This window comes from Ruegeria sp. HKCCD7255 (genome assembly GCF_013031565.1).
Taxonomy (GTDB): domain Bacteria; phylum Pseudomonadota; class Alphaproteobacteria; order Rhodobacterales; family Rhodobacteraceae; genus Ruegeria.
In genome coordinates this window covers 1-57,671 of record NZ_WQAG01000013.1, presented here as the reverse complement: position 1 = coordinate 57,671, position 57,671 = coordinate 1, and the positions used below count along the sequence as shown (strand labels likewise).

Sequence of the window (57,671 nt, the reverse complement as noted above, 5' to 3'; positions counted from 1 at the left end):
CATGATGAGTCTGTATCCAGGAAGGTTCTGACGACACTTGGTGACAATCGGCCGAATGACCCCTTCAACGCGGGCGGTGGTTCTTTCAAAAGCTCGCTGATTTCGAAGAAGAAAATTCTCGGGATAACTTCATAAGCTGTGTTTTCGGCACCACCAAACGTTCCGCCAGTGCGACGTCATCGTTCAACAAGGCGCGACAAATTTCGTCCTCCAATTGATTTGCCAAACTCAGTAAGGCGCTTGCGGTTTCCGTTGAGCTGTTGACCTCACTAACGGGTGCAACGTGGTTCAGGTTGTTCGATGATATCTGCGGCATGGTCCGTCTTCCCCACTGTTTTCATACGCAAGCTTATCCGCATCAATTCGTCTAAACCGTTGACTCATCGTTGCTGCATCGTTGAATTTTACAGCTAGCGTTGGAGGCATGCATGCGGCAGTGGGTGTTAGATCGGAGAGACGGTAAATTGTCTTCCGGTCAAGAGCATTCGACTTTGTCGCCAAAAGCCACCGAAGTATTGGAGTGCCTGATCGCTGCGAACGGGGAGGTCCTGTCGCGGGAAGACATACTTCAGTCGGCATGGCAGGGCTTGCACGTCAATCCAGATCTGGTTCGAGAATACATTTTCGAAATTCGCAAGGCGTTGGGCGATGACGCGAAAGATCCAAACTACATAGAAACTGTTGGTCGGCGTGGGTTTCGCTTGATTGGGGCGATTTCAATTAACCCTGCGGCAAAAGACCTCTCAATTTCTAGTTCCGTGTGCAGTCAACCCAATCCTCTGCCGCCTGTAAAGTTTTGCCACTCCAAGGACGGGACTTCCATTGCTCATACTGTCTCTGGCGCGGGTTACCCTTTGCTGATTTCCGGCAGTTGGATGACCCATCTGGAACAAGACTGGCAGAACCCATCCTATGGCGATTACATCCGGCACCTGTCGGAAAAGTTCTCTGTCATTCGATACGATCAACGCGGAAATGGGTTGTCCCAATGGTCTGACGTCGATATCAGCTTTGAGGGCATGGTCGATGACATGGAAGTCGTGATCAATGCCTATGGTCATGACAAAGTGGCGATACTTGGTTTGTCACAAGGTGCGTCTGTGTCTGTGGCCTACGCTCTGCGACGGCCCGAACGAATATCCCATTTATTGCTCAGCGGTGGATATTCACGTGGGCGCAAGCAACGCGGCAATGTCGCAGAGTTCGAGGAGAGCGAAGCTCTGGTCAAATTGATCCGCAACAGTTGGGGTAACGAAAACCCTGCTATCCGGCAGATTTTGACGACCATGTTCATGCCCGACGCGACCAAGGAAGAGATGGATTGGTTCAACGAGTTTCAAAAGCTTTGCGGGCCAGCTGAGAACATCGCACAGTTTCGCGCCTTGTTTGACGATATTGATGTGAGTGACCTGTTGGCAAAAGTCTCTGTCCCAACACTGGTGCTTCACAGCGACAGGGACGCTGTTGCGCCGCTCTCGGAAGGGAAACTGCTGGCGTCTGAAATTCCGAACGCATCGTTCATACAGTTGAACAGCCCGAACCACTTGCTCTTTGCGTCCGAACCGGATTTCCCAAGAATGATCGAGAGTATTGTGAGCTTTACTCGAACCTAAGAACAAGGGCCTATCGGTCGTGCCAATTCTTTTGAATACAGAAATAGGGGGTGACCCGTCACGCTCGCCGACGATAACAGCAATCGGCGACAGCAGAGCTGGAAAAGCACATCAGAAACAATGGCCTGACACAATTTCGACTCAAGGGATGTCGAGGCCGTTCTCACGTCCGAAATCGGTATAGAAAGTGTCGCTGCGGCATCGATCCAAAGTGGCTTCGTCCGCGTCTCTTGGGTCGTTGCCAGGGCTTTGGACACCGGTTCCTTCTATGAAACGGTTCACGAGATTAAAGACACCACAGACCTGAATAGCATCAAACAACGCGCTTTCTGACCAGCCTGCCGCGTAGACCGCTTTTGCGTCGGCTTCCGTCATTCGTGATGGCGAGACGGTGAGCTTTTCAATGTATGCCATTAACGGTTTCAGGCGATCCTCGACCGGTGCCGTATCACGGTCTTCCATCAGTGCCTCGATTGTCTCGACCTCAATGCCGTAGGCTTTGGCGAAAACAATGTGCGCCCCATGGCAATACGCACAAGCATTCAAGCCCGAGACATAGGCTGCAATCAATTCACGTTGGGCGACCGATAGGTCGCTCTCGCCCCTCATCACAAGGCTTTCGTATGCACAAAGCGGCGAAAGCTTGTCTGGAAAGGCCTGATAGACACTTCCAAGTGTCGCGTTCTCAGGCAGAGATGGAAACAGGCGTTTCATTCAATTCTCTTTCAATCTTGCTTTGGAGGACTTCGTCTCAAGGTGAAGAAGCAACGTTTTTTGAGCAACCTTAAAACAATTCCGAGTTTCGCATATAGACTTTGTTGGAATACTGGGAACAGCAGGTTTGCCGGACAAGACCCCGGCATGTTCGTCGTTTGGTTGAGGGCAATTTCCTTTGAGCATTTCAGTTTAATTTGCAAAGTCAGCTTTCTGCGCATCGCCACCACCTGTTCATTGCGCAACGTTGGTCAATCTAGCGATCTCGCATCATCGGGCCACCTGGTCCAAGGTAGACCGCTGAATTCCACACCTCTTCGGTTACTGTAAACTTGCCGGCTGTTTTTTCTTGTTCATCTGCTCTGCTGGCTTCTTTTGCGACAGGCTTCCTTGCGAAGGTCAGCCAATGGCCGTTTTCAAATAGCTGCCAAACTGCGTTCATGATCACTTAAACCTCCTACGGGTTACGGACCCGCGTAGATTACGCGACACTTTTCATTGGGCGTGAGCGGTAGAACGGCTAAAAAGGGGGTAAATTCACCATTTATGGGATTATGACGATGCCGGTGTCAGTTCATATCGTCGCGACTCCAGAAACCAGCGCGTCCAGCGTGTTTGGTCTGTATGACGCTCTGGTGGCTGCAGGGCGGGACTGGGAGCACTTGGTGAGCGGCGATGAGCCCGAGCCGGTGTTCGAAGTCAGTCTCATCGGCCCGAAGCTCGAGGGATATCGTTGCGGAAGTGGCGTTTGGATTGCGCCAGATCAAACATTTGATGACGCCGACGATGCCGATATTGTTGTTGTACCGGGACTGACAATTTCACCGCACGATCGCCCTGATCCCGAGAACCACCCTTGTTTGGACTGGCTCGAAAATCGCGATCTTTCCAAGACCCGGGTCGTGTCAGCCTGTACGGGTGCGGTATATTTGGCGGAGCTTGGTATGTTAGATGGCGTCGAAGCAACGACGCATTGGGCTTGGGAAGACCTGTTTCAAAGGTTTTATCCAAAAGTGCGGCTTCGCATCGACCGCGGTCTTTGCTTTGCGGATGCGTCTCGGGGACCTGTTACGTCGGGTGGGACAACTGGGTGGCAAGAACTCGCCACGTTTTTGATTGCACATTACGGCGGTACGCAAAGGGCTGTTCGCGCGGCAAAAATCTGGCTGATGGCCAACCGCGGAGAACTTCAGTCACCATTCAGTTCAATGATCACCACGACACCTCATGCTGACGCTGTTATTGCGCAGGCTCAGGTATGGATTGCCCAAAACTATGCTATCGATAACCCGGTTGCCGATATGACAAAACGTTCTGGGTTGCCGCCAACAACATTTGCACGACGGTTCAGGAAAGCCACAAGCAAATCACCGCAAGACTACGTTTTGGCGCTTCGGATTGAAGAAGCCCGGCAATTGCTTGAAACTACCGAGGACTCGGTTGCGGAAGTCGGAGAAGCCGTCGGCTATGTTGATACCCCGTCGTTCAGGAGATTGTTCAAGCGAAAGACCGGACTGACACCAGTTGAACACCGCAAAATGTTCGGCCAATCTAGGTTCGCTAAATATTCCTGATAGACACTGGCTCTGATCTGCAATCCCACTGGCTGCTTTGCCGCTCAAAGCAACAGTTCGCTGCAGATCCCGGCCGCGAACTCACAGACTGCAAGTCAAATCGCGACCTCGCTGAATTTGCTTACGATCCGTTCCTATCCAAATGACCTGCCTTAGACTGCGGGGTCGGGCGCTTCGCCCCGCAGCCGCCCCGCGGCGAGCGCTGCGCCTGCCACCATAACCGTTGCAGTCCCCAGCATCAGCGGCAGACCTCCAAGCTGATATGTGACGCCAGACAGGACCGTTCCCGCCAGCCGCCCTCCTGCGTTGGCCATGTAATAAAAGCCCACATCCATAGTAACACGCTCCGCTTTCGTGAATGCGAGGATGAGGTAGGAATGGAGCGCTGAGTTGATCGCAAAGATCCCTCCGAAGATGAGCAAGCCCGCAACTAAGGAAACTGTCAGCCAAGTCTGAGGCCCATCTGACGCAAGGGCTGCTATGGTCAGAGCGGCAGGGACCGCAGCGAGGCCCCATGCCCACCACTTTGCGGCGCGCACCAACTCGCCCTCTGGTTTTGATGACGCGTGCAGAATGCGTGGTGCAGAAGCCTGGATAAAACCGTAGAGGATCACCCAAACCGCCATAAAGGTTCCGATCATGAAGAAGGCGGCTCGGTTTCCGGCCACGGTTCCGTCGGACAACACCGCATAAAAGTAGATCGGGATGCCAACCACGAACCAGACGTCGCGCGCCCCGAAAAGAAACACACGTGCGACCGAGAGCCAGTTTACATTCGTTGACTTGGAAAAGACCTCTGAGAACTTCGCCCCTTTCCGACCCTTCGGCAGACCCGGAGGCATCGCGATCAATACGGCGACAAAGATGACGGCGAGGACTGCTGCCATCCCGAGGACGGCCCAGACAAAGCCGAGCGTCGCCAGCAGTGCGGCACCCAACAAAAAGCCAAGGCCCTTCACCGCATTCTTGGAACCGGTGAGCAGCGCCACCCAACGGAACAGCCCGCCATCCTCGGAAGGGGCCAAAAGCTTGACGGCGGATTTGGACGACATCTTCGCAAGGTCTTTGGCTACACCACTCGCACCCTGCACGACCATCACATAGGCCACCGAAACGCCAATCGCCCAGGTCGGGTCGAGCTGTGCCAAAGCCAACAAAGCCAAGACCTGAATGCCAAGGCCCGCATAAAGCGTAGAGGTCAAACCAAACCGTGCGGCAATCCACCCCGCACAGAGGTTGGTCACCATGCCTGCGATCTCGTACAACACAAAGAGGTAGGCAAGCTGGACAGGGCTAAAGCCCAACGAATGAAAGTGCAGCAGCACCAGCATTCGAAGCGCGCCATCGGTCAACATGAAGGCCCAGTACGCCGCCGTGACTGCGACGTAAGCCGACAGCCCCTCTGGCCGCGCGGAGGTGTCGGTCACACTGAGGCTCCAACCATCAGCGCCACATCGACAAGACGATGCGCATAGCCCATTTCGTTGTCGTACCAGGCGTAGACCTTCAGCTGCGTCCCATTGATGACCATCGTTGATGGCGCATCCACGATGCTAGAGCGTTCGTCATTGGTATAATCGGTCGAAACTAGCGGTCTTTCCTCGTAGCCCAGAATTCCCTGCAGTTCACCCTCGGACGCGGCTTTGAAGAGGGCATTGACCTCCTCAGCTGTGGTTTCGCGTTCCACCTCAAAAACACAGTCTGTCAGTGAGGCGTTCAAGAGCGGAACGCGCACCGCGTGGCCATTCAGCCGTCCTGTCAGTTCCGGATAGATGAGCGTGATCGCGGTCGCGCTGCCTGTCGTGGTCGGGATCAGGGAATTCAGAGCCGAGCGCGCACGGCGTAAATCCTTGGCCGGTCTGTCCACAATGGTTTGGGTGTTCGTCACATCGTGGATTGTGGTGATCGAGCCATGCTTGATGCCAAGATTCTCATGAATGACCTTCACAACCGGCGCGAGGCAGTTTGTCGTGCAGCTCGCTGCCGTGACAATCCGATGTCTGCCCGCGTCGTAGATGTCATGGTTCACGCCATAGACAATGTTGGCTGCATCGCCGTCTTTCACTGGCGCGGAAATAACAACTTTCTTCACACCCGCTTCGAAGTAAGGCGCAAGCCTGGCCTCGGACTTGAAGACCCCGGTGCAGTCGACGACGACATCTACCCCTTCCAACGGAAGGTCGGCGATGTTTTTGGTCCCGATGAATGGGAGACGCGTGCCGTCAATGGTCACGCTGTCCGCGTCATGAGAAAAGTCTATCTTCCACCGGCCATGGACGGTGTCGAACTTTAAAAGATGGGCATGCATCTCTGGGTCGCCCACGGCGTCGTTGATCCAAGCAATCTTGGCACCGCGTTCCAGCAATGGCTTTAAGGCTAGTTTACCGATGCGGCCAAGGCCGTTGAGGGCGTAGGTGGTCACGCAGAGGCTCCTTCATTTGATTGTGCGATGTCGTCGACGGCCCTCTGCAAAGCGATCCGGTCAAGAGATGCAATCGGCAGAGCGGTAAAGGCTTTGATCCGGCTCAGAAGCGCGCCATAAGACTGCTGAAAGGCCAGGCTCTTCTCGGCGTGGGAACCTTCGACCTTCACCGGGTCCGGCATACCCCAATGGGCACTAACCGGCTGACCGGTCCAAGCCGGGCATTCTTCATTTGCTGCCTGATTGCAAACCGTAAAGACGAAATCGAAGTCTGGTGCATCGTCAACTTGGAAGACCGACACGTTCTTGGACTCCAGAACAGAAATATCGTGACCTTTCTGCGCCAGGACTTCGAGCGCGAACGGGTTCAACTCTGAGCGCGGCTTGGTGCCCGCCGAGTAGGCCACGAACCTGTCCCCGGCCTCTTTGCGCAGAATCGATTCAGCAAAGATCGAGCGCGCGGAATTGCCGGTGCAGATGAATAGGACATTGAACTTACGATCAGTCATGAGACTGTCTCTGTCGAAGTCAAAAGAGGTGAGGGGTGAGCAGATTTCGGGGCGACCGCGGCAACAATCGCGCAGCAGATAATCAAAGGTCTCGCGTGCCGCGTCCATATGGATCGCATAGCGCAATGAGGTGCCAATGCGCTCTTGCGTGACCAGACCCACCTGCATCAAGGCGCTCACGTAGGTCGAGAGTGTGTTGGGTTTCAGCGCAAGTGCTTGTGCCAGCTCGGTCGCAGGCACGCGATCTGGGTACCGACGCATTAGAAGGCGGAACAGGGCCAAGCGCTGCGGATGGCCAAGGGTCGAGAGGCGATGAGGAATCAGTTTTTCCATATTTCGTGAATTATTGAATTACTGAGTTTATTGCAACTCTTACTTGCCACCACACTTCATCATGGAAGCGTTAGGAACTGAGCTCTTCGAGAAGCGGACAGGTGCACTGCCCTTGCGAGCGATTGGCGATCAGCTCCGACAAGGCGTTTTCCAATTGCTGCAACTCGGCGATCTTCGACTGAACCCTCACATGATCTGGCCCGTCACAAAGCCGCCGTCCATACCCTGTATCGTCCCTGACCGGTGACCTCCCGGATCAGGCCGCGTTCGGTGAAGAGGATCAGGTTACGTTGCACGGCTGCGCGTGAGGCTTCGGTCAGCCGCTCCGCCAAGGGGGCCGATACCATGGGCCACGCGGTCAGAACTTCGATCAACCGCGGTGGGGTGCGGCCGCTCAGATCTGTCGTAGCGCCCCGCGCGCGGGTGTCCCACGCGCTGACGCGGTCCAGATGCAGCAAGGCGGCCAGAGCGGACTGCCCTGCCCCACGCAACCAGGCACCCAGTTTTTCATGCGGGTCGCCGACACCGCGCAGCGCGCCGGGTCCCGACAGGGCCAGCGGCATGAACAGCGCGCCACCCCGGCCCATGCTGGCGGCATGGCGGGCGGCGATGATGGCCGCCTCGGTATCCTGACCTATACCCTGCGACAGGGCTCGCCAGGCATGAAAGGCAATCGCGGATTGGGTCGCCGGATGCAGGCTCTGCGCGTTGTGCAACACCTCGGCCAGATCGGCCACCGCCTCGGGCACCGCGTCCAGCCCTTGTGCCATGCGATCCAGAAACGCGGTCAACCCTTGCTCCCACCCACCATCCGCTGGTGGCGCGCCCGAGGTCAGGCGGCGCACGGCCCAACCGGCGCGGTACAGCGCCTGCACATCGTCCGAGGTGGCTCCGATCCGCAACTCGGTCCAAAGCGCCAGCCGATCAACGCTGATCCGGTCGCCGGTCCACCAGCCCAGATCCGACACGTCCATCAGGGCCAGCCGATGGCCCCAGCCCTTGGGGCCCGCGCGCAAGCGCTCATCCAGCGCTCCGAAGGTCAGACACAGATCGGCAAGCTCGGCGGACAAATCGTTCTGCGCCGCCTGCCAGTCGCGGGGATCAAACAGCAGACCCTGTTCCGCGCGCGGTCCGGGTGGCAGGAAATCCTCATCGGCCACTTCCTCTTCGGGTGGCAAGAACCACAGGTCATCCTCATCCACCGGATCGGAATCATAGATGCTGCGCGGCCCGAGTTCTTCCTCGTCCGGATCAGGTATGGCGGATTTGGGCTTCATACCGCCCATTCTTCGAAGATTTTCACCTGTTCTCAAGCTCTTTTCGCGGTGCGCGGCTCAGCTTGCAAAACTGGTGGTCAGAATATCCAGATTCCCTTCAAGCGGGCTGTCGGCATCGCTGCCCATGAGGATATAGCCATAGCCATCCTGCGCCCAGGTCGCGGTTGCCAAACCGCTGAGAACGGCGTGTTCAACATTCTTTGCAGGCGCGCCAGGCCCCTGGCGTATGACACAGAAGGCAAATGGCTGCCCTTGTGCGTCTGCAAACACCACCTGAATAAGCGGTTTCCCCTTGAATGAGAGAATTTGCGCACGCTTCAGATCAAGCCCCGGAAGGGTTTCAAGCACATCGCGGTTCAAAGATCGACCAAGCTGTTCTTCGGCCTGCGCAAATTGCGCATCCAAAGCCTCGGGTGACGGGTCAAGCGCGGCAACCGTTTCTGGCGCGTAAAGCGACTGATAAATCGCCGCCTGCTCGGCCCATCCCATCGGTTCGGGGCGGGTAGCCCGAAAGGTCGCCGAGACCGCAATGACCGAGACCGAAGCCGCCACAGCCAACAAACGCCCAATTCCCATCGCCGGTGAGGGGCCTGCAATGGGTGCCGGTTCTGGTTCGGGCAGATCGATAACGGGTGCTTTGGCGGGCACGTTTTCAAACGCGGTTTGAACCATGGGCGCTATCGGGTCGAGCGCCATCAGGCGCGACTCCAGCTCGGCATCTTCGGCAACAGCGTCTTCGATGGCGCTGGCCTTGTCGTGATCCAGATTGCCTTCCAGATACGCCAACAGCGTCTCGTCGGAAAACTTCATTTGCCACTCCGTCGATCAGACCCAGCCTCATCAGGCTGAATCGCAGACTTCAGTTTCTGCCGGGCATTGGACAGCCGGCTCATGATCGTGCCAATCGGAACACCCAGAATATCCGCCGCCTCGCGGTAGCTGTATCCTTCTACAAACACAAGCATCACCGTCTCTCGCTGCGCTTCGGGCAGTTCCATCACTTTCGTAAACACTTCAGCCGCAAAAATATTCGTTTCTGCGTCGGCATCTTGTGAAATCAATTCGACCTCGGGTGTCACAGACAAGGCCTGCGCTTTGCGGACCGAGCGGGACCGTATTTCATTCAGCCAGATCGAGCGGCAGATTGTCATCAGCCAACTGTCCAACCGGGCCGTTGATGTCACCTGATGGTGGCGTTCCAGTGCGCGAAGGCAAGTTGCTTGCAGCAGATCATCAGCGATATCCGACGCCCCCGACAGCGACAAAGCAAACCGCCATACCCTTTTCGAATGCGTCTGGATCGCGCCGCGCACGGCTTGTTCCGAGTTAAGATCGACATCCATCGAATAAACCGCGACCTGTGTGTGTTTATGTCATAGACGGGCCAGAACCCCTGCCCTGAGTGACATATTACGGCGAGGAAAGAAATGAAACTGATGATGAAAACAATCACGATTGCGTCGGTCCTGCTGGCCAGCCCGGTACTGGCCGCAGATTGGACGCTGGACCCGGACACCTCGCATTTGGCCTATGGTACGATCAAGCTTGAGGATCTGGGTGAGGTGAATTCATTCACCAACCTGTCAGGACATGTCGGCGATGATGGTCAGGTCGAGATTGAGATCGACCTGTCCTCGGTCGAGACCAATATCGATATTCGCAACGAACGGATGATCGAACATGTGTTTCGCAAAACCCCAACCGCCGAACTGACGGCGCAGATCGACATCGAAGCTGTTTCGGGGCTGGGCGTTGGTGAGACATCGGTGATCGAGGTGGAGGCCACCCTGTCGCTGGCAAGCGCCGATGTCGAATTCTACACCGATATGTTCATCCTGCGGGTGGCCGAAGACCGGGTCATGGTTTCAACCAATGACATGGTTTTCATCAGCACCGAAGACGCAAATGTCTCGGCCGGGGTCGACAAGCTGATGGAGCTGGCGCAGCTGCCCAGCATTACCCGCACGATACCCGTAACCGCGCGGTTGATGTTCACACAGTAGTCTCTGGGTCATTTCGCGCGGCCATCAGTGCCAAAAGCGCCTCTTTCGTGCGTCCGATATGATGTGACAGCAAGGTGCAGGCCGCGTCCACCTGACCGGTCTGGGCCAGCTGCAACAATTGGCGATGCTCTTTGCGTGCTGGTTCGCGCTGTTCCATCACGCTTAGATGCATCCGCACATAGCGGTCCGATTGCAGCGCCACACGGTGCAGCAGATCGTTGGTCAGCCGGCGATCCGCCGCCGCATAAAGTGCGGTGTGAAACTTGTGATTCAGCGCCCCCCAGGCGCTGACATCATTGGCGTCATAAGACTGTTGCATCTGCTCAAGGATCTTGGCGCAGGCCGCGAACTCTGCCGTCGTCATGGCCGGAATGGCGCGCCGGAACAGATCAACCTCAAGCAAGGCGCGCAGGTCGAAGATTTCGGCAATCTCGGCCAGTGAGTGCTCTGTCACCGTGGCGCCGCGATTGTTGGTCAGTTGCACCAGCCCCTCGGCATCCAGCTGTTTCAGCGCCTCTCGCACTGGCATGCGCGAGACATCATACTCGTCGGCCAGCGCCTCTTGCCGGATGGTTTCGCCTTCGGCCAAATCGCCGCTGAGGATGCGCTCCCGCAGATCGCTGGCAATAACATCAGGCAGGCTTTGGCGCTGGATCGCACGTTTCGCTTTCATGTCTGGCGTCCTGTGTTCAGAGTGTTGTCTGTGTCGTGACGGTTTCGCATAAGAACTCTTTCAAAATCGCGTCGGCGCGAATGGGGCAAGCGATATGGGCGGTGGTTGGCGATCAATCAGCGCTGCAACTAGTTCAGCCGTGCCTGCTGATTGCGTCAGACCCAGATGACCATGGCCAAACGCATATATCACCCGATCGCTGCGTGACGCCGCCCCGATCACCGGCAGGCTATCGGGCATTGAGGGGCGAAACCCCATCCATTGCTGGCCACCTTCGGCCTTCAGCCCCGGCAGGAAATCGCGGGCCTTGGTCAGCATCACATCTGCCCGCTTGAAATTGGCAGGCATGTCGAGCCCGCCCAGTTCAACCGCACCGCCGATACGCACACCGCCGTTGATCCGGCTGGCCACAAACCCGTGGTCCGAGAAGGTCAAATGCGTGCGCAGGTCGAACACGCCTGCAGGCAGGGTCGTATTGTATCCACGCTCGGTCTCCAGCGGGATATTATCACCCATGCCCCGCGCCAGATAATGCGACCAGGCACCAGTGGCCACCACAACGCTGTCGGCTACAATCGTGCCATCAGTCGTGTGCACCTGCGCCGCCTGATCAGACACAGACAGGGCGCGCACCTCGCGCCGGTCGATCTGTCCGCCCTTGTCTTGAAACACCTTCGCCAGCGTTTCGACCCAGGCCTTTGGATCTGCGGTATTGATCCAATCCGGCGTGAACCCCGCATGGGTAAAGCGAGGGCTTAGCCCCGGCTGAATTTCGGCAATCGCCTCGGGATGTTCCAGCAGTGTGAACGCAATACCATGGCGGCGACGCTGCTCCCAGCCGGGCAGGCTGGCGCGAAATGCGGCCTCACTTTCATACAGCTGCAATTGACCGTCGTTCTGCACCATGTCCTGCACCCCGGCAAAGGGGATCAACCGGTCCAGAGCGGCCGAGGACAGATGCATCAAACCAGCTTGCGCCGCCAATGCGTGCTGATAGTTCTGCGCGCGGCTGGCCCGCCAGAACCGCCAGAGCCAGGGCACGATTTTCAGCGCATAGGCAGGTGGTACCGACAATGGGCCCAGTGGATCCACCAGCCAACGCGGCGCTTTGCTCAGGATCCCCGGTGTCGCCAAAGGCTCGATCTCGGCAAAGGCAAAGGCCCCCGCATTGCCAGCAGAAGCACCCGCCGCAACTCCGTCCCGGTCCAGCACCTGAACGGCGTGCCCCCGGCGTTGCAACTCGAGCGCCGTGGTGATCCCGATAACACCGGCACCAACAATGACAACGCGCTTCACAGCTCGATGCCCGACCGGAACGGATCTTTCGCGTCAAAGATCATCGTACTGTCCGAGGTCACAAAGGCCTGGCCAGTAATACGCGGGATCACCCCGCCGTGGGACCCGGGTTGATAGGACAAGCGATAGGTGCTGCCGATGACACTGGCCTGCACGATCTCTTCGCCCGGGCGCAACACCCCGCGCGCCGCCAGACAGGCCAAACGGGCAGAACTGCCGGTTCCACAAGGGGAACGATCATAATTGTCATCCGGGCAGAGCACAAAATTTCGGCTGTGTACCGCGCCTTCAGGCGGGCTTTGCAGGATCACATGATCTATCGGTTCGCCCGCCTCTCCACCAATGCCTTGCGCGATGGATGCTTGTCGGATCGCGGTGGTGAAGGAAGTCAGCTGTGGAATATTGGCCGGATCGATGGGGATCGGGCTGGGGTCGACGATGAAAAACCAATTGCCGCCATAGGCCACATCTCCGGTCACCGGGCCATAGCCCGGCACGTCCAGCACGACATCCTCCGCCACGCGGCGGCTTTCGATATTGGTGACGGTGACCGTGTTTGCATCCTCCAACTCAACCGTGACCACACCCGCCGGGGTTTCGATCCGGTGGCAGCCCAGATCGATCCGCCCTCGATGCGCAAGGGTAACGGCCAAGCCAATGGTGCCATGGCCACACATCCCCAACACCGCATCCAGATCGAAATAGATCGCACCGGCAACACAGCTTGGATCCTGCGGTTCCACCAAAAGCGCGGCCACCATGGCTGGCTGCCCGCGCGGCTCCAACAGGACCGAGCGGTAAAAGGCACGGTGATCCTGCGCCAGACGCAGCGCCCGCTCGGCCACGGACCCCTGGCCCAGATCAGGCCCACCGTTCAAGATCACGCGTGTCGGCTCACCCCCGGTATGGCTGTCGATCACATGCATTCGGCAATCACCCCGCCCTCCCGCGACCAATCGGCAAACCAAGTTTGAAACAGGCGGTATTGCTGTTCGCAATAATTTCGCTGCGCATCCGACAGCATGTCGGTTTCATTGATATGCAGCCGGTATTCTTCCTCGCCGTTCAGAACCAGAAGATGTTTGTAATACAGCACCAGATCGGTGCCTTCATCAAAGCTGGCCAGAACGCCGAACGCTTCTTCCAGCTCTCGCGCGCGCAGCCGCGCCTCGGCATGACCCTGTGCGGCCTTTTCACACAAGGCTGCCAGCAGCAGAGCCTCTTTCGGCAGCGCGGTGCCAATCCCCGTGATTGCACCTGTCGCACCACAATTGACAAAGCCATGATACACCTCGGTATCCACTCCGACCATCAACGTGACCTTATCATCGCGCGAGGTGATATGCTCCGCCGCATAGCGCAGGTCATCCTTGCCACCGAACTCTTTGAACCCCACGAGGTTGGGATGTTCGTCCCGTAGCGCAAAGAATAGATCAGCCCGGGTCGCAAAACCGTAAACCGGGCTGTTGTAAATAATGGCCGGCACGTCCGGCGCGGCTTGCAGAATGGCTTTGAAATGGTTGCGTTGCGCGGTCACGGATGACCCCCGCGACAGCACGCGCGGGATCACCATCAACCCCGCCGCCCCAACCTGCTGCGCATGCGCGGCCAAGGCGGTGGCGGATTTCGAGTTGATCGCACCCGTGCCCACCACCACTGGCAACCCAGCCGCAACCAGCCGTTCGACACCTTCCATCCGCTCGGCATCGGTCAGCAGCGGCCAATCCCCCATCGACCCGCAATAGACAACTGCCGACATCCCCGCCGCGATCATCTGCTGCCCCTTGCGCACCAGAGCATCGAAGTCGGGCGTCCGGTCAGGTTTGCACGGGGTCATCAGGGCAGGCATCATGCCGGTAAAGACGGTCGGCTGCATGGTTGGGCTCCTTCTCGCAAATCTGCGACTCGGTTGGTTGGTCAGCTGCGTCAATCAGTAATGGATTTTGGATACAAAATCTAAAACTAAAAACCCACTAACAAAACCGACGCGCCGAAAAAGGTCAGGGGCGCCGATCGAGCGCCCCTGAGACTTACAAGAATTGTCGGACCAGCTTACCGCAGGCGCAGACCTGTTTCGGGATCAAACATCATTGCCCGGTCAGGACGGACCGAGATACCGATCTTCTCGCCCATTGCGCTGCGGTGATCGTCACGTTCCTCGACGATCAGCTTGTCGCCATTTGCGGCCAACAGATAGACATAAGACACACCGCCGAGCGCTTCGGTCAGGTCCACGCTGCAAGCATCCGAATTGCGGTCAACCTCGATATGCTCGGGCCGAATGCCGACAGTCACCTTCTTGGCATCCGCTGGCACGCTGTTGGTCAACGGGATCGGCGTGCTGAGGGCCGAGTGATGCGCCGCGCCATCCGCAATGTCGCAATCAAGGAAGTTCATCGCAGGCGAGCCGATGAAGCCAGCAACAAATTTGTTGTCCGGATCGCGGTACAGATCCATCGGCGCACCAACCTGTTCGATCCGGCCATCACGCAGCACAACGATCTTGTCGGCCATGGTCATCGCCTCGACCTGATCGTGCGTCACGTAAATCATCGTTGCGCCGATTTCATTGTGCAGACGCGCAATCTCGACCCGCATCTCGACGCGCAATTCGGCGTCCAAGTTGGACAGTGGTTCGTCGAACAGGAACACTTCGGGGCCGCGCACGATGGCACGACCGATGGCCACCCGCTGCCGCTGACCACCAGACAGAGCCTTTGGTTTGCGCTTGAGATATTGATCCAGCTTCAGGATATTTGAGGCTTCCTGAACCTTCTTTTCGATCTCTGCCTTGGGCACGCCGTTCATGCGCAGGCCAAAGCCCATGTTTTCGGCCACGGTCATGTGCGGATAAAGCGCATAGGTCTGGAACACCATGGCCACGCCGCGCTTGGCCGGATCCAGATGGGTCACGTCCCGCGTACCGATATGAATCTGCCCTTCCGAGGTCTCTTCAAGTCCTGCAATCATCCGCAGCAAAGTGGATTTGCCGCACCCAGACGGGCCGACAAAAACGCAGAATTCGCCATCCTTGATTTCAAGATCGATCCCGTGGATCACCTGCGTTTGACCATAGCGCTTGATTGCACCGTTCAGAGTCACACCCGTCATGTTACTTGCATCCTATTCTGCTGATTCTCTGGAAAGCGCCATGCTTGCGCCTCGGTTCCGATCTGTTCGGCGACACGACGCACGCGGGGAACCCATGTCTCCAATTGTTCAAATTTCATCCGCTCGGTCGAACCGGTTACGGACACGGCACCCAGCAACCTGCCCCCATCCGTGAGGATGGGACAGGCGACACATATGATGCCGGGCTCGTGTTCTTCGTTATCCACCGCATAGCCACGCTTGCGAATGGCTGCGAGATCTCGGCGCAGCGCCTGTTCTGACGTCAATGTCTTTGGCGTGAACCGATGAAAGCTTTGCTGAGAGATCGTCTTTTGCAGCTGCGCCTCGTCCAGATAGGCCATCATCGCCTTGCCAACACCGGTACAATAGGCGGGGCCCACCTTGCCGGCGTCCGAAAACATCTCGATCGGGCGGTGCGCGTTGCGCTTATCGACATAGATAACCTGACCCGAGTCCAACTGCGCCAGATGAACGGTCTCACCCGTGTCCTGGCTGAGCGCATCCAGAGCCGGGCGCGCAATCGGTGCCAAAGAGCTTTGCATCCAAGCCGCATGGGCCAGACGCACCAACCGGATGCCCGGCGAATAGGTCTGCCGATCCGGCTCATAGCTGAGCATACCTTGATTGCTGAGCGATTGCAGAAACCGATAAAGGGTCGCCTTGGGGAAGCTGCTGTGTTCAAGCAATTCCCCAAATCGCACAGGTCGGCCAAAGGCGGCCACCTGATCCAGCACGTCACATGCCTTGCCTATCGTTCCATCACCTGACACGGGTGTCAGTCTCCTCCGTTTGACCATCGCTCTCCCGACGAGGGTCTTGACAAGACTAGCCGATTCGATGTGTAGTTTTCAACATATAAAACTTGGTTTCAATATTTGGAACCGAAAATATGGAAGCTTAAGGGAGGACACCATGCATTCCATGTTCAAGCGCACCGCGGCCGCGCTGGCCGCCAGCGTTGCACTTGCAGCACCCGTTGCTGCCGAGCTCACAGGTGAGCTGCGGATTTTCCTGGACACATCAAACCCTGCGCCACGCGCGACGATGGAAGCGATGATCGACCGTTTCGCAGCCCAGCACCCGGGCCTCGAAATCGAGACAACCGTGATCGACCGCGAAGCGTATAAAACCCAGATCCGCAACTTCCTAACGGCGGACACGCCTGACGTTGCAACCTGGTACGCCGCGAACCGCATGAAGCCATATGTCGAGGCGGGTCTGTTCGAAGACGTATCCGATCTGTGGGCCGAGCCCGAGATCGCCGAGAACCTGGCATCCACCAAAGGTGCGATGACCATCGACGGCAAACAGTGGGGCGTGCCCTATACCTACTATCAGTGGGGCGTCTATTATCGCAAAGACATCTTTGACGAGCTGGGCCTGTCTGAGCCGACCACATGGGAAGAAGAAAAGGCCAACTGCGAAAAGATCGTCGCATCGGGCCGTGCCTGCTATACCATCGGCACCAAGTTCCTGTGGACCGCCGGCGGCTGGTTCGACTATCTGAACATGCGCACCAACGGTTATGAGTTCCACAACCAGCTGGCCAACGGTGAAATCAGCTGGGAAGATGACCGCGTCAAGCAGACTTTCGCGAACTGGAAAGAGCTGATCGACATGGGTGCCTTCATCGACAACCACCAGACCTACAGCTGGCAGGAAGCTCTGCCCTTCATGGTCAACGGTGAAGCCGCGGCCTATCTGATGGGGAACTTTGCTGTTGCGCCGCTGCGCGAAGCAGGCCTGACCGATGATCAACTGGACTTCTACCAGTTCGTATCGATCAACCCTGATGTCGAACTGGCCGAAGACGCGCCAACCGACACGTTCCACATCCCGGCCAATGCATCGAACAAAGAAGCCGCGCGCGAGTTCCTGCGCTTTGTGGTTTCTCCGGACGAGCAGACCGAGATCAACAACGGCGCGAACCTGGGTCAGCTGCCCGTGAACGCGAAATCCTCGGTGGATAACGACAAATTCCTGCTGCAAGGCTTTGAGATGCTGTCGTCCAACAGCCCGGGCGGTGTTGCACAGTTCTGGGACCGTGACGCACCAGCGGAAATGGCGAAAGTGTCGATGGAAGGCTTCCAGGAATTCATGGTCAAGCCCGACGATGCTGACAAGGTTCTGGCCAAGCTGGAACGCGCACGTCAGCGCATCTACGACAACTGATAGGGGTGACGGCCGGGCTATGTCCCGGCCATTGCCAAAGCTCAGCACAGGGCGGGCCATGATCCCGCCCTGTCTCACCCTAGCCAGAGTATTTCCATGACCGTAGCCGTCGACGTCCCTGAACAGGAAAGCTGGTTCCACAAAAACCAGCAACGCCTCGCCCCATGGCTGTTTCTAGCCCCCGGCCTGCTGTTTTTCCTGGTTTACGTAATCATCCCCGTTTTCCAATCCTTCAACCTGTCCCTGTACGAATGGGACGGTCTGGGGGCCGCTGAATATGTGGGGTTTCGCAACTATGAAGACCTCTATTGGGAATGGGTTGACCGCGACGCATTCTATGTCTCGCTCAAGAACAACCTGATCTGGCTGGTCCTGTATCTTCTGGCGATCCCCGCCGGTCTGTTCATCGCGCTTTTTCTGAACCAGACGGTCTGGGGCATCCGGCTTTACAAATCGCTCTTCTTCTTCCCCTTTGTGATCTCACAGGTTGTGGTTGGCCTGGTGTTTACTTGGTTTTATGATCCGACCTTCGGCCTTCTGAACGAATTTCTCGGCCTCTTCGGAATGGGCCCGCTGAACGTTCTGGGGGATGAACGGTTCGTAACCTACGGCATCATCTTTGCCGGTCTCTGGCCGCAGACGGCCTATTGCATGATCCTGTACCTCACCGGTCTGAACGCGGTGGATCCCGAACAGATCGAGGCTGCGCGTCTTGACGGCGCCAAAGGCGGACGGATGCTTTGGCATGTGATCCTGCCGCAATTGCGCCCGGCCACCTTCATCGCATTCGTGGTGACCATCATCGGCGCTCTGCGCTCTTTCGACCTGATCTCGATCATGACACAGGGTGGCCCGTTCGGCTCGTCCCGCGTGCTGGCCTATTACATGTTCGAAGTCGCCCTGTCCGAATACGGGTTCCGCATGGGATATGGTGCTGCCATCGCCGTGGTCCTGTTCCTGATCATGCTCTGCTTCATCGCCTACTTCCTGTGGTCGATGTATCGCGAAGAAAAGGGGCACTAAGATGTTTCCGACACCTATCGAAAAACAATCCCGCCCCGCGCAGATCACCTATCAGGCCCTGTTGCCCGTCGCTCTGCTGTTGTGGCTGGGGCCCCTTCTGGCCGTGGCCCTGTTCTCGATCAAACCGGCAGCGGATTTCACCAACGCCAACTATTGGGGGCTTCCCTCCAGCTTTGAGGGTGCCTTCAACTACGGGCAGGTTTTCTTCAACTCGGACATGCCCCGGTATCTGCTGAACTCGTTCATGATCACCATTCCAACGGTGATCGGAGCGGTGGCGCTTAGCACCATGACCGGCTTTGCCTTGGGGATCTACAAGTTCAAGTCGAACATCTGGATCTTCTTCATGTTCGTTGCGGGCAACTTCGTTCCCTTCCAGATCCTGATGGTTCCGGTTCGGGACCTGACATTGGAGTTGGGCCTCTACAACACCAAGACCGGGCTGGTTCTGTTCCACATCGCGTTCCAGACCGGCTTTTGCACCCTCTTCATGCGCAACTTCATCCGCGCCCTGCCCTTCGAGCTGATCGAGGCCGCACGGGTTGAAGGCATCAGTGAATGGCGCATCTTCTGGTATGTTGTCCTGCCGCTGATGAAACCGGCGATTGCCGCGCTCAGCGTCTTGATCTTCACCTTCATCTGGAATGACTTCTTCTGGGCCGTCGTGCTGACACAAGGTCCTGAAAGCCAACCTGTTACAGCCGGTATTACCAGCTTTAACGCGCAGTACCGTGCCGCATATCAATTGATGAGTGCGGGCTCTATCGTCGCGGCCCTGCCACCGGTGGCAATGTTCTTCCTAATGCAGAAACACTTCATCGCAGGTCTTACCCTCGGAGCTGTAAAGTAATGATAAGAACATGGTCGCTTCATGATGAGCGACAATCTCTGGTGCTCGCGGCCCATCGCGAGCACCTTCCTGAAGTTGTGTATTTTGGCCCTCGATTGCCGGATGACGAAAACCTAGACACGTTATTTGACGCCTACGGGCTGGACGTGACCGGGGGCATGTTGGATGCCAACCCGGAATTGTCCATCTGTCCTGAAGCCACGCGCAGTTTCCCGGGCCAGCCAGGCCTGATCATGCGGGACGGGGATGGCACGCCGATCCTTCCGAAATTCTGTTTCGAAAGCGAAGAGGTTTCGGAAAACCACCTGACGCTGACCTTTCGGGATGATGATCATCGGCTGACCTATCAGGCGATCTTTTCGATCGACCCGAAAACTCACATCATCGAGGCCCGCGCAGCGGTCGAGGCGGATCGCCCGGTGCTATTGCATTGGCTGTCGACCCCGGTCTTTCCAGCGCCGCAACTGTCGGATGAGCTGATCGATTTCGCCGGTCGCTGGTGTGGTGAGTTTCAGATGAACACCACGCCGTGGTCGCCCGGTATCCGCTATCGCGAGAACCGTACCGGGCGCACGGGGCACGAGCATTTCCCCGGCCTGATCGTCCCTGTCCGGGGTGCGACGAATGCACAGGGTCAGGCTTACGGGTTCCACTATGGCTGGTCCGGCGGGCACCGTATGGTGGCCGAAGAGCTGCCCGACGGGCGCCGCCAGATCCAGTTTGGACAGGCAGCCCGGATGGAGCGTGAGGCCTCGACCCGGTTCGAAACCGCCCCGCTTTATGCGGTGTTCTCGGCCGATGGCATCAACGGATGCGCAGTTGCGTTCCAACGGCATCTGCGCGATCGCATCGTCGCGTTCCCCAAGCCCGACCGTGCACGGCCGGTGCATTACAACTGTTGGGAAGCGGTCTATTTCAATCACAACCTGCCCGAGCTCAAGGACATTGCCGACCGCGCAGCCGCGCTTGGCGCGGAACGCTTCGTGCTGGATGACGGCTGGTTCGGCCAGCGTGACGATGACACATCCTCTCTGAGTGACTGGGAAGTGGATACGCGGAAATACCCCGATGGTCTCGACCCGCTGATCAAGCATGTGCATTCGCTGGGCATGACCTTCGGCATCTGGTTCGAGCCCGAGATGATCAACCCCGACAGCAGCATCCACAGGGCCCATCCCGAATGGGCGCTGGGGGGTGAAGATCAGATCCTGGGCCGCCAGCAAAAAGCACTGAACATGGCGCTGCCGGAGGTGCGCGAGTTCCTCTATGAACGCATGTCGACGATCCTTGCGGGCCACGACATCGACTATATTAAATGGGACCACAACCGCGTGCTGCCGATGCCCGATGCGGCGCAGACCCGTGGGTCATATGCGCTGATCGACCGGCTGCGGCAGGACTTCCCGCATGTGGAAATCGAAAGCTGCGCCAGCGGCGGCGGGCGTATTGATTTCGGCATTCTCAAACGTACTCAGAGGGTCTGGCTGAGCGACAGCAACGACGCTCTGGAACGGCTGCGCATTCAGCACAACGCCGCGATCTTCCTGCCCATGGCTGTAACCGGCAGCCATGTGGGGCCCCGCGTGTGCCATACCTCGGGCCGCGTGCTGGACATCCAGTTCCGCGCATGGGTTGCGGCCCAACGCCATATGGGGTTCGAGATGGACCCCCGCGAATTGACCCCCGAAGAAGAGACGGTTCTGCGCGAGGTCACCCAATGGTGGAAGGACAACCGCGACTGGCTGTACTATGCCGACATCCTGCGACTGGACAGCCCAGACCCGTCGGTCATTGCCGAACAGCAGCAAACCAGTGATGGCTCGCGCTTTGTGGTCTTTGCCGGCAAAACCGACACGTCCTCGCAAATCGCGCCGCGCCCGTTGCGCCTGACCCGGCTTGAGGCGGATGCCCAATACCGCGTCGAGCTGCGGGATACAGCCACCGCACCGGCCACGCTGTCGCGCGGCAACCCGGCCCTGAAACAGGGGCCGATCACCGTCAGTGGGCAATATCTGATGAGCCAGGGCCTGTCGCTGCCCTGGAGCTTCCCACAATCCATGTGGGTCATCGAAGGCCACAAGCTATGACCCGAAAACGCAGGTCTCAGCACTGGTACGGGAAACTCGACAAGGACGGGTTTATTCATCGGTCCTGGATGAAGAACCAGGGCTTTCCCGATCACGCCTTTGACGGGCGGCCCATTATTGGCATCTGCAACACCTGGTCGGAACTGACGCCCTGCAACTCGGGCCTGCGCGATCTGGCCGAGGGTGTGAAACGCGGCGTTTGGGAGGCCGGAGGCTTTCCGGTGGAATTCCCGGTCATGTCTTTGGGCGAGACCCAGATGAAACCCACCGCCATGCTGTTCCGCAACCTGCTGGCGATGGATGTCGAGGAATCGATCCGCGCCTATGGCATTGACGGCGTGGTTTTGCTGGGTGGCTGCGACAAGACTACACCGGGCCAGTTGATGGGCGCGGCCTCGGTCGATCTGCCCTCGATTGTGGTCAGCTCGGGCCCGATGCTGAACGGCAAGTTCAAAGGCAAGGATATCGGTTCGGGCACCGATGTGTGGAAATTCTCGGAAGAGGTTCGCGCGGGAGAAATGACCCTGCAGGACTTCATGAACGCCGAATCCGGCATGTCGCGAAGCGCCGGGGTCTGCATGACCATGGGCACCGCAAGCACAATGGCGTCTCTGGTCGAAGCGATGGGCATGTCCCTGCCCACCAACGCCGCCCTTCCCGCTGTTGATGCCCGTCGAATGGCGCTGGCGCATCTGACCGGCAAGCGAATTGTCGAGATGGTGGATGAGGACCTGAAACCCTCGGACATCCTGACCAAAGAAGCCTTCGAAAACGCCATTCTGGCCAATGCGGCCGTGGGGGGATCAACCAACGCCGTAGTGCATCTGCTGGCCTTGGCGGGCCGTGTGGGTGTTGACCTGACACTGAAGGATTTCGAGATCGGCTCGCAAATCCCGCTGCTGGTCAACTGTATGCCCTCGGGCAAATACCTGATGGAAGATTTCTGTTATGCCGGTGGTGTCCCGGTGGTTCTGAACGAACTCAAATCCTTTCTGCGCCCGGCCCGGACAGTGCTGAACAAGGATATCTCGGCGCATTATGAGGGGGCCGAATGCTATAACAGCGATGTCATCCGGCCCTTCGATGATCCGGTGAAACCCGCTGCCGGTCTGCGCGTTCTGCGCGGCAATCTGGCCCCGAACGGCGCGATTGTGAAACCGTCGGCGGCAACCGATACGCTGCTGGAAACCGAGGCCGAGGCTTTTGTGTTTGAAAGCATCGAAGACCTGAAGGCCAATATCGACCGTGACGATCTGCCGGTGACCGCCGACACCATTCTGGTGCTCAAGGGCTGCGGCCCAAAAGGCTATCCGGGGATGCCTGAGGTGGGCAATATGCCGATCCCCGGCAAGCTGGTAAAACAGGGTGTCCGCGATATGATCCGCGTGTCGGATGCACGCATGTCGGGCACCGCCTTTGGCACCGTGATCCTGCATGTAAGCCCCGAAGCCCAGGCTGGTGGCACCCTGGCCTTGGTGAAAACCGGAGATCGCATCCGCGTTTCAGCCAGCAAGGGTGAGCTTGAGTTGCTGGTGAATCAAAACGAACTGGACGCCCGGCGCGCCGCGTGGCAACCGGACGATCCGCACTATACCCGCGGATATGCGCGGCTGTATATCGACCACGTGCTGCAAGCCGATCGGGGTGCCGACCTTGATTTTCTTGTCGGCAAAGATACACGCCTAGTCACACGAGAGAGTCACTGATGGACCAAACCGCCACTTTTCCCGATCTGAACGGCGCCTCTGTCTATATCACCGGTGGAGGCTCGGGCGTTGGCGCGGCCTTGACCGATGGGTTCCTGGCACAAGGCGCAAATGTCGCCTTTATCGGGCGCTCGGACGCTTCGGCCTTTGTCGATGAGATGCACCAGAAACACGGGCGCGCGCCGCTGTTCATGCAGGGCGACATGACCGACACCGAACTGCTGCATGCCACGATGCAAAAGGCCGCCGAAGCGCATGGCCCGCTGAATGTGCTGATCAACAACGCGGCCAATGACAAACGGCACTCGCTTGAAGAAACCACGCCCGAGTTCTGGGACTGGATGATCGAGGTGAACCTCAAGGCGTATTACTTTGCCTGTCAGGAGGCCGCGCGCCAGATGCAGGGCAAAGGCGGTGCGATCGTCAATTTCAGTTCGATCAGCTATATTATGGGCAACGCGGGCTACCCGATCTATACCACGTCGAATGCGGGTATCACAGGCATGACCCGGTCGCTTGCGCGCGAGCTGGGGCCGCAGAAGATCCGCGTTAACGCGCTGGCGCCGGGCTGGGTGCTGACGCAGAAACAACTGGATATGTGGGCCACGCCCGAAGATCTGGCCGCCCATCTGGACCGTCAATGTCTGAAAGAACATCTGTCGCCCGAAGACATGATTGCGCCTACGCTTTTCCTGGCCTCAGAAGCCAGCCGGGCCATGACCGGGCAGTGCATGGCGGTAGACGGCGGCGTTGTGGTGTCGGGGTGATGCGATGAACGCTGAATGGATCGCGGTGGATTGGGGCACGTCGCAACTGCGCGTTTGGGCAATGCGCGGCGACGCTGTGCAGGACCAAAAGCAATCCGCCAAAGGCATGGGGCGCTTGGACAAGAGCGGGTTTCAACCCGCCCTGTTGGAGCTTGTCGACTGCTGGCTGGGTCTTGACCCTGTTGATGTCATCGCGTGTGGTATGGTTGGCGCCCGTCAGGGCTGGGTCGAGGCACCCTATGCGGCTGTACCCTCTGCACCTGTGCCCGACATTCCGATCCGTGTGCCCGATACCGATCCGCGCATCCGCGCCTTTGTTGTGCCCGGTCTGAAACAGGACAGCCCGCCAGACGTGATGCGCGGCGAGGAAACCCAGATCGCGGGTTTTCTGGCCACCCATCCCAACTGGGACGGAATTATCTGCCTGCCGGGCACCCACACCAAATGGGCCCAGATCAGCGCTGGCGAGGTGGTGAGCTTCCGCACTTTCATGACCGGTGAAATGTTCGAATTGCTGCGAAAGCAATCGGTTCTGAAACACTCGATCGGGGACGGCTGGGACGACGACGCCTTTGCCGAGGCCGTCTCAGATGCGCTGTCGAAACCCGAACAGCTGGCCGCACGCCTGTTTGGTCTGCGCGCCGCGGATCTGTTGCACGCGCAAGATGCCTCTGTCGCACGCGCCCGTCTGTCGGGCCTGTTGATCGGGGCCGAGCTGGCCGCCTCGCGTGCCTATTGGCTGGGTCAGCAGATCGCGATCATCGGCTCGAAAACCCTGTCCGCTGCCTATGCCACAGCGCTCGGTGCCCAAGGGGCCAGCGTTGAGACCGCAGACGCCACAACAACCACTCTGGCCGGGCTTGCCATGGCCCGCAACCGAACGAGGCAAACTGCATGAGCCGTTCTCTTATCGCCATCCTGCGCGGATTGACTCCCGCCGAAGCCGTGGACGTTGGTCAGGCGCTGATCGACGCAGGCGTCGACAAGATCGAGGTGCCGATGAACTCGCCCGATCCGCTGGACTCTATCGGCGCGCTGGCCCAAACCTTTGGGGATCGTGCCCTGATCGGCGCAGGCACCGTGCTGAGCGTAGAGCAGGTCGACGGTGTCGCCTCGGTCGGTGGCAAGCTTATCGTGTCGCCCAATTGCGATACCGAGGTGATCGCGCATACTGCCAAGCTGGGCCTTGAAAGCTGGCCGGGCATCTTTACCCCCACCGAAGCCTTTGCGGCGCTGAAAGCCGGCGCTACCGGGTTGAAACTGTTTCCGGGCGTAATGGCTGGCACAACCGGGCTGGCCGCTTTGCGCGCCGTGCTGCCCGAGGGCACGCAGGTCTATGCCGTAGGCGGCGCGGGCCCTGAAAACTTTGGCGATTGGTTCAAGGCCAGCGCCGACGGGTTTGGCATCGGCTCGGCGCTCTACAAGCCCGGCATGTCGGTGGATGACATCGCCACACGCGCAGCCCAGATCGTTTCCGCCTATGACGCGGCCCTGGCATGAGCCAGGTTTTCGACAACCGCCCCTGCGCCTTGGGGGAAGGACCACTCTGGCACCCCGAACGACAGCAACTGTTCTGGTTCGACATCATCGGCAAACAGCTGATGACGCGCGAAAACGGCGAGGCGAAAAGCTGGAGCTTTGACGAGCATGTCTCGGCTGCAGGGTGGATCGACACCACCACTCTGCTGATCGCCTCGGAAACCGGGCTGTGGACGTTCAACCTGGACACCGGTGCGAAAGAGCTTGTTACCCCGCTTGAGGCCGACAATCCGGTCACCCGCTCCAATGACGGGCGTGCAGACCCCTGGGGCGGGTTCTGGATCGGGACGATGGGGAAATCTGGCGAAACCGGTGCCGGTTCGATTTACCGGTTGTTCCAAGGCGAACTGCGCAAGCTGGTGAGGGATGTCACCATCACCAATGCGATCTGCTTCGCCCCTGACAAAAGCTGCGCCTATTACAGCGATACAGCCTCCGGGCAGGTCATGCGTCAGGCACTTGACCCAGAAACCGGCTGGCCCGCTGGCACGGCCGAGCTTTATCTTGATCTGCGGGATGAAGGCTTGAACCCCGACGGGGCCGTTGTGGACGCGATGGGCAACATCTGGATCGCCCAATGGGGCGCATCGCGCGTGGCGGCCTATGACCCTGCAGGGCGTTTTCTTCAGGCCGTCAGTTTCGAGGCGCAGCATACCTCGTGCCCTGCCTTTGGCGGCGCGGATCTGACCACGCTTTATTGCACCACCGCCAGTGTTGACGTCGATGCGGACAAAATGGCGCGTCAACCCAGCAACGGCATGACCTTTGCAGCCGCCAATGCGGGCAAGGGCCAAGCAGAACCACGAGTCCTTCTATGAAACCCGAACTGGGTGTTTGTTACTACCCCGAGCACTGGCCCGAAGACAGCTGGGCCGATGATGCCAAACGTATGGTTGAAACCGGCCTGACATGGGTTCGGATCGGTGAGTTTGCCTGGAGCCGGATGGAGCCATCACCGGGCGATCTGCAATTTGATTGGCTGGACCGCGCAGTTGAAACACTGGGCGCGGCGGGCCTCAAGGTGGTGATGGGTACACCCACGGCAACGCCACCGCGCTGGATGCTGGATCGGCACCCCGACATGCTGGCGGTGGATGCTCAGGGAAACCCCCGTAAATTCGGGTCGCGACGGCACTACTGTTTCAGCCATCAGGGCTATATCGATGAATGCCGGCGCATCACCCGGATCATGGGTGAACGCTATGGCCGCAATGCGCATGTGGCCGCCTGGCAGACCGACAATGAATATGGTTGTCACGACACCACGCTCAGCTATTCGCAGCCTGCGCTGGCCGCGTTCCGCCTTTGGCTGACGGAACGCTATGGAACGGTCGCGACGCTGAACGAAGCCTGGGGCAATGTGTTCTGGTCGATGGACTATGACAGTTTTGATCAGATCGAGCTGCCAAACCTGACGGTGACCGAACCGAACCCGGCGCATGTTCTGGCCTTCCGGCGCTTCAGCTCGGATCAGGTGGTGGTGTTCAACAAGGCGCAGGTCGATGTACTGCGCGAGTTAACCGACGCACCGCTGCTGCACAATTACATGGGCCGCGTGCTGGAGTTTGATCACTTCGCAGTGGGTGCCGATCTGGATATCGCCACATGGGACAGCTATCCCATCGGTTTTCTGTCCGACCGGCTTGAGGCTGATGAGGCGCACAAAGCGACCTATCTTCAGCAGGGTGATCCCGATATGCAGGGCTTTCACCACGACCTCTATCGCGCTGTCGGACGTGGACGCTGGTGGGTGATGGAACAACAGCCCGGCCCGGTGAACTGGGCGCCGTTCAACCCGGCCCCCCTGCCCGGCATGGTCCGCCTGTGGTCGCTTGAGGCCGTGGCGCATGGGGCCGAGGTGGTCAGCTATTTCCGCTGGCGACAGGCGCCGTTTGCGCAAGAGCAAATGCATGCGGGGCTGCTGACACCGCATGACACCGAGGCCCCCGGCATGGGCGAGGCGCGCCAAACTGCCGAAGATCTTGCACGTATGGGGGACACATCGGTGCGCCCGGCACAGGTGGCCATCGTGTTTGACTATGCATCAGACTGGGCCTGGGCGACGCAACCGCAAGGGGCGGGGTTTGACTATTTCCGTTTGGTCTTTTCGACCTATCGCGCCCTGCGGCGGGCCGGTTTGTCGGTAGACTTTGTATCGACCGAGAACATCCCGCAAAAAGCTTACAAACTGATCCTGGCCCCAGGGCTGGCCTCGGTGGATGACGCTCTGGCGGCGCGCATCGCGAACGGTTGTGATCTGCCCCTCTTTGGTCCGCGCAGCGGTGCGATCACGCCCGATTTCCAGATTCCGGCGGGCGGGCGCCCCGGCCTTTCCGCTTTGGACTGCCAGGTCGAGCTGGTCGAAAGCCTGCCCCCCACTGTCGAACGTCCGGTCACCGGTGGCGGTGCGGCGCAGCATTGGGTGGAACGCTTGTCCGGCACAGCGCCCAAACTGTTGGTGTTCGAAGACGGCACCCCGGCACTGATGGGCAATGATGACATATGGTACTTGGGCTGTTTCCCGGATGAGCCGCTATGGGATCGGGTTATCGCTCTGGCGGCACAAGCCACAGGCTTAGAGATCTTTCCGATGCCCCCTGGCCTGCGGCGACGCGAAACGGCGCGGCATGAGGTCCTGATCAACTATAACGACAAGGCGGTAGAGTGGAACGGCGCGCAGGTACCGGGCTGCGGTGTGGTCTTCAACGAACTGTAGGTCGAATAGACGGATGATCATAGGAATTGATACCGCTAACATAAGTTGCTAGAGGCTGTGCAACCCCTGATCGGGTGTTGCGCCGTAATACCGAAGCACGTATCGAACTTGAAAGCAGCTTTTTGGGAACCAGTCTCTTGTCCACCGCACGTTTCCCTACTCCGACACTGGCCAAGCCCAGCTGGACATTGGTCGCCGATATCGGCGGAACCAATATGCGATTGGGTGTGGTCATTGACGGAGAAGTGACGGAGCTGCACAAATTCCCGACCGGTACGAATAGCGACCTGCTGGATGCGTTTCACGCAACCCGCGATGTGGTGGGCAGCAACCCGCTGGCCGTCGTGGCCGCAGGCGCGGGGCCGGTCCGTGACGGCACAATTCACCTGACCAATGCGCAAGTCACCCTGTCCGAGACCGATATCGCGAAGGCCACCGGAGCCGAACAAACCTTTGTTATCAACGACTTCACCGCCGCCGCCTGGTCGGTGGCCGAGATTGGCAAGGATGACGTACAAGTGCTGCAAGGCGACCCGACCCCACCGACGGGTACTCGGCTTGCGGTTGGTCCGGGAACCGGTCTTGGGGTTGGTGCTTTGCTATGGTCACAGGGCCGCTATCATACGGCATCGGGCGAAGGCGGTCATGTGGGTCTGGCCCCGCGCTATCGCGAAGAAGTGGCGGTGTTCGAGGCTGCTCGCACTCTGGTACCGGAATGCTTCTTCGGCGACAGCCTGGCGGTTGAGGCCGAAATGTTCCTCAGCGGAACCGGTTTGCCGGTTCTCTATCAAGCCATTGGTCTGGCCGAAGGGCTGACGGATGTGGCCGCCCGCCCGGCCAAAGACATCCTGCAAGATGCCCAAACCGCTACAGACCCTGTTGCCGTCCGCTGTGCCGAGATGTTTACCACCCATCTGGCTGCGGTGATCGGCGATATCTCGGTCACTCTGATGCCCACGGGCGGGATTTTCCTGCTGGGCGGTGTGGCCGACAAGAACCGTTGGCTGTTCGGAGAAGCCTTTCGGTCGGCCTTTAACGCTGGAGGCCGGTTCGATTCCGTACGGCAAGGGCTGAACCTATACATCTCGAACCACGCCGAATTCGGTGTGATCGGTGCAAACAACTTCTGCAAATCTGCCCTGTCCGATTGACAGAGCACGCACCTGGGAGGGGACCTCATGATCCTGTGCTGCGGTGAAGCCTTGATCGACATGATCGCAGAACCCACGGCCTCGGGCGCGGACGGGTTTGTGCCCCATTCCGGCGGTGCGGTGTTCAACACGGCGATTGCATTAGGCCGTTTGGGCGCACCCGTTGGGCTGCTGACCGGGCTGTCGACGGACATGTTCGGCCAGCAACTGGCCGCAGCCCTGCAGGCCAGCCACGTTGAAACAAGCCATGTGATCCAGTCGGACCGCCCCACAACCCTGGCGTTCGTGCAGCTGAAGGACGGGCACGCCAGCTATAACTTTGTCGACGAAAACACCGCTGGCCGGATGTTGCGGCCCGAAGATATGCCACGCCAACTGCCCGGTGCCATTAGCGCACTGTATTTCGGGGGCATAAGCCTGGCCTGTGAACCTTGCGCAGATGCCTATGCTGACCTGTTGGAGCAACATGGGGCAGATCGCGCGGTGATGCTGGACCCCAATATCCGGCCCGGTTTCATCAAGGATCAAACCCGCTATCGCACCCGTCTGAACCGGATGATCGCGCAGGCCGATATCGTCAAGGTCTCAGACGAAGATCTGGATTGGATCATCCCCGGCCCAGAAACCCTGGATGAGAAAGTACCTTTGCTGCTGCAAGCCGGTCCTGCCGTGGTGATCGTCACGCGCGGCGCCGAAGGTGCGACGGGTTATCTGGCGGATGGCCGCCAAACCTCGGTCCCGGTCGAGCCGGTAAATGTGGTCGATACTGTGGGCGCGGGCGACACGTTCAATGCAGGTGTGTTGGCCGCGTTAGAAGAGGCAGGTCATCTGACGAAACCCGGCCTCCGTGCGCTACCGCCCGCCACCTTGCGCGCAGCGCTGGCGCTGGGGGCCAAGGTCGCTGCAGTGACCGTATCGCGCGCAGGCGCAAACCCGCCCTGGTCGCACGAGATCGCGTAACTAATCCCTGCGGCAGATACGTTGATTCTGGCTCTGTGCACCCGCACAGGCCGACAAACGGGCGCGCGCGCAGACGCATGTGCCAATCCCGTCATATGCCCCCCTGATCCCGTCGCTTTTGTGGTCTGAGATGAGGCTGCCTCACGCGACAATGAATTTTGTCTGGATTGTCGGCTAGGCGGCAATCGTAGATCATCCATCAGACAGAAAAGCGCGCGAGATTTGGACATGCGGACAGAAGCACAGGCAGTTGTAATTGGCGGAGGCGTGATCGGATGTTCGATCCTTTATCACCTGGCCAAGCTGGGATGGACCGATGTGGTTCTGCTGGAACGCGACGAGCTGACCTCGGGTTCGACCTGGCACGCAGCGGCAAATATCCACGGGCTGCATGACAGTACCAATATCAGCCGCATACAGCATTATACGATGAACCTGTATAATTCGCTGGAAGAAGAAACCGGCCAAAGCTGCGGCGTGTTTCAGCCCGGCTCGCTCTATCTGGCGCAGACCGAACAGCGCGAGCATCAGCTGAAATTGCAGGCCGCCAAGGCCAAGCTTTATGGCATGAATTTCTATGAGATCAGCATTGAAGAGGCGCAGAAGCTGCACCCGCTGGTCAATTTCGACGGTATCCGCTGTGTTATGTATGAACCTGATGGTGGCAATGTTGACCCTTCGGGCGTGACCAATGCCTATGCGGTGGGCGCCCGCCAACGCGGCGCCGAGATCCATCGTTTCACCCCCGTCACAGCGACCGAGCAGCAGGCGGACGGGACGTGGATCGTCAAAACGCCCAAAGGCGACATCCGCACGCCCTGGGTGGTGAATGCCGCAGGCCTTTGGGGCCGCGAGGTGGCCGCGCTGGCCGGGATCGAATTGCCCTTGCAACCGACCGAGCACCAGTATTTCGTCACCGAAACCATGTCGGATGTTGAAGGGCACGGTACCCGTCTGCCCTCGGTCGCCGATCGGGATGGTGAATATTACCTGCGGCAGGAAGGTCAGGGCCTGCTGGTCGGGGCCTATGAAAAAGACATGCGGTTCTGGGCTGAAGACGGCACGCCGCTGGACTTTGCCCATGACCTGTTCCCCGACGATCTGGACCGGATCGAAGAAAACATGATGAACGCCATCGAACGTCTGCCCGCTGTGGGTGAGGCCGGGATCAAACGGGTGATCAACGGCCCGATGATCTGGTCGCCGGATTCCAACGTTCTGATGGGCCCGGTGCCCGAGGTTGACGGTTATTTCTGCTGCAACGGCATCATCCCCGGCTTTTCCCAATCCGGCGGCATGGGCCTGATGGCGGCGCAATGGATCATTGAAGGTGAGACCGAATATGACATGTTCGCCTGGGATTTGGCCCGCTTTGACGGCTGGGCCACCAAGGACTTCACCAAGGCGCGGGTGCAGGATCAATACGCCCATCGCTTTGCCATCCATTTCCCGAACGAGGAACGCAGCGCGGGCCGCCCTGCCCGCACCCGCCCGGTCTATGAGACGCAAAAGGCCATGGGCGCGGTCTTTGGCCTGAATGCGGGCTGGGAGCATCCGCTGTGGTTCTCCGACACGCCCGGCGCGGTCGAGACCAACGGCTTTACCCGTCAAAACTGGTGGGGACCGGTGGGCGAAGAATGCAAGATGCTGCGGGATCGGGCGGGGATCATCGATATCTCGAACTTTGCCAAATATATCTGCAAAGGCCCCGGTGCCTCGGATTGGCTGAACGCCGTGTTTGCCAATACCATGCCCAAAACGGTGGGCCGGTCCTGCCTGACCCCGCTGATTTCCAAACGCGGTGGCATCGCGGGCGATTTCACCGTGACACGGGTGGCCGAGGATGAGTTTTGGATCATCGGTTCGGGTTTGGCCGAACGCTATCACAAACGGTTCTTCAAACAGGTCCCCCTTCCCGAAGGCACCACGTTCACATCCATGACCGACGCGATATGTGGCTTCAACATCGCCGGCCCGAAATCCCGCGAAATCTTGCAGCGGCTGACAAACACCTCTCTGGCCACCGAAGATTTCCCCTTTATGCGGTCAGCCCGGATCGAACTGGCCGGGATCGAAGTGCTGGCCCTGCGCGTCTCATTCACAGGCGATCTGGGGTGGGAGGTCCACTGCCCCACAGAACACCAATCGCGACTCTACACGGCGCTTCTGGAGGCCGGAGCGGAGTTTGACGCAGGCCCCGTAGGCAGCCGTTCTTTGATGTCGCTTCGCGTCGAAAAGGGCTACGGCTCCTGGAGCCGTGAATACAGCCCGGAATACTGGCCCCATGAGGTCGGTCTGGAGCGGCTATGCAAGTTCGAAAAAGAGTTCCTGAACAAAGGCGCCGCGCAGAAGGTGTTGCAGAACCCCGCGCGCGAGCAGCTGGTGATGCTGCATCTGGACGCAGAGGATGTCGCAACGTCGAATGCAGACGCAACCGGAGGTGAGCCGATTTTCAAGGATGGCCAGGGTATCGGACGTGTCACATCCGGTGCTTACGGCTATTCCGTCGGCATGTCGCTGGCGCTGGGGTATGTCAAAAACGCCCAGTCCGGAGACGCGGTTGAAGTGATGGTTTTGGGCCGTCCGCACAAGGCGGTTATCCTGCATGAACCGCCTTTTGACCCTTTGGGTCGGGTGTTGCGGGAATAAAATTGCGCTTAGATTCGGCTTTGGTGGTTTTCTTGAGCTTGTGCGTTCAGTTTTACGCGCAATTTATTGTTTTTTATACATTTTATTTGAATTGCTAAAGCTGCAAGCCTTGTACGCCAAGACAAACCAAAACGCGACGAGTATGGAAGAAATTGGGGGGTAGTCGGCCCCCCCTACCCCACCTGTCTGGAGGCCTCAGACCAGGAGTTTTTCGATCTGCGCAATCAAAGATTGAGCATCATCCGTCGATAACTTGCGCCCCTTGATCCGTATCCGCAGCTCATCACTGGCCAGCTCTGCCAGGATCGCTCCACCCCCGGCCAAATCCGTTGCAGGCAGTCGCGAGATTTGCTGTGGGCGGCCACCGCGCGGCTTTGAGGTACCCGTTTGCGGGACGGCTTTCAGCGCATTTTCAAGTGCCATCCACTCGGCCTTGGCGTCAACAGCATCAGCGCTTGCCAGGGCATCGCGCAGCTTGGCTTGCGCTCCTTCCCGCAAAGCGGCGGCCAGTTTAAGCCCGGCTTTCTCGGACAGCGCGACGGGAAAGCGCAGCAGATCCCCAAGCGCCTCATGCACCATCGCAAAGCCACGCACCTTGGACCGCTTGGCCTTGGACGCAGCCCCAAACAGGACATCAACCGCCGCCTCGGTGCTGGGAAAGATCCCCTGCCCTGCGGCCAAAACGGCGATACGACCCCGCTCATAGGGGCTGAGATTGGACCGCAGTTCATTCTCTTCGACCATTGAGACATACGCGCCCTGCCCCGTCCCGGCATCGCGCACGAATGCTGGAATTGCGGCAAAGGCAGGATCGGTCTCGGCCAGCCTGCGGAACGCGTTCAGGCGTCGGAAGCCCGAGATCAAGCCATACCCGTCCTCGGTCCGCGTTACCTCAATCGGGGTGCGCAATCCGTGAACACGCAGCGATTCAAGCAGTTCCGCCATCGCCTCTTCGTCTTCGACCATACGGTCACGGCGGATGAAATCCGCATCGATCTGATCCAACGCCAGCTTTTCGGCGACCAACCCTGCCGTCTGCGCCTCACGCCACAGCTCGGCATCTGTGTGATCCTTGGCCATGGCCACCCGATCCGTCACAGCAGCCATCCCGCCCAAGGCCGCCGCCTCTCCGGCGACCTGCGCGATCGGTGGCGTTGACTTGGTATCAAACGGGCTGATCGAGGGTTTCGTCGCGAAACCCGCCTCCATTTGCTCCAGCTCAGCCGTGTCCGGGGCGATAAGTCTTCTGCGTTTAGCCATTTGCCTCTCCTCCCATCTGAGCATCACGCCACCAACATCCGATCAGAACCTCTTTGAACTCGGCATAGGTTCTGTCGAAAGTTTCCCGCCCCCGTACATAGGTGTCGCGGTTGAAATCGCGGTAGTCGGCTTCGTAGATGCCATTGACCTGTTCCCCGGCCTGACCAACCAGAGCGGTAAAGTCCTGCCGGTAGGCATTCATGAAATCGCCGAAATAGGCTTGGATGACATTGGCCATATCCGTTTGCTGACTGGCATCAAACCGCGTGATGATAGCCCGTACTACATCCCATTCGAACTTAAGTTCTGGTAAACCCGCCGCCCTGTGGGCTGCATTTTCCCCGTCTTCGATACTGGCGAAGGTGGTGTAGAGCATATCAAAGAACCGACCGGTGGAGTCGAATTCCAGGAAACTCGCACCGAGAGGAACCAATAATATATCCGCCGCAGCCAAGGCGTTGATCGTTAGGTACCCAAGAGCAGGAGGCGTATCGAGGAAGACGATGTCGTAGTCATCCAATACACCCTCGTCCTGAAGGAAGTTGGTCAACCCGTCCCATAAGGGCCAGCTGCGCAGCCCCATCCGCCAGACCGGGATCTGAAATTCTGCCCAATAGAGGTTCAACTGCGCCCCGATCAGATCGATATTCGGCCAATGGGTTTTCTGAATCACATCACGCGGCGAGGTGGACAATGCCTCTTGCAAGGTCTCATCCAGAGGAATTTCGGCCTGACCCGCAGCCGCGCGAACGCGGTTCTCCGACTGCACTGCGCGCGCATAGTCTTTTGCAATCAGAGGAAACACCGTTTGCCACTCATCGGCCACGCGCCCTCCGAGTATCGAGGTCATCGAACCCTGACTGTCCAGGTCAATCACCAAAACCTTATAGCCATCCAGCGCCGCTGACATGGCCAGATGCGCGGCGGTCGACGTCTTGCCGACACCGCCTTTGAAGTTAGCCACGGCCACAACCTTGGCCGGTAGACCTTCGGGCCGATAGGGCAGATACTCTTTGGTGCTGACGCCTTCTGCCGCAAAATGCTGTCGCAGAACCAACACCTCATCGAGTGTAAACCACTTTGATCCTCCTTCGCCTTCGCCCTGTGGCAGGTCCGGGTTGGCCTTGAGTACGCGGCGAAGATGGGCAGGTGCGATGGGGATCAGGTACTTCGTGATTTCCCAGGTCGAGAACCGCCGAAGCCGCTTTTCGCCATCGGGTGCATAGCCGCGCCGCGCCAGATCCTCGCGTCCCTTCGCACAGAAAGTGGCGGCTTTTGCGAATCGTGATGTCCCGATAGGATCAGGTAATTTCGACGCCGCAGTACCCGGGTCCAAATTGAAATAAGGCGGGAGCGGAGGTTGGTTGGATTTGTTCACTGTCGTTGCCTCGAAAAATGTTCGCCTTTGCGGCGTATATTCACCAAGTTAGCGCACCTTTTCCTGAGTGGCTATCCCAGAAATTCGAGTTTTCCACAGAACAGGGCTATGAGAGGGGTGTTTCGTCACGAAACTCCTGAATCAATTAATTGAGGACCACACAAATCGTTTCTTCTATTTAGTTATTTTATATATTTTGGGATAATATAATCATTCTTAAACATATACTTAGCCAGGTTAGGGTAACCAAAAACAGGTTCAAAGGTAACCGGATACGGGATCAAAGGAACCAATATACAGGATGTCGGGTCGCTGCTTTCGGTTTAACGGGCACTGATTCTCGGGAAATGGCTGAACTGGGTCTAATTGGGAATTTAGAGCCTGCTTCTTCGGGCCATGATCGGATTGACGAGAGGCCAAATGAAAGGCTTTCTGTGGATAACTCTGAAATCCACGCTTAGGGTACCTGTTTGCGGGATCAGTCCAATCCCGTATTTGGGCACCCAAATATTATTGCAACCTGGGTACCTTTTGTGCAACAAATTCAAAAAACGAGCAGCCAGGCAGAATCATGCCGGATACACAGTTGGACATGGATCACCTTTCGGGCGCACTGCGTCGAGAGACGGTGAAGAAGAACGTTGCCGCGATACATATCAGCGGTAAGCTTTCGCTGTTGCAGCGCAAGCTTTCGAACGTGTTGCTTCTCAATGCCTATGATGCGCTGACCTCGGCGACCACCCATACCATTGATGCGCGCACATTGGCGATGATGGTTGGCTATAACTCGAACGATTTTGACACTTTGCGGGCCAGCTTGCGTGCATTAGCGGAGACGGTCGCCGAATGGGATATGCTGGACGAGCAGGGGCGGCAGGAATGGGGCGTATCCTCGTTGTTGAGTTTCGCCAAACTTAAGGCAGGCGTGTGTGAATATGCCTATTCACCCGCGCTGGCGCAGAAGCTTTACGACCCAAAGATCTATGCGCTGATCAATGTACATATACAGCGCAATTTCAGCTCTGGTCATGGGTTGGCGTTATACGAAAATTGCTATCGATTTGTCCGAACAGGCTCGACAGGATGGTGGGCTTTGGATGTATTTCGCAAACTGATGGGTGTGGATGGCAGCGACTATTATGCAAGTTTCAAACACCTGAACGCCAAGATTATCAAACCCGCTGTATCTGAAGTGAACCGAAGCTCGGACATTTTCATCGAACCGGAGTTTCAGAAAAAAGGCCGGAGCGTGACTGACATACGGTTTCGGATCAAAGGCAATCCTCAGAAAGCCATGTTCGAGATTGACGACAATGATGGTGTTCGAAACCTGGAAGTCTATAAAACGCTTCGGGCGCAAGGTGTGTCGGACCGATTGGCGCGGCAATGGATTGCGGAACATGGTGAAGACTATGTGCGCGAGAAACTGGATTACGTGAAAGGGCAGGGGGGTGTGAAATCGACTGTTGGTTATCTGTCGGCCGCCCTGCGCGATGACTTTCGTCCGCCCGAATCTGTAAAGCCTGCTGAACCGAACCCTGATGCTATTGCTGCCGCACAACAACGGTCTGAGGAAAAAAAGCGAGAGGATCTGGCCTATGCGTCTCGCGCAGCGGAACGCTCGGAGCGTGCGCGCAAGCTGTCGGTGGTCCAAGATCTGGTTTCGCGACGAAACCCGACCCAGAGAGACGCTGATAAGCGGCTCTTTATGGCCGGGCTGAAAGATGATCTGGGCCGCGAACATTTTCGGGCACATGGTTGGCGGTCAGGTCTGAACGCCGCGGCGATCATAAACTTCTGGGCGGAGCTCGAGCCCGAGGCTTTTGAGGATCACTAGCCCGAAGAGCCGCCGACCCAGTGATGTGCAAAATAGCGCTATAATGAGCATTGCAAGTATGGCGTGATAGTAGTGTAGGGAGGTTCGGTTTTGTCCTCGGCCATATGCGCGACAGATCTCTTTCAATTCGTCTGGCCGAACGCGCGCTATTGGATATCGATCGGCTAATTGAATCGACACGTTTGCAAGGGCGTACGGGATACTTGCGTGCGGCGAGGCAGGTGAGGTTGTTATCCAAAAGAACGCACCAGCGCGAGGCGTTTATTTCATTGCTTCAGGCGCCGTTGAATTGGAGATGGGTGGCCAGAGCTGGAGGCTAGGGCGTGGTGATATCTTCGGGCAGGCCGAGTTATTGCTTCGGCAAAAACGCCGCGCCTCCGTCCGAGCGATTGTGCCCACAACACTATTCGTGCTGGACGAGGAACGATTCCGTAGGCTTGTTGAGCGCAGTAGGGCGTTGCGGGAAGCTGTCATAACGAGCGCTGCAAACCAAGGTGTTGAGATAGAACAGCTTCTTGAACCGAAGTAGCGCGCGGAATCCCAAATCGCACGACGACCAGACCTATGGCTGCTGGGTCACCGGTGACGGAACAGAGTGTTTATTGGCGCGTGAACTGCCAAGATTTGCTGCGGACGCCAGTGATCCGACGACATTTGCTTTTGGGGATCGCGCAGGTGCATTGACCGACAACTCACAATCCTAACGCCGTCACGACGTTACGGCATTTTCCCGAACCCGGCTGGAATCAGCTTGCGTGGTCCATAGGGGAAATTTAACTTCGGTAAAGAAAGCTATTATCTTGGACCTCAGGTTCAGCCCGAAAAACGAAGGACAATCCATGAAAACCCGTATCACCGAAATGTTCGGCATCGAGCACCCAATCCTGCAGGGCGGCATGCACTATGTCGGGTTTGCCGAACTGGCCGCCGCCGTGTCAAACGCAGGGGGATTGGGCACGATCACCGCGCTGACACAGAAATCTCCTGCCGACCTTGCCAATGAGATCGCGAAATGCCGCGACATGACCGACAAGCCTTTCGCGGTCAACCTGACATTCCTGCCCACTGTCAATGCCCCCGATTATCCGGGCTATGTCAAAGCCATCATCGACAGAGGGGTGAAAGTCGTGGAAACTGCAGGTCGCAACCCATCCGAGGTTTTGCCATATCTCAAGGATGCAGATATCAAGGTGATCCACAAATGCACCTCGGTACGTCACTCGTTGAAAGCGCAAGAGATTGGCTGTGACGCAGTGTCGGTGGACGGGTTCGAATGCGGCGGCCACCCCGGCGAAGATGACATTCCCAACATGATCCTATTGCCCCGCGCTGCGGACGAGTTAGAGATTCCCTTTGTTTCGTCGGGTGGCATGGCCGATGGGCGTAGCCTGGTTGCCTCATTGTCGATGGGTGCCGAAGGAATGAACATGGGCACACGTTTCATTGCCACGCAGGAAGCGCCGGTGCACCAGAGGGTCAAGGATGCCATCGTCGCGGCGAGCGAATTGGACACACGTCTTGTCATGCGCCCGCTGCGCAACACCGAACGGGTGCTGAGCAATGCGGCGGTCGAGCGCCTTTTGGAAAAGGAAAAGAATCTGGGCGACAAGATCCGGTTCGAGGACATCATCGAAGAGGTCGCGGGCGTTTATCCAAAGGTTATGCTCGATGGTGATATGGACGCCGGCGCCTGGTCCTGTGGCATGGTCGCTGGATTGATTGACGACATCCCCACCTGCAAAGAGTTGATTGACCGGATCATGGATGAAGCCGATGCGATCATTGTCAAACGGCTGGCCACCATGTCAGGCGGTGTTCGCCTTGCCGCAGAATGATCAAAGGGACGGCTCCATGACATATGAAACACTGGACTGGGCCTTTGAAGACGGCGTCGTCGAGATCACGATGAACCGCCCTGACAACGCCAACGCCTTGAATGCACGGATGGCCGATGAACTGTTCGATGTCGCCTGCCGATGCGAGGCGGAAGGCGCGCGCGCCGTGATCGTCACAGGCGCGGGCAAGATGTTCAATGGTGGTGGCGATCTGGCCGAGTTCGAGGCCGCCGCGAACAAGTCGGACCACGTAACCCGAATGGCGACGATCCTGCACGCCGCGCTTGCTCGATTGACCCATTTGGACGCGCCCGTCATTACCGCCGTAAACGGTTCCGCTGGCGGCGGTGGTTTTTCCATTGCCATCTCGGGCGATATCGTTCTGGCTTCGGACAGGGCCAAGTTCGTCTCGGCCTATACCGCCTCGGGGCTGACCCCGGACGGGTCATCGACCTATTACATTGCCAAGCATGTGGGGCTTCTGCGCGCCAAAGAGCTTGTACTGACCAATCGTGTTCTCAGTGCTGATGAGGCTTGTGAATGGGGCCTCGTCACCCGCGTGGTCGCGGCTGAAGACCTGATGACAGAGGCGCGCAAACTCGCCACCCGGTTCGCCAAGGGTCCAACCAAGGCCTATGGCGGGGCCAAGCGCCTTCTAGAAACGGCATTCTCCGAAAGCTTCGAAGCGCAGCTTGACAAGGAAACCCGTTCCATCGCCGCCATGATGCGCACCCATGACGGGCCGCACGGGATCGCCGCGTTCCTGGCCAAGCAAAAGCCGGAGTTCAAAGGCGAATGACCCGCACACCGATCACCGACGATTGCGGTGTGGCCCAGGCGCTCAACGTGGTGGGCGAATGGCGCACCCTTCTTGTGTTACGCAATCTTTTCAACGGGATGCACACCTTCGATGCGCTTCAGGATCACCTGGGCATTTCCACCAGCGTTCTGGCGGCACGACTGAAAACGCTGACTGAGCAAGGTGTGATCGAAAAACTGCCCAACCCCGAGGATGGGCGCTCGCATGAATATCGGCTAACTGAGAAGGGGCTCGATCTCTACCCCGTGCTGGTTGCGCTTCTGCACTGGGGAGAGAAATGGGCCCCAAACGGGCGTGGACCACGCCTCACGCTGGTGGAACGGGAAACAGGGCGGCCGGTGCAAGAGATAGCCGTGACGGCGCAAGACGGACGGATACTTGGCCCACGCGATGTAATCCCGGTTCTGGGCCCCGGCGGCAGTGACCACATGCGTGCGATGATTGCGCGCTGGACGAAAAAGGAGAAACAGCAATGAGTTCTGACTGGGCAGCGCAAAAGCGCAAAGTAGCAGTGAATGGTCATGACATGGCCTATGTCGAACGCGGCGAAGGGCGGCCGATCGTGTTCCTCCATGGCAATCCCACCTCGTCCTTCCTGTGGCGTGACGTCATGCCCGAATGCGAGGGGCTGGGTCGCCTCATTGCGCCCGACCTGATCGGCATGGGCGATTCCGACAAACTGCCCGATCCCGGCCCAAATACCTACACGTTTGAAACCCATCGCCGCTTTGTCGAGGGCTTCCTTACCGCCGTGGGCGTGACGCGCGATGCGGTTCTGGTCATCCACGACTGGGGCTCGGCACTGGGCTTCGACTGGGCCAACCGTCACCGCGATGCCGTTTCCGGCATTGCCTACATGGAAGGGATCGTGAAACCACTGGCCGATTGGTCCGAGTTCAACCCCCAGGCTGCGCCGCTTTTCCAGGGCTTCCGCTCGGATAAGGGCGAAGAACTGGTGCACGACCGCAATCTTTTTGTCGAAAAGGTTCTGCCTGGCTCTGTCCTCCGCGACCTGACCGAAGCAGAGCAGAATGAATACCGCCGCCCCTTCCGAAACCGGGAAGACCGTTGGCCGACGCTGACCTGGCCGCGCCAGATTCCAATTGGTGGCGACCCGGCAGACGTAACCACGATTGCCGCGGAATACGCGGATTGGATGGCGGAAAACGACCTGCCAAAACTCTTCGTAAATGCCGACCCCGGCGCAATCCTCGTCGGCGCAGCGCGTGACTTCTGCCGCAGTTGGAAAAACCAGCAGGAGATAACCGTCAAAGGCAGCCACTTCATCCAGGAAGACAGCGGGCAACAGATCGGTCAAGCACTAGCTGCATGGTTGCGAGCTTTGGCTTGAGTCCTTGCCGCAAGAGCCACCAACACAAGAAGGATACTTGGAGGCACTTGCAATTAAGTCCGAGAATTGGACCCGAGGTGAGGTCGTTCAAGGTTTCCTGTGCCGCCTATCAACAAGTTCTTGGGCGGTGAATTGATCAGTCACGATCCCGAACCAGGGGTCATCGGCGTTTTCTTTCCGACAAAACCGGATCATGCGAAGCCTGCTGATTTTGTCATGGGCGGAATAACATCTGCTTTTCTTGACCAAATACCGGGTCCGCTTGCCGTTACCGCTTTGACGAAATCATGCTCAAATAACCTGTTCGAAAACTATTCGACCAGCACAAACTTCAGATGAAGAATGCTCGTCTATCCAGGCTCAAAGTTTGTGACACATCCCTGACGGGTTTCGCCATTCTCGCAAATCTTGGTATGGCCCGTTAGCGCAAGCCGGGCGCTCGCGACGCAATCACCCTTCGAGATTGAGCCAAGCCACTTCTTCGGTCGTCAGATCGAGACCGAGGCCAGGAAGTGTCGACGCGATCTCACCCGGGCTTCGTGGACCGATCAAAGCAAGCGATGGGAATGACTGCGCGAGAACCCAGGCCGTCGCGATGTTATGGGCCGAGACGCCATATTTCGCAGCAAGTTCTTCGGCGCGCGCGCGGCGAATTTCATTATCCGACCCGCCAAAGCAGACGTCAGGTCGCGTAGCTTCGGGCAACCGGTTGCGCAGCTCTTCTGGAAGGAAGAAGCCGCGTGCCTGGCTGGACCAGCTTACATGCACCACGTTGTTCTTGCGCAGATGCGCAAGCGTTTCAGGGTTGTTTGAAGTAACGCATCCTGGCCAGACAGGTTTGATCATCTGGGCCAACGACAGATTGTTGTTCAAGACCGTTGGCGCGGTCAGGCCATTTTCTTTTGCATAGGTGCAAGCCTCGTCAAATCGTTCGATGCTCCAGTTCGAGCCACCCCAGATTCCGATACGACCAGCGGCAATCTCTTTGGCAATCGCATCCACAAATTCGCCGACCGGGATGTCAGGATTGTCACGATGCATGATATAAATCGGGGCAAATGAAAGCTGCAGCCGTTCAAGCGATATTGATAGCTGCGCACCGATTGCATCTGGCAGATCATGACCTCTTTCAAATCGCCTACCGAGGCGATCGAGGTTCCGGCGCGCTTGTTCCCGCGTCAATTCGACTTTGAAGCTTATTATCGCGTTTTCGAGCGTATTCCCTTTTGGGATATGTTCTATACATCGATCTGGTCCGTCCTGGCGCGTACCATAGCGCAGGTGGTGTTCTGTTCTATGGCGGGATACGCGTTTGCGCGCCTGAATTTTCCGTTCCGCAATACGCTTTTCATCATGTTGCTGGCGATCATGATGGTGCCGCGCGAAATCTACCTGCTGCCTCAAACCGAAATCATGAAATCTCTGGGACTGATCGACACAGTTGCGGCACTAGCGGCCCCCGGGTTGTTCAGTGCGTTTGGGACCTTTCTGATGCGGCAGTTCTTCCTGACGCTTCCGCCTTCGTTGGAGGAAGCTGCGCGTATTGATGGTGCAAGCAGAATTCGGATATTCTTTGAAATCATGCTGCCCTTGGCCAAACCGGGTCTTATTGCGCTCGCAATATTTACGGCGCTCTGGTCATGGAACGAGTTGCTATGGCCGTTGGTTGTGAATTCGGACCCGTCAAAGCTCAACCTGGCAGCGGGGATTTCAACGCTCAACGGCGAGTACACGATCGATTACCCGATGCTTATGGCCGGGTCTTTGATGGCTCAATTGCCCATGATCGTTCTCTTTTTCCTTCTGCAAAAGAAATTTGTTGAAGGCATCGCAACATCTGGATTGAAGTAATGCGGAACGCAGCCATAAAAAAACAGCCGAATGTTCTGATCTTCATGACAGATCAGCAGAGCAGCTATACGCTTTGCGATGGGCATTATGCCCGCGCAAAAAATCCCCATCTGGACCGCTTTTGCCAACGTGCAGTGACATTCACCAATGCCTATACGCCTTCGCCGCATTGCTGCCCATCGCGCGCAAGTTTTTTCACATCAAAATACCCATCCGAACATGGTGTCTGGAACAATGTGAACGTTACCAACGCCCTCTCGCGCGGCCCGAGAGAGGCCACACCTTTTTGGTCTCGCGACCTTAAGCAAGCCGGATATGATCTCGCGTTCAGTGGCAAGTGGCACGTCAGCAACTCCGAGCAACCTGCCGATTTTGGTTGGAAGGAGTTAAAAGTGACCGCCCAGGGGTCTGGGGTCAGCCTCAGTGCGGATGAACAAAGATCGCGTGCGAGGACCAAAGAAATAAAATTGCTTGAAAGCTACAACCCTGCTTTGACAGAAACAAATCGTCAACCAGGGCAGATCATTCGTCCCGGCTGGCCAAACTATACGCATTTTGGTACAGACGAAAATCCGTTCGACGATCTGCTGGTGGTCGATACAGCGATCAAGCAGGTGAAATCCTACGCCGATACTTCGGACGAAGCGTTGCCTTGGTGCATGTATGTTGGAACTTTAGGGCCGCATGATCCATACACGCCACAGTCTAAATACCTTGATTGGTATGACCAGTCAGATATCGAGCTTCCCCAAAGCTTCGACGATACAATGGATGACAAACCGGGCTTGTATCGGCGTACACGAGACCGCTTTGATCAGCTGACAGCCGAGGAGCATCGCGATGCCATAAGGCACTATCTTGCCTTTTGCAGCTACGAGGATGCGCTTTTTGGAAAGCTTGTCTCCGCGCTAGAGGAGACGGATCAATTGGACAACACCGTCGTCGTATTTCTCTCGGACCATGGCGATTATCTGGGCGAACATGGCCTCTGGGGAAAGGGATTACCCGCGTTTCAATCCGCCTATCGCATTCCCTTGGTCATCGGCGGGCCAGGAATCTCTGCCGATCTTCAAGGCGCCCAATTGGATCACCCGACATCAATCGTAGATGTCGGCCCGACCATCGTAGAATTGTGCGATGTGGAACCAAGTTATCAGGTATCGGGCACTTCCCTAGTCCCGCTTTTGACAAATTCGTCGCAAGAAACACCAAAGCCAGATGTTTTTTTCCAATCTAACGGAAACGAGGCCTACGGCATTCAACGCGCGGTTATCAGCGATGGTTGGAAGCTGGTCTATAACATGTTTGATCAAGACGAGTTGTACGATCTTGGAAAAGATCCGGAAGAAATAACAAATCTTCTGGCCGATCCGGTCGGTCAAAGAAAGGTTGGCCGCGGGCCGTTGGATTCGATTCCGTCCAATCTTCGCGCGAAGGTCGAGGAGCTTTATCGCAAGCTTTGGAAGTTTGGCATCGCGCATGACGATGAGAATATCAACGGATATGTTCTTACAGCACTTGCCCCATTTGGGCCCGGCATCGTCGCCGACCCGAGCAGCTCAAAAAACTATTTGGGTAACGACGAAGCGAACTCCTTGAACACCCAACAACTTTCTGGCTCCACGCCTGTCTGACAACCTGTGAGCATCTACAATGTCTAATATCGAGATCAAGTCTGTCGTAAAAAGATACGGCGGCATGGACGTCATTCATGGGATTGATATCAAAGTCGACGAAGGCGAATTCGCCGTATTGGTCGGTCCTTCCGGCTGTGGCAAATCCACTCTGTTGCGAATGGTTGCTGGCCTGACTGAAATTTCAGAGGGTGAAATCGCAATTGGTGGTCGCGTGGTGAACGACCTGCCCCCTGGTGAGCGGGATATCGCGATGGTTTTCCAGAACTACGCTCTGTATCCTCATATGACCGTCGCGCAAAATATGGCTTATCCACTGCGTGTAAAGCGAGCTGGCAAGGAAGAGATCAAAAAGGCCGTGAACGAAGCGGCAGAGGTGCTGGGGCTTCAGGCGCTTCTTGATCGCAAGCCTGGGCAGCTGTCAGGCGGGCAAAGGCAACGGGTCGCGATGGGTCGGGCCATTGTGCGCGATCCGGCTGTTTTCCTTTTTGACGAACCGTTGTCGAACCTTGACGCGAAGCTCAGGGTCAAGATGCGCGCAGAGATCAAGGCCCTACACCAGAAGCTGAAAACGACAATTGTCTATGTGACCCATGATCAAATTGAAGCCATGACAATGGCTGACAAGATTATTGTTCTGGACGGTGGGAATGTCTCACAAATCGGTACGCCGCTTGAACTGTATACTGCTCCAGCTAAAAAATTTGTGGCGACGTTCATTGGCTCACCCGCGATGAATATTCTACCAGCGCAAATTCGGGCCGATGGCCGACCTGCAATTGACGATGGCCAGACGATTGACCTGGACACGAATTTGCCGGCCGGTGCAGAAATCGAACTCGGAGTTCGGCCCGAGCATATTGGTCTTGGCCCCGTCGGTGAAGGCTTGAAGGCGACGGTGAAGCTTGTTGAACCAATGGGTGCCGAAACGCTTCTTTACTGCGATGTCGCCGGTTACGAAATTCTCGCAAGTGTCAAGGACTACCCGGATGTCACCCACGGTGGAACAATCCATCTGGCAGCCGAGCCCGGCAAATTTCATGCCTTTGACACCAACACTGAGAACGCGATTTCTTTTCTGTCTGACACCTCATCCACCGGGCTGATTTAAGCTCTGGACCAATTGATTTGTATTAGGCGGTGTGGTTCGCGGGGTGTGTCGCAAACTATTGACCGATCAAAGTCAGCGTTTTGCTAGATGCTACTATCGTGCGAACTCAGGAAACACCCGAAAGCCAGATGTCGTGGTGCTGGGGAAAGGCCATCCACCCGCTAAACACTAGCGCATCAACAGCCAAATCTTTGCATCAGAGCCGTAATCACTACCCAAACAAGTAAGCCGTTCGGATCGTTGGCGATGTCAGTTACTGTCGTTTGCACCAATCTTTTTGACGCTTGGTTCCGCATCCAATTCCGTCAGCTTGTTCAGAACTTCAGCCATCCATCCGGCTTTGATCTTCAAGGCCAGCTGTGATGGGGGGCGGTGGTTTGGTTCCAGGATGGCGTACTCATATTGCAGCGGGCTTTTCAGCGGCACAAACACCACTTTGCCTTTGGATGCATTCAACTCGCGCTCTGTCGCGACGGTTAGGGGGTCGACGATAGAACAGCATTGGCCCGAGCTGACAAAGGGGATCAGCGGTAGAAAATACTGGCAGTTCACAGTCAGATTGTAATCGACGCCGCTTTCTTGAAACGCGTTCTGGATTCTGGTTTGGAACGGGTGTGTCGCGTGCAGTCCGCCAATGGGTACGCCATCAAGATCTGAGATTGCGACACTGCTGCGCGTCGCTAGCGGGTGATCGCGGTCGACCGCGCAAAAGCAGTTTGCTCGGATCAGTTCGGCGGAGTATTGCGGCTCTTTTCCCGACGAATGTTCGAAATCGGCAAAGCCGAAATCGATATTCTGGGTGCCGGCCAATTCCATGATCTGCAGAGAACTGCGCGTCGACAGCGTGATTCGGATGTCGGGGTTCTCTCCCAGCGACTTGCTGATGAAATGAGGGAAGAGAAAGGTCGAAGGGCCGGGCATGGTGGCGATGTTGAGACTGCCGGAATGGCCCTTGATCAAACCTTCCATGGTATTCGAAATGACCGATAGGCGATCCAGAATGCCGGTGGTTTCTGCCAGCAGGTAATGCGCCTCGGGCACCGGGACCAATCTGCGCCCTTTGCGTTCGAACAAAGTTAGGCCCAGGTTTTTCTCAAGTGTTTTCAGGGCCAAACTGATGGCGGGTTGGGTGCGGTTCAATTTCTTCGCGGTTTGCGAAATGGAGCCGGTTTCCATCACTTCGCGAAACACGGTGAGCTGCGTCAGGTTCATGTAGAAATATATAAGCTATACTTTAGTTTTATGAAATATAACAAATTTGTATTTATGCGAATTCTCTTTAGGCTCATCAAAATCGAAGTTCGGGCAAACCGAATCCGACGAACCAACACTGGAGAACATGATGAGTTTTATGAAAAGCTTGACCGGCCTGGCCCTGGCGGCAGCCTTTGCTGCACCGGCTTTGGCGCAGGACCCGACCTTTTTCCGTATCGGCACCGGCGGTGCTGGTGGAACCTACTTCCCCATCGGTGGCACCATCGCAAACGGCATCTCGGCCCCTCCGGGTTCGCGTCCGTGTGAAGAAGGTGGCCAATGTGGTGTTCCGGGTCTGATCGCGATTGCGCAATCGACCACCGCGTCGGTCTTTAACAATGCTGCTGTCCAAAACGGTGAGCTTGAGGCCGGTCTGGCGGCTGCTGACGTGACCCGCTCGATGTATCTGGGTGAGGGTAAGTTCGAAGGCAAGCCGCACCCCAACCTGCGGATCGTCGCCAACCTGTTCCCCGAAGATCTTCACCTGGTGCTGCCTGCGGGCGAAACCATCGGGGATCTGAGCGATCTGGAAGGCAAGCGCGTCGGTATCGCGCAGGCCGGATCGGGCACGCAGGTTGCCGTTCTGCAAATGCTGGAAGCCTGGGGTGTGACCCGCGACAACATGGATGAGGCCGAGTTGAACAACAGCCAGAGCGCCGAGCGTTTGGCCGATGGTCAGCTGGACGCCTATTTCTATGCAGCGGGCTGGCCTGTTGCCGCGATGGTGCAGCTGTCCTCGACCAAAGGTATGAACCTGCATTCGTTCAGCGACGAAGATCTGGCCAAGATCAACGAGATCATCCCGGCCTATATCCCGTCGGCCATTCCTGGTGGTGTCTATGAAGGCATCGATACAGAAACCAAAACCCCTGCGGTCAGCGCGATGCTTGTTGTCTCGTCAGAGCTGTCCGACGATCTGGTCTATCAACTGACCAAGGCATTGTGGAACGACAACACCCGCAAGCTGCTGGACAACGGCCACGCCAAAGGCAAGCAGATCACGCCTGACACGGCGCTGGACGGTGTTGCCGCGCTGGGTGTTCCGCTGCATCCGGGTGCCGAGAAGTTCTATAAAGAAGCCGGGCTTCTTCAGTAACCACATCACATCGCAATGAAATCGCCGGTGCCCCATCCTCGGGGCACCGCATAGCCGATCTATGCGAAGGCAGGGGGCCGCAATGACCGACAATCAGCAGCTTGATGACCACGAATTGACCGCCGAAGAGCTTGCGGCCATCGAAGAACAGTTCGACGAAGGCGCAGCGGTTCGTCAGGTGAGCCCAACAACCGGAATGGTGTTGCGCGTTGTTGCCCTGATTTTCGCAGCTTACGAATTCTTTACCGCCGGGTTTGGCCTTCCAGCCGATCACTGGCATATGGGCATCTATCTGGCCCTGCTGTTCATCCTGGTCTATGCGACGATCCCGATCATCGGGTCAAAAAACCTCTATGCTCTCAAGGTCAGCCGGTTCCGGATCGGCAATATTCCTCTTTATGATCTTGTCTTCATGGGGGTTGGCATCATCGCCGCTCTGTATGTGGGTGTTGCCTGGCGCGGCATTCCGTTCCTCGGGATCGAGGAACAGACCTTCCGCATGGGTAATCCGAACACCTATGATGTGATCCTGGGCGTCATCATCATCCTGCTGGTGCTGGACATTGCGCGCCGCACGCTGGGATGGGTGCTGCCGCTGATCATCTGTGTCTTTATTTCATACGCCTTGCTGGGGCCGTATTTCCCGGGGTTGTTGCAACATCCCGGTGTGAACTTCAAAACCTTCGTGTCGTCGATGTATTTCCCGCAAGAGGGGATCTATGGCGTCACGCTTTGGGTGGTTTCGACCATCGTGTTCCACTTTGTCCTGTTTGGCGTGATCGCACAGCGCACCGGTTTGGGGCAATTGTTCATCGACAATGCAACGATTTTGGCGGGTCGCTATACCGGCGGTCCGGCAAAAGTGTCGGTGGTATCCTCGGCCTTCTTCGGCACGATCTCTGGTTCTTCGGTGGCGAACACCGTTTCGACCGGTGCGTTGACGATCCCCAACATGAAGCGCCTTGGATACCCCGGCCATTTTGCAGGCGGGGTCGAAGCCGCGTCATCGGCAGGCGGGCAGATCACGCCGCCCATCATGGGGGCCGCGGCCTTCATCATGGCCGAGTTTCTTGAGGTGCCCTATACCACCATCGTGATCGCCGCGATTTTCCCTGCGATCCTGCACTATGTCGGCGTCTTTGCCGTTGTGCACCTGATGGCGCGCAAGCTGAACCTGCAAGGTCTGGCCAAGGAACAACTGCCGCAGCTCAAGGCCGTTTGGGCCGAAGGTTGGGCCAATATCGTGCCGCTGATCGGGCTTCTTGTGGTGCTGTTTACGGGATATACGCCGTTCATGTCGGCCTTTTGCGGCATTTCGCTGGCTGTCATCGCGGGCATGTCGCGGGTCAAGCAACCGCCGACACTGATCTATGCTGCTGCGTTCCTGGCCTTTGTGCTGTGGAAGTTTTCCGATGGCGGGTTTGATCTGACCATGACGGCCATCCTGTGCGGCTTGTCGGTGATCGCCACTTTTAACCCACAGAAACGCATCGAAGTGCCTGAGATGCTACAGGCGGTCGAACTGGGCGTAAAATATTCGCTGGCTGTAGGTGCGGCTGCTGCTGCGGTCGGCATCGTGGTGGGTGTGATCAACACAACCGGTATCGGTTTCCGCATCGGGTTCATGGTGACCCAAGGCGCGGGCAATCTGGCGGCAGATGTCTATAACATGATCTCGTTTGGCAGTTTCCAGCTGTTTGCGCTGGAAGACTTGCAGCTGTTCATCTCGCTGGTCTTCATTGCCATCGTCTGCATCCTGATGGGGGCGGGCATCCCGACCACGGCGCTTTACATCATGCTGGTCTCGGTCGCGCAGCCTGCGCTGGCGCAGCTGGGTGTACCGCCCATCGCGTCTCATCTGTTCGTGCTCTATTACGGCGTGGTGTCCGAGATTACGCCACCAGTCTGTACTTCGGCCTATGCGGCGGCAGCCATCGCAAACTCGAACCCGTTCCGAACTGGTTTGTCGGCCTTTACCCTGGGCTTGGGCAAGGTGATAGCGCCAATGGCCTTTGTCTATGCGCCGGTGCTGCTGTTTGTGTCGTCGACAGGCTTTGATCTGTGGGAGTTCACCTATACCGCCACCAGCTGTATCGCAGGCGTCATCGCCCTGTCGGCGGCGGTTGTGGGCTATTGGTTGAAACCACTGAACCTGGCATCACGGATCCTGATGGCCATCGCCGGTGTGATCTTTGTCGCGCCCAGCCTGGCGGCTGATCTGGTTGCGCTGGCTGTGGCCTCACCCGTGATCATCACCCAGTTGATTGGCCGCAGCCGCAGTCAGTCACCGGCCTGAAAGGATGGCTGAACAGGTCACAGTTATCGGCGCAGGGATCGTCGGCATTTGTTGCGCATTGTCCCTGCAAGACCGCGGAATTCCTGTCCGGCTTGTCGACCGGGGTGAGCCCGGACAGGAGACCTCTTTCGGGAATGCCGGTGTGGTATCGCCCTGGTCGATTATCCCGCAGGCAGTTCCAGGGATCTGGAAGCAACTTCCGCAACTTTTGCTGAACCCCAAAAGCGCGCTTTCGGTAAGGGCCGGGTTTTGGCCCAAGATGATCCCCTGGGGGCTGCGCTTTCTCAGCATCTCGGGCGAACAAAGCGTGCGAAAGATTTCGGACGGTATGGAGGTTTTGTGCCGCCCGTCGATTGACCTGTATCGGCGTCATTTACAGGGGACGGGGCATGAGGGGCTGATCGCAGACAGCTATTACCTGCATGCGTTCCGGCGCGCGGATCAGGCCAGTCTGGATGATTTCGGCTATCGCGTACGTCGCGAAAAAGGTGGCGATCTGGAACTGATCGAAGGGGCCGAGCTGCGCCGGATGGAACCGGCTCTGTCCGATGAATTCAAGGCGGCGATCGTGATCAAGGGCCAGGCGCGGGCCCTTTCACCCGGTCGTTTGGGGGCGGTTTTGGCCGACAAAGCCCGCGCGCAAGGGGCCGAGTTCCTGCGTGCCGAGGTCACCAAACTGGCACGACTAGAGCAGGGCGGTTGGCAGGTTGTCACCAAGGACAAGACGTTGAAGTCCCAGCAGGTGATATTGGCAGCGGGCGTTTGGTCGGCTGATCTTTTAAAACCTTTGGGCCTTTCCGTGCCGCTGGTGGCCGAACGCGGCTATCACGTCGAGTTTTCGAACCCCGAGGCCACCTTGAACAATTCGATCATGGACGTGGACGCAAAAGTGGTGGCCAGTTCCATGGAAGGTGGGTTGCGTGTGGCTGGGACAGCCGAATTTGGCAGCATCGATGCGCCGGCCGATCCCAAAAAGCAGAAGATGCTGATCGATCAGGCGAAATCCATGGTGCCTGATCTAGATACCAGTCAGGTGCGGTTCTGGATGGGACGTCGCCCGTCCTTTCCCGACAGTTTGCCTGCAATCGGTCCGATTGAAGGGATCAAGGGGCTGTTCACGGCCTTTGGGCATTCTCATTATGGGCTGATGATGGCGCCCAAAACAGCTGAGCTTGTGGCAGACCTTATGTCAGATCGTCACCCCAACACCGACATGGCGGCGTTCTCACCGATGCGGTTCTAGCTATCGTTTGGGCCTGTGCCGCGACGGGTGAGAAAGGGCATGGACCTGAGGTCAAGACTGCGTCTAGGGTCTGCTGCGCGATCCGCAGAGAAAACCGCAAGAGAGTAATGTGCCCGTCGATCTTACCCTTCTGATCCTTGCCATCTGTCTGGGCGCCGTGGTGCAGGTGGGGATCGGCATCGGGTTCAGCATTCTGGCCGGGCCGCCAATGATGATCCTGCTGGGCACATCAACCGCGGTGCCCGTTCTGCTGCTGCTCAACACCATAGTGTCGGCGGTGGCCACTGACCCACGCGTGGTGAATGCCGAACGACGCAGCATTCTGATCGCCATTCTGGGCTGTCTGATTGGGGTAGGGATCGGGTTGATCATCTACCCGCTGCTGAGCGAGCCTTTTGTTCTGGCCCTCACGGGATGTTTGTTGTTGATCGGGCTGGCAACATCTTTGGTGCCCCTGCGCCGCGCGACCGGGCCTGTGGGGTTCATGGCCATGTCGGGCCTATCCGGACTGGCCACGGTGTGGGCCGCGATGCCGGGGCCACTTATGGTGCTTGGGTTGATGGCAAAGGGCCATGCGGGGCGCGAGGTTGCGCGCCTGGTGCAACCCATTGCGCTGGTTGCCTACGGGGTGGCGTTCTTGCTGCACGGGACGTCAACACTGCCTCTGGGTCCGCAGCTTTGGGCCTTTGTTGCCGCCACGGTGTTCGGCAGCTTGATGGGTCGCGTGGTGGGCCCTTATCTGCCGCAGCGCCTGGTGAGTGTGACCATACGGATCATTTCCGTGCTGGCTTGCGCTCTGCTCTTTCAACGCGCCTATGTGATGGCCTAATTTGGGGAAATGACGATGACAGAGACAGACCTTCTTGCGCAATTCCCACGGGCGCGGCTGATGTCGGGGGTCACGCCGCTGGAGCGGCTGGACAGGCTATCGGCTGAGCTGGGGATTGATCTGTGGCTGAAACGCGACGATCTGAACGGGCTTGGCTTTGGTGGTAACAAGACCCGGCAGCTGGAGTTCTATTTTGGCGACGCGCAACAGAAAGGCGCGGATACCATCCTGATCACCGGCGCGGTGCAGTCGAACTATGTTCGTTCGGCTGCCGCTGCTGCCGCCCGTCTGGGTATGCAATCGGTGCTTCAGCTGGAAGAGCGGGTGCCGGATATGGGTGCGGAGTATTACAGTTCGGGCAACGTGTTGCTGGCCAAGCTCTTGGGCGCTGAACACATGAGTTATCCCGAAGGCGAAGATGAGGCGGGGGCTGATGCGGCCCTGCACGCGCGCGCTGATGCGTTGCGGGCCGAGGGGCGTACCCCTTACGTCATTCATCTGGGCCTGAACCACCCGCCGCTGGGGGCCTTGGGATATGTGGTGGCCGGGCAAGAGATCTGCGCCCAGATGCCGGATTTTGATGTGACTGTTGTGGCCTCGGGCAGCGGGGCCACCCATGGGGGTCTTTTGACTGGGATTGCGGTCTCGGGCGTCCCAGCCAAGGTGTTTGGCGTTTGTGTGCGTCGTGATGCGGAACAACAAACAGCACGGATGCGCACCGTGCTGGAAAAGCTGGCGGATTTGCTTGGGATTGATCCCGAACCGTTGCAAGCGCGGATCGAGATCTGGGATCGCGCGCTCGCGCCGGGTTATGGCAAGCTGAGCGACAAGACACAGGCGGCACTTGAACGCATGGCGCGGACCGAAGGGATATTCCTCGACCCGGTCTATACAGCCAAGACCTTTGCCGGGCTGCTGGATCTGGTGGAAAGCGGGCAGATCCGTCCGGGGCAAAAGGTGGTGATGGTGCATACGGGCGGGTTGCCGGCCCTGTTCGGCTATCAAAGCGAGATGACGGGTCTGTAACCGCCGATCTGGTAGAAAAAGCCCGGAGCCGCGCGGGATCCGGGCCCTGGTCGGGTGCCTTAATGCCGCCCTTGTCAGTCGCAGGCGGCGGTAACGATAATCTCAACCTTCAGCACATCGCGTGCAAGTTTGGCTTCGCCACAGGCGCGGGCCGGGGCGCGGCCTTGCGGCATCCATTCATCCCAAACCTGGTTCATTTCGGCGAAATCGGCCATATCCGACAGCCAGATCACGCATTGCAGGATGCGCGTCTTGTCGCTGCCTGCCTGAGCCAGAAGATCCTCGACCTTGGCCAAAATATCGCGGGTCTGATCCGCTGCGGTCTCGGCATCCGAGACCTGACCACACAGATAGGCAACGCCATTATGTTTCACGATCTTGCTCATGCGCTGGCCGGTTTCAATACGGGTGATGGTCACGTTGGAAATCTCCATGAAAATTAGTCCCGATCACAAGGATCTCTGGCTTTGGCGATAGTGGGTATTGGGCCGGATCGCCAGCCCCCAAACGGATCAGACCGACGATTATTCTTTTACGCGTTCAGGCTGGCTTGGGTCAGAACCAACCGGTCCCGACCCGTTGGCGTGGCCACCGGCGTTAGGGTGCGAAGATCAATGGTTCGACCCTGAAAAGTGCAGTAGGTCGCGTGCTCGGTAATTCGAAGCTGCGCGGATGCTTTGTTCGTTTCGTCAAAGGCTGCGCTGGCCAAGAGCAATGAGAACAGCAACAGCCCCTTGTCCACATCGTCGCCGGTCTGAAACAACAATACCTCATCAGGCAGCGCAAGCCTGTCACGGGCGCCCAGCACTGGCTCGGTACCCGCAATCGTATCAACCACTGCGCAGGCATCCGCCCAAGACGCGACCCGAGCCGCAGCGCCCCGAAGTTTGGTCCCGTGCAAAGCCGCGGCCAGATAGGCTCCGGGGTAGGGGACATCCAGATCGCGGATACAGTACAAGGCCTGATCGAATACCGACATCGGTTGAGCCTTGGCCAGATCGGAAATCACCTGACGCGCGTGATCCCCCCCCGACAATTGGTCCAGAGCCCGCAGGTCTGATGCATCGATGCTTGGCGTCTGAAATGTGATGCCTGAATTTACGGCCTGCTTAAGCGGGTCCAGGGTACAGCCAAAAAAGGCGCGGCTTTCGTCCAGAAACCTATCAAGCGCGGGTTTAGGAATTGAGCTTTCACCGGTCGCGATCCGCAACGTGCCCAGCGGTGAGATAAGCCGATCCAGAAACGGAAGCCGTGCGGCAAAGGCAGCTTGCGGCCCCGGAGACCCAGGCGTGGCGCAGGTCTTGTCCCACGTGTGCTTGTCAAAGTACTCGGGCTTGCCATTGCACCAGAACCTTTCACCGTCCTTGCGCAGGAAGGTCGTGTAATGGGCGGGCGTGGCGAGCAAAAAGATGTCTGCGAAAGATATACCGTGCAGGATATTGGCCAATGTCGCTGTCAGCGTCGCCTCATCCGCGCAGATGGTCACACCCATAGGCTTGTGTTTCTTATGCCCCAAAAGACGGCGCATGGCACGCAGGCCGTCGATGGTCGAATAGTTGAAGATCGGGAACTTTTCCTGATTCAGCACCGGAAAGATATCCAGAGCCGGCGTCAGCAGCCCTTGTTCATCGCGGTGATGGAAATGCTGCCGGATCAAATCCAGCGCGTCGTCCACACCTGCGGCCCCCAGACGTTGGCGAATATCCGACATTTCGGCCAGGCCGACCTTTTGCGCGGTGTTCATGGGATAGTCATGGGTGAAATGCTGGTTCACATAGGCCAGCATCTCAAGAGTGATATGGGCTTGCCTCAGATGGTCTTCGTTGGGGTATTTTGCGTGGGCCCGGGCAAGCACTTTGTCCCTAAGCTGCCAGAGCGTCGGGCTCATCAGATTGGCCAGCATCAGAACCGTCAAAAGCTGTGGATCTATCGCAGCTTCGAACAGGGCGGGTTTGGCAGCACGGGACAGCGTTTCGATGCGCTCAGAGGGCGTTCTGGCATTCCCGTTCATCCGCTTAGTCCTGCCGAGCCGCTTGAAGGATCCGATTCAGCACAAAAATCGGAATTCCAGCAAGAAGCAGCAAAAAGCTCCACATCGCGGCTTCGGCCCCCGCGCCATAGATGGTCAGCAGCGAAAACACAAAGGCGATGCCAGCGACGGGCAGATAGGTCCACGGGTTGAGGAAACCGATACGGCGGCCCAGCGAGATCAGGATCAGGCCCTCGACGCAGCAGCAGAACAAATAGCTCACCATGTCTGTCACAATCGACAGGTCGATCAGATATTCATACAGCCCCAGCAAAGAGCTGGACGCAAAGGATTTGAACAGCAGGATCGCAACGGAAAGCGCCATTGAAATCACGATCCCCTTTGCCGGGACACCGTTCTTGTTCAGCTTAGAAAACCATGCGGGGAATAACCCGTGGCGCGCAGCCGCAAGCGGCACCTGCGCCATAAGCAATGTCCAGCCATTGAGCGCCGCCACGGATGACAACACGGCGGCGACGGCGATGACATATCCCGCCCAATCACCCCAAATCAGGCTGGCCGCATCCGAGAAAGGAGCCGTAGACTGCGCAAGCGCGTCCGCATCCATGACGCCCATAACCGTGAGCGTGCCGAATGTATAGACCAGTGCGGCCAAAAGCGTTCCAACGACGGTGGCAAAGGCGATTGTGCGGTTGGGGTCTTTGACATCGCCCGCGGGTACGGTGGCGGATTCCACACCGGTGAAAGCAAACATGATGAACGGCGCAGTGCCTGCAAGGGCCAATAGAAAGGAATGCGGCGTCGGGTTGATCGGAGTAAAATGCCCCCAGTCCATCCAGAACAGCCCCACAAATGAGACAGCCAGAAACGGGATCATCTTGATGCAGACGATGACAAGCTGGAACACTCCGACGGTTTCAGCGCCTCTGAGATTCAAAAGTCCAACCCCGATCATCATTGCCAAAGCTACGGTGGTGCCGCCACCCGGCAGATCGCTCAGGCCCGGCACGAAATACAGCAGATAATCCGTGGCTCCCAAGGCAATCGCCGGAAGCGCCACCCAAACCGCGATCCAATATCCCCAGGCAACAAGAAACCCGGCAAAATCCCCAAACCCCAGGCGGGTATAGGCATAGGGGCCACCGGTTTCCGGCGCGACCCGACTGAGGCGAGCAAACACCAGGCTCAGACACAAGGCGCCGATGGACATCACGATCCAGCCGATGATCGCGACCGCTCCAAACGGGGCCAGGGCGGCGGGTGCCAGGAAAAAGCCCGAACCGATGATATTGCCGACCACAAGTGCGGTGCAGGTCCAGGGCCCAAGCGTTCGGGTCACTTTCGGGGAAGATTGCGCGGGCTGTTCTTCAGTAGATTTTTCCAAGCCTTGAGACACGTAAACCTCTGATCAAACCATCCAGTCGCAATGGCGGTATGACATAGGCTCGTAACGTTGGATGCAAGGCCCGATTTGGTCAGCGCCCCGTCATTCGCCTCAATCCCTTCAAATGTTGCGTTTGGGGGGTAAAAGACAAGCACATTCCGTTCAGGGCCAGTCCTTCCTCCGAGGGTCCGTCCATAATCTTTCCCATGCAACCTTCTTCGGTGCTCATACCGCTGCCGGTCGTCAATGTGTTAGTCTTCATGCGTTGGAATTGCGGGTGTTGGGTCTGTCATTTCGGATCCCCTTTTGA

Annotated in this window: 54 protein-coding genes (1 of these 54 running past the window's edge); 32 read left to right on the top strand and 22 right to left on the bottom strand. The window is 57.7% G+C overall.

Annotation, left to right across the window (positions count from 1 at the left end):
* Nucleotides 1-31 carry the 3' portion of a hypothetical protein gene (locus tag GOX45_RS19070; RefSeq protein ID WP_171103044.1) on the top strand. It extends 191 nt beyond the left edge of the window, so the window shows 31 of its 222 coding nt (coding positions 192-222); the start codon falls outside the window, past its left edge; its stop codon occupies nt 29-31.
* Between the two features lie 54 nt (nt 32-85).
* Here GOX45_RS19070 and GOX45_RS19065 read toward each other — a convergent pair whose 3' ends face one another.
* Nucleotides 86-316, bottom strand: coding sequence for a hypothetical protein (locus GOX45_RS19065; RefSeq protein WP_171103042.1), 231 nt, complete (start codon nt 314-316; stop codon nt 86-88).
* Between the two features lie 112 nt (nt 317-428).
* On the opposite strand from GOX45_RS19065, the gene GOX45_RS22245 reads away from it, so the two are divergent.
* Nucleotides 429-1,613, top strand: a complete 1,185-nt coding sequence (locus tag GOX45_RS22245) for an alpha/beta fold hydrolase (RefSeq protein WP_171103040.1) — start codon at nt 429-431, stop codon at nt 1,611-1,613.
* A gap of 141 nt (nt 1,614-1,754) precedes the next feature.
* Here GOX45_RS22245 and GOX45_RS19055 read toward each other — a convergent pair whose 3' ends face one another.
* Together GOX45_RS19055 and GOX45_RS19050 are read right to left on the bottom strand one after the other, a co-directional pair.
* Entirely contained in the window at nt 1,755-2,327 is a 573-nt protein-coding gene (locus GOX45_RS19055) for a carboxymuconolactone decarboxylase family protein (RefSeq protein WP_171103037.1), read from the bottom strand.
* A 256-nt stretch (nt 2,328-2,583) separates the two neighbouring features.
* Nucleotides 2,584-2,775, bottom strand: a complete 192-nt coding sequence (locus GOX45_RS19050) for a hypothetical protein (RefSeq protein WP_171103035.1) — start codon at nt 2,773-2,775, stop codon at nt 2,584-2,586.
* A 106-nt stretch (nt 2,776-2,881) separates the two neighbouring features.
* Between GOX45_RS19050 and GOX45_RS19045 the strand changes: the two genes are divergently transcribed.
* Nucleotides 2,882-3,901: a GlxA family transcriptional regulator gene (locus tag GOX45_RS19045; RefSeq protein WP_217350576.1), complete on the top strand. Its 1,020-nt coding sequence runs from the start codon at nt 2,882-2,884 to the stop codon at nt 3,899-3,901.
* Nucleotides 3,902-4,053: 152 nt separating this feature from the next.
* Here the strand turns inward: GOX45_RS19045 and arsJ are convergent, their stop codons facing one another.
* From arsJ to GOX45_RS19015, 6 genes are all read right to left on the bottom strand, one after another.
* Nucleotides 4,054-5,328, bottom strand: coding sequence for an organoarsenical effux MFS transporter ArsJ (arsJ, locus tag GOX45_RS19040; RefSeq protein WP_171103031.1), 1,275 nt, complete (start codon nt 5,326-5,328; stop codon nt 4,054-4,056).
* The gene (locus GOX45_RS19035) at nt 5,325-6,323 is read right to left on the bottom strand and encodes an ArsJ-associated glyceraldehyde-3-phosphate dehydrogenase (protein ID WP_171103029.1); all 999 of its coding nucleotides are present in this window, start codon (nt 6,321-6,323) and stop codon (nt 5,325-5,327) included. Before GOX45_RS19035 ends, arsJ begins: the two co-directional genes overlap by 4 nt.
* Nucleotides 6,320-7,165 carry a helix-turn-helix domain-containing protein gene (locus GOX45_RS19030; protein WP_171103028.1) on the bottom strand — a complete coding sequence of 282 codons (846 nt, stop codon included), beginning with the start codon at nt 7,163-7,165 and terminating at the stop codon, nt 6,320-6,322. Before GOX45_RS19030 ends, GOX45_RS19035 begins: the two co-directional genes overlap by 4 nt.
* Before the next feature lie 203 nt (nt 7,166-7,368).
* Entirely contained in the window at nt 7,369-8,442 is a 1,074-nt protein-coding gene (locus tag GOX45_RS19025; protein ID WP_171103026.1) for a helix-turn-helix domain-containing protein, read from the bottom strand.
* Nucleotides 8,443-8,499: 57 nt separating this feature from the next.
* A complete protein-coding gene (locus GOX45_RS19020) occupies nt 8,500-9,252 on the bottom strand; it encodes a hypothetical protein (protein WP_171103024.1) in 753 nt (250 codons plus the stop codon).
* Nucleotides 9,249-9,785, bottom strand: coding sequence for an RNA polymerase sigma factor (locus GOX45_RS19015; RefSeq protein WP_171103022.1), 537 nt, complete (start codon nt 9,783-9,785; stop codon nt 9,249-9,251). Before GOX45_RS19015 ends, GOX45_RS19020 begins: the two co-directional genes overlap by 4 nt.
* A 96-nt stretch (nt 9,786-9,881) precedes the next feature.
* Between GOX45_RS19015 and GOX45_RS19010 the strand changes: the two genes are divergently transcribed.
* The gene (locus GOX45_RS19010; RefSeq protein WP_254446086.1) at nt 9,882-10,445 is read left to right on the top strand and encodes a YceI family protein; all 564 of its coding nucleotides are present in this window, start codon (nt 9,882-9,884) and stop codon (nt 10,443-10,445) included.
* On the opposite strand, the gene GOX45_RS19005 is transcribed toward GOX45_RS19010, so the two are convergent.
* From GOX45_RS19005 to GOX45_RS18980, 6 genes are all read right to left on the bottom strand, one after another.
* Complete coding sequence (locus tag GOX45_RS19005) at nt 10,435-11,118, bottom strand: GntR family transcriptional regulator (RefSeq protein WP_171103019.1); 684 nt, start codon at nt 11,116-11,118, stop codon at nt 10,435-10,437. The two genes, GOX45_RS19010 and GOX45_RS19005, sit on opposite strands and share 11 nt — an antisense overlap.
* Before the next feature lie 60 nt (nt 11,119-11,178).
* A complete protein-coding gene (locus GOX45_RS19000) occupies nt 11,179-12,414 on the bottom strand; it encodes an FAD-binding oxidoreductase (protein ID WP_171103017.1) in 1,236 nt (411 codons plus the stop codon).
* Nucleotides 12,411-13,340, bottom strand: a complete 930-nt coding sequence (locus GOX45_RS18995; RefSeq protein ID WP_171103015.1) for a proline racemase family protein — start codon at nt 13,338-13,340, stop codon at nt 12,411-12,413. The genes GOX45_RS19000 and GOX45_RS18995 overlap by 4 nt, the downstream gene beginning before the upstream one ends.
* On the bottom strand, nt 13,331-14,290 hold the full coding sequence (locus GOX45_RS18990) for a dihydrodipicolinate synthase family protein (protein WP_171103013.1): 960 nt from the start codon (nt 14,288-14,290) through the stop codon (nt 13,331-13,333). The genes GOX45_RS18995 and GOX45_RS18990 overlap by 10 nt, the downstream gene beginning before the upstream one ends.
* Nucleotides 14,291-14,466: 176 nt before the next feature.
* Nucleotides 14,467-15,525, bottom strand: a complete 1,059-nt coding sequence (locus GOX45_RS18985) for an ABC transporter ATP-binding protein (protein WP_171103011.1) — start codon at nt 15,523-15,525, stop codon at nt 14,467-14,469.
* Nucleotides 15,522-16,316 carry an IclR family transcriptional regulator gene (locus GOX45_RS18980; RefSeq protein ID WP_171103009.1) on the bottom strand — a complete coding sequence of 265 codons (795 nt, stop codon included), beginning with the start codon at nt 16,314-16,316 and terminating at the stop codon, nt 15,522-15,524. The genes GOX45_RS18985 and GOX45_RS18980 overlap by 4 nt, the downstream gene beginning before the upstream one ends.
* 142 nt (nt 16,317-16,458) lie before the next feature.
* On the opposite strand from GOX45_RS18980, the gene GOX45_RS18975 reads away from it, so the two are divergent.
* From GOX45_RS18975 to GOX45_RS18915, 13 genes are all read left to right on the top strand, one after another.
* Complete coding sequence (locus GOX45_RS18975) at nt 16,459-17,718, top strand: ABC transporter substrate-binding protein (protein ID WP_171103007.1); 1,260 nt, start codon at nt 16,459-16,461, stop codon at nt 17,716-17,718.
* 96 nt (nt 17,719-17,814) lie between these two features.
* The gene (locus GOX45_RS18970; protein ID WP_171103005.1) at nt 17,815-18,741 is read left to right on the top strand and encodes a carbohydrate ABC transporter permease; all 927 of its coding nucleotides are present in this window, start codon (nt 17,815-17,817) and stop codon (nt 18,739-18,741) included.
* A gap of 1 nt (nt 18,742) precedes the next feature.
* Nucleotides 18,743-19,591, top strand: coding sequence for a carbohydrate ABC transporter permease (locus GOX45_RS18965; protein ID WP_171103003.1), 849 nt, complete (start codon nt 18,743-18,745; stop codon nt 19,589-19,591).
* A complete protein-coding gene (locus tag GOX45_RS18960; protein WP_171103001.1) occupies nt 19,591-21,678 on the top strand; it encodes an alpha-galactosidase in 2,088 nt (695 codons plus the stop codon). Before GOX45_RS18965 ends, GOX45_RS18960 begins: the two co-directional genes overlap by 1 nt.
* On the top strand, nt 21,675-23,384 hold the full coding sequence (locus tag GOX45_RS18955; RefSeq protein WP_171102999.1) for an IlvD/Edd family dehydratase: 1,710 nt from the start codon (nt 21,675-21,677) through the stop codon (nt 23,382-23,384). Before GOX45_RS18960 ends, GOX45_RS18955 begins: the two co-directional genes overlap by 4 nt.
* Complete coding sequence (locus GOX45_RS18950; RefSeq protein ID WP_171102998.1) at nt 23,384-24,151, top strand: SDR family NAD(P)-dependent oxidoreductase; 768 nt, start codon at nt 23,384-23,386, stop codon at nt 24,149-24,151. Before GOX45_RS18955 ends, GOX45_RS18950 begins: the two co-directional genes overlap by 1 nt.
* A 4-nt stretch (nt 24,152-24,155) precedes the next feature.
* The gene (locus GOX45_RS18945; RefSeq protein ID WP_171102996.1) at nt 24,156-25,049 is read left to right on the top strand and encodes a 2-dehydro-3-deoxygalactonokinase; all 894 of its coding nucleotides are present in this window, start codon (nt 24,156-24,158) and stop codon (nt 25,047-25,049) included.
* Complete coding sequence (locus GOX45_RS18940; protein ID WP_171102994.1) at nt 25,046-25,651, top strand: 2-dehydro-3-deoxy-6-phosphogalactonate aldolase; 606 nt, start codon at nt 25,046-25,048, stop codon at nt 25,649-25,651. The genes GOX45_RS18945 and GOX45_RS18940 overlap by 4 nt, the downstream gene beginning before the upstream one ends.
* The gene (locus tag GOX45_RS18935; RefSeq protein ID WP_171102992.1) at nt 25,648-26,508 is read left to right on the top strand and encodes an SMP-30/gluconolactonase/LRE family protein; all 861 of its coding nucleotides are present in this window, start codon (nt 25,648-25,650) and stop codon (nt 26,506-26,508) included. The genes GOX45_RS18940 and GOX45_RS18935 overlap by 4 nt, the downstream gene beginning before the upstream one ends.
* Complete coding sequence (locus GOX45_RS18930; protein WP_171102990.1) at nt 26,505-28,406, top strand: beta-galactosidase; 1,902 nt, start codon at nt 26,505-26,507, stop codon at nt 28,404-28,406. Before GOX45_RS18935 ends, GOX45_RS18930 begins: the two co-directional genes overlap by 4 nt.
* Nucleotides 28,407-28,543: 137 nt before the next feature.
* On the top strand, nt 28,544-29,557 hold the full coding sequence (locus GOX45_RS18925; RefSeq protein WP_254446085.1) for an ROK family protein: 1,014 nt from the start codon (nt 28,544-28,546) through the stop codon (nt 29,555-29,557).
* Nucleotides 29,558-29,584: 27 nt separating this feature from the next.
* On the top strand, nt 29,585-30,517 hold the full coding sequence (locus GOX45_RS18920; RefSeq protein ID WP_171102988.1) for a carbohydrate kinase: 933 nt from the start codon (nt 29,585-29,587) through the stop codon (nt 30,515-30,517).
* Between the two features lie 228 nt (nt 30,518-30,745).
* Nucleotides 30,746-33,166 carry an FAD-dependent oxidoreductase gene (locus GOX45_RS18915; protein WP_171102986.1) on the top strand — a complete coding sequence of 807 codons (2,421 nt, stop codon included), beginning with the start codon at nt 30,746-30,748 and terminating at the stop codon, nt 33,164-33,166.
* Between the two features lie 195 nt (nt 33,167-33,361).
* Here GOX45_RS18915 and GOX45_RS18910 read toward each other — a convergent pair whose 3' ends face one another.
* Both GOX45_RS18910 and GOX45_RS18905 read right to left on the bottom strand, forming a co-directional pair.
* Nucleotides 33,362-34,426, bottom strand: a complete 1,065-nt coding sequence (locus GOX45_RS18910; RefSeq protein ID WP_171102984.1) for a ParB N-terminal domain-containing protein — start codon at nt 34,424-34,426, stop codon at nt 33,362-33,364.
* Nucleotides 34,419-35,804: an AAA family ATPase gene (locus GOX45_RS18905; protein WP_171102982.1), complete on the bottom strand. Its 1,386-nt coding sequence runs from the start codon at nt 35,802-35,804 to the stop codon at nt 34,419-34,421. Before GOX45_RS18905 ends, GOX45_RS18910 begins: the two co-directional genes overlap by 8 nt.
* A gap of 571 nt (nt 35,805-36,375) precedes the next feature.
* Between GOX45_RS18905 and GOX45_RS18900 the strand changes: the two genes are divergently transcribed.
* The 7 genes from GOX45_RS18900 to GOX45_RS21975 all read left to right on the top strand — a co-directional run bounded on the left by GOX45_RS18900 (nt 36,376) and on the right by GOX45_RS21975 (nt 41,986).
* On the top strand, nt 36,376-37,641 hold the full coding sequence (locus GOX45_RS18900) for a replication initiation protein (RefSeq protein ID WP_171102981.1): 1,266 nt from the start codon (nt 36,376-36,378) through the stop codon (nt 37,639-37,641).
* Nucleotides 37,642-37,813: 172 nt separating this feature from the next.
* Nucleotides 37,814-38,170, top strand: coding sequence for a cyclic nucleotide-binding domain-containing protein (locus tag GOX45_RS18895; protein ID WP_171103147.1), 357 nt, complete (start codon nt 37,814-37,816; stop codon nt 38,168-38,170).
* A 310-nt stretch (nt 38,171-38,480) separates the two neighbouring features.
* Entirely contained in the window at nt 38,481-39,476 is a 996-nt protein-coding gene (locus GOX45_RS18890) for a nitronate monooxygenase family protein (protein WP_171102979.1), read from the top strand.
* Between the two features lie 16 nt (nt 39,477-39,492).
* A complete protein-coding gene (locus tag GOX45_RS18885) occupies nt 39,493-40,275 on the top strand; it encodes an enoyl-CoA hydratase/isomerase family protein (protein ID WP_171102977.1) in 783 nt (260 codons plus the stop codon).
* Complete coding sequence (locus GOX45_RS18880; protein WP_171102975.1) at nt 40,272-40,772, top strand: helix-turn-helix domain-containing protein; 501 nt, start codon at nt 40,272-40,274, stop codon at nt 40,770-40,772. The genes GOX45_RS18885 and GOX45_RS18880 overlap by 4 nt, the downstream gene beginning before the upstream one ends.
* On the top strand, nt 40,769-41,647 hold the full coding sequence (locus tag GOX45_RS18875) for a haloalkane dehalogenase (protein ID WP_171102973.1): 879 nt from the start codon (nt 40,769-40,771) through the stop codon (nt 41,645-41,647). The genes GOX45_RS18880 and GOX45_RS18875 overlap by 4 nt, the downstream gene beginning before the upstream one ends.
* 99 nt (nt 41,648-41,746) lie before the next feature.
* Entirely contained in the window at nt 41,747-41,986 is a 240-nt protein-coding gene (locus GOX45_RS21975; protein WP_217350574.1) for a hypothetical protein, read from the top strand.
* A gap of 111 nt (nt 41,987-42,097) precedes the next feature.
* On the opposite strand, the gene GOX45_RS18870 is transcribed toward GOX45_RS21975, so the two are convergent.
* Complete coding sequence (locus tag GOX45_RS18870) at nt 42,098-42,829, bottom strand: aldo/keto reductase (protein ID WP_254446084.1); 732 nt, start codon at nt 42,827-42,829, stop codon at nt 42,098-42,100.
* Here GOX45_RS18870 and GOX45_RS18865 point away from each other — a divergent pair.
* Genes GOX45_RS18865 through GOX45_RS18855 form a run of 3 tightly spaced genes read left to right on the top strand, consistent with a single transcriptional unit; the run spans nt 42,767 to nt 46,243 of the window.
* Entirely contained in the window at nt 42,767-43,498 is a 732-nt protein-coding gene (locus GOX45_RS18865) for a carbohydrate ABC transporter permease (RefSeq protein WP_254446083.1), read from the top strand. The two genes, GOX45_RS18870 and GOX45_RS18865, sit on opposite strands and share 63 nt — an antisense overlap.
* Nucleotides 43,498-45,132, top strand: coding sequence for a sulfatase-like hydrolase/transferase (locus tag GOX45_RS18860; protein ID WP_171102966.1), 1,635 nt, complete (start codon nt 43,498-43,500; stop codon nt 45,130-45,132). The genes GOX45_RS18865 and GOX45_RS18860 overlap by 1 nt, the downstream gene beginning before the upstream one ends.
* Before the next feature lie 19 nt (nt 45,133-45,151).
* A complete protein-coding gene (locus GOX45_RS18855) occupies nt 45,152-46,243 on the top strand; it encodes an ABC transporter ATP-binding protein (protein WP_171102964.1) in 1,092 nt (363 codons plus the stop codon).
* Between the two features lie 249 nt (nt 46,244-46,492).
* On the opposite strand, the gene GOX45_RS18850 is transcribed toward GOX45_RS18855, so the two are convergent.
* Nucleotides 46,493-47,455: a LysR family transcriptional regulator gene (locus GOX45_RS18850; protein ID WP_171102962.1), complete on the bottom strand. Its 963-nt coding sequence runs from the start codon at nt 47,453-47,455 to the stop codon at nt 46,493-46,495.
* Nucleotides 47,456-47,585: 130 nt separating this feature from the next.
* On the opposite strand from GOX45_RS18850, the gene GOX45_RS18845 reads away from it, so the two are divergent.
* The 5 genes from GOX45_RS18845 (at nt 47,586) to GOX45_RS18825 (ending at nt 53,987) form a co-directional block, all read left to right on the top strand.
* The gene (locus GOX45_RS18845; RefSeq protein ID WP_171102960.1) at nt 47,586-48,593 is read left to right on the top strand and encodes a TAXI family TRAP transporter solute-binding subunit; all 1,008 of its coding nucleotides are present in this window, start codon (nt 47,586-47,588) and stop codon (nt 48,591-48,593) included.
* A gap of 82 nt (nt 48,594-48,675) precedes the next feature.
* Nucleotides 48,676-50,889, top strand: a complete 2,214-nt coding sequence (locus tag GOX45_RS18840) for a TRAP transporter fused permease subunit (protein ID WP_171102959.1) — start codon at nt 48,676-48,678, stop codon at nt 50,887-50,889.
* 4 nt (nt 50,890-50,893) lie between these two features.
* Nucleotides 50,894-52,132, top strand: a complete 1,239-nt coding sequence (locus tag GOX45_RS18835) for an FAD-binding oxidoreductase (RefSeq protein ID WP_171102956.1) — start codon at nt 50,894-50,896, stop codon at nt 52,130-52,132.
* A gap of 109 nt (nt 52,133-52,241) precedes the next feature.
* A complete protein-coding gene (locus tag GOX45_RS18830; RefSeq protein ID WP_171102954.1) occupies nt 52,242-52,961 on the top strand; it encodes a hypothetical protein in 720 nt (239 codons plus the stop codon).
* 15 nt (nt 52,962-52,976) lie between these two features.
* Entirely contained in the window at nt 52,977-53,987 is a 1,011-nt protein-coding gene (locus tag GOX45_RS18825; protein ID WP_171102952.1) for a D-cysteine desulfhydrase family protein, read from the top strand.
* Between the two features lie 74 nt (nt 53,988-54,061).
* Here GOX45_RS18825 and GOX45_RS18820 read toward each other — a convergent pair whose 3' ends face one another.
* The 3 genes from GOX45_RS18820 to GOX45_RS18810 form a co-directional block, all read right to left on the bottom strand.
* Nucleotides 54,062-54,421, bottom strand: a complete 360-nt coding sequence (locus GOX45_RS18820) for a RidA family protein (protein WP_171102950.1) — start codon at nt 54,419-54,421, stop codon at nt 54,062-54,064.
* A 98-nt stretch (nt 54,422-54,519) separates the two neighbouring features.
* Nucleotides 54,520-55,998, bottom strand: coding sequence for a hypothetical protein (locus tag GOX45_RS18815; protein WP_171102948.1), 1,479 nt, complete (start codon nt 55,996-55,998; stop codon nt 54,520-54,522).
* Between the two features lie 4 nt (nt 55,999-56,002).
* Complete coding sequence (locus GOX45_RS18810) at nt 56,003-57,316, bottom strand: amino acid permease (protein ID WP_217350571.1); 1,314 nt, start codon at nt 57,314-57,316, stop codon at nt 56,003-56,005.
* Between the last annotated feature and the right edge of the window lie 355 nt (nt 57,317-57,671).

Coding starts and splice junctions, on each gene's coding strand:
- GOX45_RS18820 (WP_171102950.1), bottom strand. CDS start 54,421: ATGGAGATTTCCAACGTGACCATCACCCGTATTGAAACCGGCCAGCGC.
- GOX45_RS18845 (WP_171102960.1), top strand. CDS start 47,586: ATGAGTTTTATGAAAAGCTTGACCGGCCTGGCCCTGGCGGCAGCCTTT.
- GOX45_RS18975 (WP_171103007.1), top strand. CDS start 16,459: ATGCATTCCATGTTCAAGCGCACCGCGGCCGCGCTGGCCGCCAGCGTT.
- GOX45_RS18940 (WP_171102994.1), top strand. CDS start 25,046: ATGAGCCGTTCTCTTATCGCCATCCTGCGCGGATTGACTCCCGCCGAA.
- GOX45_RS18850 (WP_171102962.1), bottom strand. CDS start 47,455: ATGAACCTGACGCAGCTCACCGTGTTTCGCGAAGTGATGGAAACCGGC.
- GOX45_RS18840 (WP_171102959.1), top strand. CDS start 48,676: ATGACCGACAATCAGCAGCTTGATGACCACGAATTGACCGCCGAAGAG.
- GOX45_RS18900 (WP_171102981.1), top strand. CDS start 36,376: ATGCCGGATACACAGTTGGACATGGATCACCTTTCGGGCGCACTGCGT.
- GOX45_RS18860 (WP_171102966.1), top strand. CDS start 43,498: ATGCGGAACGCAGCCATAAAAAAACAGCCGAATGTTCTGATCTTCATG.
- GOX45_RS18950 (WP_171102998.1), top strand. CDS start 23,384: ATGGACCAAACCGCCACTTTTCCCGATCTGAACGGCGCCTCTGTCTAT.
- GOX45_RS18930 (WP_171102990.1), top strand. CDS start 26,505: ATGAAACCCGAACTGGGTGTTTGTTACTACCCCGAGCACTGGCCCGAA.
- GOX45_RS18965 (WP_171103003.1), top strand. CDS start 18,743: ATGTTTCCGACACCTATCGAAAAACAATCCCGCCCCGCGCAGATCACC.
- GOX45_RS18865 (WP_254446083.1), top strand. CDS start 42,767: ATGACCTCTTTCAAATCGCCTACCGAGGCGATCGAGGTTCCGGCGCGC.
- GOX45_RS18955 (WP_171102999.1), top strand. CDS start 21,675: ATGACCCGAAAACGCAGGTCTCAGCACTGGTACGGGAAACTCGACAAG.
- GOX45_RS18890 (WP_171102979.1), top strand. CDS start 38,481: ATGAAAACCCGTATCACCGAAATGTTCGGCATCGAGCACCCAATCCTG.
- GOX45_RS19010 (WP_254446086.1), top strand. CDS start 9,882: ATGAAAACAATCACGATTGCGTCGGTCCTGCTGGCCAGCCCGGTACTG.
- GOX45_RS18920 (WP_171102988.1), top strand. CDS start 29,585: ATGATCCTGTGCTGCGGTGAAGCCTTGATCGACATGATCGCAGAACCC.
- GOX45_RS18885 (WP_171102977.1), top strand. CDS start 39,493: ATGACATATGAAACACTGGACTGGGCCTTTGAAGACGGCGTCGTCGAG.
- GOX45_RS19025 (WP_171103026.1), bottom strand. CDS start 8,442: ATGAAGCCCAAATCCGCCATACCTGATCCGGACGAGGAAGAACTCGGG.
- GOX45_RS19030 (WP_171103028.1), bottom strand. CDS start 7,165: ATGGAAAAACTGATTCCTCATCGCCTCTCGACCCTTGGCCATCCGCAG.
- GOX45_RS18815 (WP_171102948.1), bottom strand. CDS start 55,998: ATGAACGGGAATGCCAGAACGCCCTCTGAGCGCATCGAAACGCTGTCC.
- GOX45_RS18985 (WP_171103011.1), bottom strand. CDS start 15,525: ATGACGGGTGTGACTCTGAACGGTGCAATCAAGCGCTATGGTCAAACG.
- GOX45_RS22245 (WP_171103040.1), top strand. CDS start 429: ATGCGGCAGTGGGTGTTAGATCGGAGAGACGGTAAATTGTCTTCCGGT.
- GOX45_RS18915 (WP_171102986.1), top strand. CDS start 30,746: ATGCGGACAGAAGCACAGGCAGTTGTAATTGGCGGAGGCGTGATCGGA.
- GOX45_RS18825 (WP_171102952.1), top strand. CDS start 52,977: ATGACAGAGACAGACCTTCTTGCGCAATTCCCACGGGCGCGGCTGATG.
- GOX45_RS19055 (WP_171103037.1), bottom strand. CDS start 2,327: ATGAAACGCCTGTTTCCATCTCTGCCTGAGAACGCGACACTTGGAAGT.
- GOX45_RS19045 (WP_217350576.1), top strand. CDS start 2,882: ATGACGATGCCGGTGTCAGTTCATATCGTCGCGACTCCAGAAACCAGC.
- GOX45_RS19015 (WP_171103022.1), bottom strand. CDS start 9,785: ATGGATGTCGATCTTAACTCGGAACAAGCCGTGCGCGGCGCGATCCAG.
- GOX45_RS19020 (WP_171103024.1), bottom strand. CDS start 9,252: ATGAAGTTTTCCGACGAGACGCTGTTGGCGTATCTGGAAGGCAATCTG.
- GOX45_RS18880 (WP_171102975.1), top strand. CDS start 40,272: ATGACCCGCACACCGATCACCGACGATTGCGGTGTGGCCCAGGCGCTC.
- GOX45_RS18970 (WP_171103005.1), top strand. CDS start 17,815: ATGACCGTAGCCGTCGACGTCCCTGAACAGGAAAGCTGGTTCCACAAA.
- GOX45_RS19065 (WP_171103042.1), bottom strand. CDS start 316: ATGCCGCAGATATCATCGAACAACCTGAACCACGTTGCACCCGTTAGT.
- GOX45_RS18855 (WP_171102964.1), top strand. CDS start 45,152: ATGTCTAATATCGAGATCAAGTCTGTCGTAAAAAGATACGGCGGCATG.
- GOX45_RS18935 (WP_171102992.1), top strand. CDS start 25,648: ATGAGCCAGGTTTTCGACAACCGCCCCTGCGCCTTGGGGGAAGGACCA.
- GOX45_RS18910 (WP_171102984.1), bottom strand. CDS start 34,426: ATGGCTAAACGCAGAAGACTTATCGCCCCGGACACGGCTGAGCTGGAG.
- GOX45_RS18945 (WP_171102996.1), top strand. CDS start 24,156: ATGAACGCTGAATGGATCGCGGTGGATTGGGGCACGTCGCAACTGCGC.
- GOX45_RS18835 (WP_171102956.1), top strand. CDS start 50,894: ATGGCTGAACAGGTCACAGTTATCGGCGCAGGGATCGTCGGCATTTGT.
- GOX45_RS19005 (WP_171103019.1), bottom strand. CDS start 11,118: ATGAAAGCGAAACGTGCGATCCAGCGCCAAAGCCTGCCTGATGTTATT.
- GOX45_RS18995 (WP_171103015.1), bottom strand. CDS start 13,340: ATGCATGTGATCGACAGCCATACCGGGGGTGAGCCGACACGCGTGATC.
- GOX45_RS18960 (WP_171103001.1), top strand. CDS start 19,591: ATGATAAGAACATGGTCGCTTCATGATGAGCGACAATCTCTGGTGCTC.
- GOX45_RS18990 (WP_171103013.1), bottom strand. CDS start 14,290: ATGCAGCCGACCGTCTTTACCGGCATGATGCCTGCCCTGATGACCCCG.
- GOX45_RS18875 (WP_171102973.1), top strand. CDS start 40,769: ATGAGTTCTGACTGGGCAGCGCAAAAGCGCAAAGTAGCAGTGAATGGT.